Below are 42225 nucleotides of genomic sequence, written 5' to 3' on the forward strand. Positions count from 1 at the left end.
ACGGGCAGAATCAACCCTTCATTTTGACCGCAACCCTCGAAAACCCTCCGAGCCGGGGCAGAATCGCCATTTATCCCCTTCACCTGCTCGATTGAGATCACAATACACCTAAAAAAAAGCAGCATCCATACCAGATGCCGCTTTTCAATATTGCCACGGCCAGCCGCCGCAGGTAAACAGTGTTTTTATTTTCATAAAGTCGTACATAAGTTGGGCTTTTATCCCTTCATCCGTACGGGGATTACGTTTATGTTCCAAGCAGTTTATGAATTCAAAATCGCATTCACAGGGATTTCTGCCGCTGCTAAGACAGCGGTCATGTTTATAACAACATCCATCAACCTCATTAATGGGGGCTCCCGGCCCGCTGCAGCCCGGTCCTCACCAGCGATATCCAGGAAAGAGACAGTAGGAAAAAGGACTTCTTCGGCCATCATAATGCATTATTTTCACCGCCTAACCATTCCTTGCTATTTTTCAAAACCTTTCTACTATTAAAATATGAAAATAAAAAATTCACGCGATGGCAAAGTCCTATTCTTGTCCAAATTTTCAAAATAATTCTTGACAGATAGTTCAAAAGTTATATTCTAAATATAACTTAATTATTAAATATATAACTTTTGAGGAGTAGATCCCCTTGTCTTTTCTTCACCGCCTTAAATCTTTCGTTAAAAATCATATACTCATATACATACTAGTTACATTGCTCCCTGCTGCCAGCATAAGCTATGTAATTGCCCAGCATCAGGTGAAAGTGATGGGAGCTGAGGAAAAGAGCAAGGCACAGGAAATCGCCAATGATTATGCTATGAATATTGAAAATTTCCTTGGAGAAACGGTCGGCAGATTAGAAATGCTTGCGACTTCGATAAAAGTACAGGAAAACAATCTTAATGAATTGAAAGATATACTTATAGAAACAGCCGAGAAAGATTCGCGTTTTTCAGGCCTTTATTGGGCCAATACATATGGTGACTTACTTATTGGGACCAATCCTATAAATGACCCTGTCAATATAAGCAAACGTCCTTATTTTCAGCAAACCATAAAAACACAAAAGACGAGCTTTTCACAGCCGCATATCGGCAGTATTACGGGACGCTACATCATCTCAATCTCTACTCCGATTGTCGAAAACGGACAGGTGAAAGGAGTTCTGATTGCATCATTACGAATCGATGAAATGGAGAAAAAGATTAAAAACCTAATAAATAGTGAAACGGTTCTTGTTGTTGATAATATTGGACAAACACTTTTTAAAACCGGACCAATCCCGAAAACTAATACAGTATTTTCCAGAACAAGTGTAGCCCAGCTTCCTTGGACCATTTCTGCCTTTAAAACCTTTAATTATTCAGATGATTGCAGGAGGACCTTTTTAATATATCTCTTTATTTTACTAACAGTTTCCAATATATTGTATTTACTTTTTAAATATATTCTTTTAAGAAGAAATGTCAAAAAAGAGCAGGAACAAACGGAAATCCATAAACTTGAGTTAATTGGCAAGCTGGCCGCTAGTACTGCCCACGAAATTAGAAACCCCTTGACCGGAATCAAGGGGCTGGTGAAGTTACTAAGCGAGGAATACCGCGATGAAAAAGCACTGGCCTATTTTGATGTGATTCAGACGGAGATTGATCGGATTAACTCGATTGTTAGTGAATTATTATTTTTAGGAAAACCAACTGCCTATCATTCAAAAACAAACAATGCGAACGATATCGTGGCAGAAATTAAACCAATCATCCAGTCTGAAGCTAATTTTATGAACGTTGAATTAATGACCTATTATTCGCCAGAACCACTCTTCGTATCTTGTGTAAAAGATCAATTAAAGCAGGTTATTCTTAACTTGACAAAGAATTCCCTGCAGGCAATGCCACACGGTGGAAAGTTATGTATTTTTCTAGAAAGAAAGAATAATCAATGCATGATAAGAGTGAAGGATAATGGGGCGGGGATGACCAGCGAACAAATTGCTCAGGCATTTAACCCGTTTTTCACACTAAAAAAGGATGGTTCCGGTTTGGGATTAACCGTCTGTAAACGTATTATCGAAACGTATGGCGGAGAAATTTATCTGAAAAGTGTCCCGAACGAAGGAACAGAGGTAACCATAACCCTGCCATTGGCACTGGAAATGAACAGCCATTAAAGTATTATTCAAAAAAGGTGCCTGATGTCAGGCACCTTTTTGTATTTTGAATTAGGCTGCAGTTTGCTCGCCTTCCTCATTAAGCTTATGGCCTTCCCATTTGGAAATGACGATAGCTGCTAACGAGTTTCCGACAATATTGACGCATGTACGTGCCATGTCTAGGATACGGTCGATACCCGCGATGAAAGCCAGGCCTTCGACTGGAATACCTACGGTTCCCAATGTCGCAAGAAGAACGACAAATGATACTCCTGGTACTCCGGCAATCCCTTTTGAGGTAATCATCAGTACAAGAACTAAAGTAATTTGATGAGTAATACTCATATGAATACCGTACATTTGCGCAATGAATAATGCCGCAATTGCTTGATATAGGGTCGATCCGTCAAGGTTAAAGGAATAACCCGTTGGAATGACGAATGATGTAATGGCTTTCGGACAGCCGATCTTTTCCATTTTTTCCATAATCCTTGGGAGTACTGTTTCTGAGCTGGATGTTGAATATCCTAATAATAGTTCGTCCTTTAAATACTTTAAGAACTTAAAGATATTAACACCGACAATTTTGGCAGTAATACCAAGGACAACTAAAATAAAGAATGCCATCGCTCCGTAAACCACGATTACAAGTTTCCCCAGCGGAATAAGGGATGATAAACCGAACTTCGAAACAGTTACTCCAATTAAGGCAAATACACCAATCGGGGCAAGCTTCATTATTTGGTTAGTGACATAGAACATCGCATCAGCTGTTCCTCTAAAGAACTTTAAGAGTGGTTCACCTTTTTCCCCAATGGCAGCAATACCTAAACCAAACATAACAGAGAAGAAAATAATAGCAAGCATATCACCATTTGCTAAAGATTGAATGATATTTGTCGGGACGATATTTACGAATGTATCTACCATTGAATGGGTCTCTGTGGTTTTTGCTGTCTCAACATAGGTATTAATATCTGTTTTCGTTAATTGAGTTCGGTCTATACCAGACCCAGGATGGAAGACGTTCCCAAAAAACAAACCAACCACGATGGCAATAGTAGTAATTATTTCAAAGTATAGGAGTGTTTTCCCGCCTAGTTTCCCTAATGACTTCATGTCACCAACACCGGCAACCCCGACAATAATACTCGAAACTACGATTGGGACAACAATCATTTTAATCAACCGGATAAAAATGGTCCCAAACGGCTGTAGAAAATCGGCCACTTGCGTATTTCCATAAAAAATAGCACCGACAATAATCCCGAGAATAAGTCCAATAAAGATTTGCCACGCTAAACTAATTTTCATTTTTTTCATTTGCGCCTCTCCAATCTATGTTGTTCTTTAAGTAAACTGATTTAATTTTATTTTAAAATAATATTAAACCGCTTTCATCGCTATTCATTTTATTTACTCTTTTAATTTTATTTTCTTTTTCACATTAAATCAACAGTAAAATTTATCCCTTTTCAAATTATCTTTATTTTCCCCTTAATAAATCCTTTGATTTTACAATAATTTTGGTAAATACTTTATATAATTTCAATATAATATTACAGTGCTTTTTTAGTGTTTTTTTGGTATTTTTTCGGTACTATTTCTAGTGCAATTATCGGTGCCTGACACCATTCATGGACATATGTCCGCTTGGGGCGGACAGTTTGTAAATTTTTCACATGGTGCCTAAACACTATAAAAAACGCCAAAAAGCGGGAGAGGCACCTCTCCCGCTTTTTGGCGTTTTTTTAGTTGTCTTGTTCTTCTTTTAGAATTTTCCCGGTTACTGCGTCGATTTTAAGTTCAACTTCCCCAGTGTTTGTTTTGAGTTCCACTTCGAAGGCTGGTTGGCCGTCTTCATCATCGAATTCGATTTCCACGACTTTCCCGTTTATTTTATCTTCGGCAATTCTTTTTGCCTCTTGGGCTGTCAGTAGATTTTTATTCGGAGTTGATAGGTGTTCCTGATCCTCATGATTATCATCCAGGTCTTTAGACACTAAAACCTCTCCTGATTTTGCGTCGATTCTAATATCAAAATCCTGATCGTCTTTTTCAATTTCTACTTCATAATAAGCCTTCCCCGTACGGTCCTTTAATTCAATCTCTTCAACAATCCCATCGTGTTGTTTTAAAGCAATTGCTTTGGCTTCTTCAAGTGAGATCATTTCCTGCCCGCTTCCCGCTTTTTGAACCTTTTCCTCTGGCTGATTGTTTTTAGCAGCCCCTGCCGCCATAGCCCCGCCTAATAAAACTGTTGCTGCTATAGACCCAATAATAACTTTACGTTTCATCATAAACCATCTCCCTTTTTCTTTTCTACACCTTTACTTTAACCTGCAAAGATTAGAGGAAAAGGAAAGAAAGATTAGAATTCAATGAGAAACCATTATAACTTCAATTAATCATCCCAAGTAACAGACAAGACCTCACCGGTAATGGCGTGTATTTGAATGGTCGCTTCGCGATCATCTTGCGTATCTATATCAACAAGATAATAGGAAATACCCCCCGATTCCTCCAAATCAATATCATCGACTTTTCCTTTTACTTGGTCAAGAGCAATTCTGGATGCCTCGGCTTCAGAAACTTTCACGGTTGGCTTGTTAAATTCTATTGTTTTTCGAAAAACAATCTCGCCGGTAAGGGCGTCGACTTTAACAATTGACTTTTGTTCTTTGCTTTTTAATACTACGTCATATACTTCTCTATTTTTTTCCACATGTTTTTTAAAGGAAATGATTTCTCCTTTAAATTCAGTTAAAAGGAGTTTTTTAATCTCTGCTTCTGTTTTTACTTGCAGCTGATTCTGTTTTTCTTTACTGTCTATTTTTGAAAAGGACAAAACCTCGCCAGTTGACCGAAGCTTAATTTCATAACGGATATTATTTCGGGTCATCTCAACCGTATATTGTTCAGCTTCTTGATTAATTTTCGTGACTTTCCCTTTGTACCTTTGTTCAACAAGGTCGGTTGCTTTCTCTTTTGATAAAGCCTCTGCTTTTGAATTTACTCCATTCCATTGTAGAAACCCGATAAACAAAATGACAGGTGTAAAAATACTGATAAGGATCCAAATCCATCTTTTTTTTCTCATTTTTTATACCTCATTCCATTTCTTTGTCTCCATTATCACTAACAAAAATGAGAAAATGCTGAGAAAAAAGGAATTTTTCCATTTTCGGTTAAAGCGGAATAAAAAGGGAGGCTGTTGTACCAGTCCCTTCCTTGCTTTCTAAGGTTATTCTAATGTCAATGGCTTCCGCAATCTCCTTTGCAAGAGAAAGCCCCAGGCCAGTGCCGCCGCTTTTACGGCTTCTTGCTTGATCCACTCGATAAAAACGATCAAACACTTTAGGCAGTTCATCTTCAGAAATGCCTATCCCTTTGTCCATAATCCGAATACAAGCCTCTTCTCCATCGATTCCAAGTGAAACCATAATCATATCGTCACTATATTTCCTTGCATTATCCAAGAATATAAATAAAAGCTGCTTCAGCTTTTGTTCATCTGTTTTAACAGTAATAGTAGGTAAGAAATCCCCGTCTAAAATAATTTTTCGATGATAAGCACCTTGAAAGGCTTTTACCGTCTGCTCTACTAATTCAACCAAATTGAAGCGTGACGGCAAGATATCCCATCTCTCATGATGTTTGGCAAGCATTAACAGCTGCTCGGTCATGTCCTTCATCCTGACTGCCTCAGAATGTATGGCCTCAATCGATTCTTCAAAAAGCTTAGGGTCATTCGCTCCTCGTCTTTTTAATAAGCTGGCATAGCTTTCAATAATTGTCAACGGTGTTTTAAATTCATGCGAAGCATTGGATACAAATAGCTTTTGTTTTTCAAAATTGGCTTCCAATAAATCAATCATATGGTTGAAGGTTTCTCCCATCTGATACAGCTCGTCCTTTGATTCAGCTTTTAATGCAAGCCTTTTAAAATGGCCGCTTTCCTTGATTTCCCGCATTGTGTTAATCATCGTGGTTACTGGATTTGTAATGAAATTACTAAGCACACTGCTGGAAATAAAGGCAGGAATCAAGGCCAATATTGTCACCGATGTCAGAACAATACGTAATGTCTTGATAATCTCCATTGTAATATCGATATTTTTAAAAATTTGCAAATTAGCTACATTACCATCGTGCAAAATAATCGGCATAGAGTCAAAAATATAGCTTTGCTTCCCGATTTCAAGCTTTTTGATGATTTCTCCATTGTAATAAACTGCCTTTTGTTTACTTAAAATTTGTTCCGTCTGCGATGTAACTGTGATGGTGTTTTTTAAATCCGTACGCACAATCCGAATCATGCCGGTAACAGGTACATAAGCGCGCAATAAATCTCGGTCAGGAATCGTACCAAGCGATTCATTAAAGGCTTCTGACGTTTTAATAGCTTCACTTTTTGCAATATCAAGCTGAGAATTCAACATAAGTCCGCTAAATAAAAAATAAACGGATAGATTCATTAACAGCAGCAGGATTGTAAACAATACAGCGGTATATAAATTGATTTTTCTCTTTAGCTTCATCTTGATTCCTTTATGACATACCCTACACCGCGAACAGTGTGAATAAGTGATGGTTCATCAGATACATCAATTTTTTTCCTGAGATATCGAATATAGACATCAACAACATTGGTATCGCCTAAAAAGTCATAGCCCCAAACTGCTTCTAAAATCTGTTCGCGCTGCAGAACCTGGCGTTTATTTTTCAAAAGGAATGCAAGAAGGTCAAATTCTCTTGGGGTTAATTCAATTTGAGCACCGCCTCTTATGACCTCTCTTGTTTTTTCGTTTAGCTTTAAATCAGCAATCGCCAGCCAGTCAGCTTCCTCTTGCTGTTCTGCCGGTTTAAACCTGAGTGCGGACCGGATTCTTGCCAGAAGCTCTTCAATTTGAAACGGCTTCGTGATATAATCATTCGCCCCCAAATCAAGTCCTGAGACTTTGTCTTCTACTGAATCTTTCGCCGTTAATAACAGTACGGGGGTATGGCTGTCATTCGCCCGAATTCTTCTTAAAATTTCAATGCCGCTTAAACCGGGAAGCATGACATCTAATAAAATCAAATCCCAGTTTCTAGTGCGGTAGGCTTCAAGTGCTTGTATTCCGTCCAGAGCTTTTGTCACGGAATATCCTTCAAATTCTAGTTCAAGCTCCAAAAGCCGGGCAATTTTCTCTTCGTCTTCCACAACAAGTATTGATTCCTTCGTCATACAGACTCTCTCCTTGAATTTCCTTATATGATGCATTTTAAATGAATCAGAGGTAGAACGTGATATGTAATCGTACCTTAAAAAGCATGATCTTTTTCAAGCTTATCAAAACTATGACGAGCTGTTCAAATTTTTCCACCGTAGAAATTATAATGCTATAATGGAGAGAAAGTGTGTATTATCTAAAGGGGGGCGGCCGATATCGCAAAAATCATTAAAATAATATATATAATATGCGGCTTCATCGCTCTTGGCGCTGGTATTTTGGGGATCATTTTACCTTTAATCCCGACGACCCCTTTATTACTTTTGGCTTCGTTCTGTTTTGTTAAAGGATCGGAACGTTTTGAACGCTGGTTTAAAGGGACGAAACTATATAAGAAGCATTTAGAGTCTTTCGTCAGAGAACGGGCGATGACTTTAAGGCAGAAGCTCACCATCCTGCTTTTTGCCGATGCGATGATTGCGATTGCCTTTATCTTAGTAAATAGTTGGATAGCTAGGGTTGTACTGCTGCTGATTGTTGTGTATAAATATTATTATTTTATTTATAACATAAAAACAGTTCCCGGCGGATATTCGGGAACTAGCAAATATAATCATTAAAGGATATCTTAAAAAAACTTGGGCGGATATGTGAACCCAAGTTTTTTTATCGTATTAAAAAGGTTTTGTAATCATAAGTGCAATAATAATGAAGAAAATGACGTTTTCAATATGTTCATATAGAAAAAGTTCTTTTGCTAATCGCGTATACTCTTCAGGGATATCTTCACCTTTATGAGTTTCCAGTAGGGTTTTAATAGGTCTTGACCTCGGTGACAGGGCAAGCGGCCCAATCGCTAGTGCGGCTAAAAATAGGATAAGGCTGGTGATATACCACCCCATTTGGAACAGATATGTATTCAATATACCCATTAATAAGCCAGTAACAAGGAGCATGATCCCGCCAATCATAACGTATATATGAAGCCTATGCCTAATTGCATAAGAATGTCTCAACTCAGTCATCGTCTTACCCGATTTCACCACCGTCGTCAAAATAAACCCCGGCCCCATTCCCATAATAGCAGAAACAATATGTATAAAAACCAGAACTTGGTAGAAAGTCATCCAGCATGCCACCTTCCATTTCTACATCCTATTCTACCAAAAAAATTAGTGTCAGGCACCATGTGAAATTTTCACATGGTGCCTGACACTAAACTAATAAATCTATTTAATATGAAGGACCATATATTCTTCGTCATAGTAGGTGTTGTTGATTTTAAGGGCTTTTTCTTCGTATCCAAATGTTTGAAACCCTAGTTTGGTATAGAGTTTTTTTGCTTTTTCGTTGCTGGCGTTTACAGTTAAATTGATTTTCTCTATAGCTTCAATTGTTTTTGCTTTTTCGATGGCTGCGGTAAGCAATCCCGTTCCTGCCCCAAGACCTTGTTTTTCAGGTGTTACGTAAACGGCGAAAATGTTGGCTTTATGCTGTATTTTAACGGAACTTTCATGGAGTAACGTACCCATGCCAATTATTTTCTGGCCGTCAAAGGCACCGAATGTGTAGTTACCCGCTGTGGATAGATTTCTTGCCACCTGATCAATCGGGGTCTCTCTCTTTGCCGCTTCCTCATAACTGGTTAAAAATGCTTCCGGATTTTGTTTTAAGGCCTCAAGCCTTAATTCCCAATAGTCTTGTGCATCGGTCGGAGTTAATAGTCTAATTTCCAAAATTATTCCCCCTAGATTCCTAACTAAATAATTGAGTAACTTCTTTTTCTAATTCGTCTACTAGGTTGAAACTTCCTTTATATCTCAGACTTTCTATGATATTTGTGTAATACCATTTCTGCTGTTCTCTGCCGCGCTTAAACCTTATCCAAACTTCTTCTGCATAATATTCGTAATCATTAATAATTGAACGAATATTATCCAGCTTATCAGCACAGGCTACGACTCGGATATCAATGGAGGCAGTTTTCAGAAACTCAATCGAATGTTCCTTCCGCTCTTCCCACGACCTCGACTTATCCGGCTCCGAGCAACCAGCCACAATTCCAGCTATCTGATGGCCAAACTCCCGTTCAATATCCTCTAATGTGAGTTCAGTGTCCTCAACAGTATCATGCAGGATTCCCGCCGCAACCACTTGATCACTATACCTAGCCTTCAGTAAAATCATCCCAACCCCAACCGGATGAACGATATACGGAATATCCGTCCCTTTCCGATATTGCCGATCATGTGCTTTACCCGCAATCTGAATCGCTTTATCTATCACATCCATCATAAACCACCCTTCACTACATTTTACCTATTTTACCATTAATTTTAAAAAGGGTGTCAGGCACCATGTGAAAAATTCACATGGTGCCTAACACCCAAACTACAACTACCTAAGCCCTTTCGCTCTTTTTCAAAACAGCTTCTCCTTTGAATAATGGAACAAGGAAAAGGATGCCTATAATGAATAGGAGAGCGGTTGTTTCGTACATAGCCACTAGTGAAAATGTCTTTTTCAACCAGCCGCTCGCTGTCATCGTGATGACCATGGTTCCCATGAAGATTGGGTTTAAGATCCCATTAACACGGCCAATAAAAGCAGCGTCCGTGTTTTTCAAAATCATCGTATTGATTCCAATATGAATACACGGCATGAACAGTCCGCTAAAAAATTCCGCCGTCAAGGTCAGCCAGAACGTTTCAGATAATCCCATCACAAAAAATCCGATGGCACTCACCGTCATTCCTAATGCAAGCAGGATTTGCGGCGGTGTTTTTTTAGCAATTCCTACTGTCAAACCGCCCCCTAAAATCATCCCGGTTCCAAATGCCGCCATCAGCCATTGCAGCTGCTCCTTCGGCAGCCCAAGCTGTTCAGTCACAAGAAAAACAGCAAGCGGCTGCGTTAGGCCTAATGCCAATCCAGCAGCGGCAAAGCAGCCGCCTAGTAAGGTGAGCGCACGGCTGTTCCACACATACCTGAACCCAGCCTTCATTTCTTGGATAATCGTAGAATCCTCCGCTTTCTCCTCGAGCTCATAATCAGCTGGCAGTAAAAATAAAATCCCCGCCGAAAGCAAGAACGCAACACCCATAATGGCGATTGCCACATCAATACCGAAATGCTGGTACACAAAAGTTCCTAGAACTGGACCGAGAATCATAAACAGGGCAAATATCGTTTGATAAATTGACATCCCCATTTGAATTAACTCTTCCTTCACATGGAGCTTAAACAGTTTCATCCCCGAAGGCTGTGAAAACTGTGACAGAATCGAAGACACTAACGTGGCGAAAAAAATCACTTTCCAGCTTCCAAAAACAAGGGCCAAAAGTACCACAAAAATTGAAACGGCACTTAGAAAGTCACACCAGATCATCGTCCGTTTTGGCTTCCAGCGGTCGGCGAAAGTACCTCCGATAAAAGAAAATAGAAAAATTGGGGCAAACTCTGCGACTGAAATAAGTGATACTGCCACAGGGTCTTCATTTGTTTTTTCCACAACAAATAGCAAGATTGAGTAATTTCTTACCCATATACCAATTTGCAGGAAAAATGTCGAAAGCAGCAATGTTTGAATTACTTTATTCCTAAACAATGCTCCTATCGTTACATTTGAATTTACTTGTTCCATAAAAAAACCTCCATATCCACTAGATCTGGACAGGAGGTTTTGGCACAAAAAGACATAGTACATCACTGTGTGATGTACTTGTATATAAAAATGGCCGCACTAATCCTATCCAGAATAAATTTCGTTTGATCCGAATTGTTTCTAAATTAGGATTAGTTGTTCATCGGCCCTTTGGTCAGTCCTTTCAAAATTAACGTAATTATATATTACTGGATTTGTTTTTCACTTTCAAGGTTTTTTTTGTAATTTTGTGGAATTTAGGGATCAAAGGGCAAGGGTTGGGTCAAATGCTAAAAAAAGTAATATGATAATAATAAATAGTAGACAAGCAGGTGGTGAATGTTATGGAATCGAAATGGCTGGAATGGGCAAAACAGCTGCAGTCCATTGCGCAGGCAGGATTAACCTATTCTAAAGATGTTTATGACCTTGAGCGATTTGAATTAATCAGAGAAATTAGCATCGACATTGTATCACAGCATACCGATTTGAAAAAAAATGTTATCAAGGACTTGTTCGCCAATGAAACGGGCTATGCCACCCCAAAAGTAGATGTTCGGGCGATAGTTTTTAAAGATGGAAAGATTTTGATGGTTCAGGAGCGGGCGGAAGGTGATTGGTCACTGCCAGGAGGCTGGGCGGATATTGGCTTAACCCCAAGCGAAGTTGCTGTAAAAGAAGTAAAAGAAGAATCAGGCTATGATGTGCAACCAGTCAAACTGGTAGCTGTTACGGATAATAAATGTCACCCTCATCCTCCATCACTTTATCATGTTTATAAGCTGTTTATTCTCTGTGAGCTTATTGGCGGGCAGCCGGCGGAAAGCGTGGAAACTAGTGCTGTGAAGTTTTTTGCCGAAAATGACCTCCCTCCGCTATCTGCAGCAAGGAATACGAAATCGCAAATTGAGATGGCCTTTCAATTTTTAAAAAATCCTGAGCAACCAATTTATTTGGATTAAAAACACACCGTTCAAGTTAATCTGGACGGTGTGTTTTCTAGTCTGAAGATTCTTCTTTTTGCCGTTCTGATAAGACATCTTGAATAATTTCCATATGAAATGCAGCCCAGGCCTTTTCACTAAAGTGGAGAATCACGCTTATGATTAGAACTAGCAGGTAGACAAAACCAAAAATCACCCAAAGCAAACTGCCTAATATGTCAGTGATTTGCTTTGAGAACATGAGCAGCAGCCACGGAAAAGAAGTGACAAAAATCAGAACAAAACCTGACCCATTCTTTTCTTTTACCATTCGATAATAGATTAGTCTGAGTGCACTGCTTTCCAACGAATGATAAAAGCGGATGATCTCTTCTATTTCTTTAAGCTCCTTTAATTGGCTGACCGCTGCTTTTTTATGTACTGTTTTTTGCAGTTTCAGATAGACCCTGTGGGCATCCCCTCGGAATGAATACATAGTACAAGGGCTCCTTTTGAAAAGATTGCCTATAATACCAACGATATTAGAATGCATCCGTTTACCATTCAATATACAAAGAAAGAGCTTGGATTAAACTAAGCCCTAACCTCATTTGACAGTACTTGCTCTCTGAATCGATTTTCATCCTAGAGGGCTGTAAACGCAACTCAATGCTTTTCTCTTCAGATTCATTTTTCCAACTCTTCGGCCGCGTAGTCACCTTCTACTCTACCCTCGGGTTCTCTTTTCGGCCTCTCCGGTCGCGTAGAAGCCTCGCTCGCTTCACATAACCATCACACTCTCTCATCCCTCTCCAAATACTCCTTCAAATCATCGCGCACGCTGTCTTCCGCCATCGCAACACCACTGCGGTAAGCAGCACGGTTTAGCAGATGGGCGACAACAGGCGAGGTCAGAAACACAAAGAAGATCCCAAGAAGCAGTCGAATGCTGAAATAGCCATCTTCTATTAAAAAATATAGAAACGTTCCCAATAAAATACATAGGACACCTAAATTGGCGCTTTTTGAAACTGCATGGGCGCGGGTATATACATCAGGGAAGCGAATTAACCCAACCGCACTTAAAAAACTAAACACCACACCGATCAAAACAAGACCGCCGACAATCCACTCAATGTATCCGATTCCGTTCAATAACCACACCCCTTTCCAAAAACCTAGCAAATGCAATTGTCCCGACAAACGAAAGAATCCCGATTAAGAGAATAATATCGAAAAAAGCATATGTTCTAAGAAATATTGATAAAATGGCAATTCCCGCCAACAAATTGACACCGATATTATCGAGCGCCATCACCCGGTCAGGCATTGAGGGTCCCTTCACCACCCTATATAGTGCCGCTAGGATCGATAATAATAGAAAAAATAAACAGCCAGATAAAAAGATTTGAAACATTATCGGGTCACCTTCCTAATCGCATGCTCGAATTTATTTTTCGAACTAATTACGGCTATCACCGAATCCGGCAGATTTAAGGCATGGACATAAAACGCCTTTTTATCAGGAGTCACTTTCATGACCACTGATCCCGGGGTAAGTGTAATTAACAAAGCCAAAAGCGTTACTTCAAGGTCGGATTCAAGCTCCGTTTCAAGCCTGAAAATACCAGGTGTGATCTTAAGTCTCGGCCGGATAACATGACCAATCACATAAATACTTGAGACTATGGACTCCCGAAAAAACACCCAAAACAAATAAACCGCGGCAAAGCACTTTTTCAAATAAAAGGATGACGGGAAAAAGCGACGTAAGACAAAAACGATCAGAATCCCGACCAAATAGCCGCTGAAAAAGGACAACATACTCCACTCATCTTGGAGGAACATCCATAAAAAAGCGACTAACAAATTAATCAAAACCTGAAGCGCCATTCATCATTCCCCCAATCCTAAGACCGCTTTAATATACTGCGAAGGAACCAACAAGGTTTCAGCTGCAATCCTTACGTACGGCAGGATAACTTCAGCACCAAGCCCAAGCATAACTGACAAAGCTGTTAAACCGGAAATCGGCAGGACCAGTCCCTTTGTTGTGCCTTTTTCCTTCTCCTTGCTCAAGGTCGTTTCACCCCAAAAGACATTCATGAATACTTTCATTAGCGAATACAAAACCATTAAGCTCGTTAGTAACCCGACAGCCCCGAGCCAGAAATATTCCGCCTGAAAGGTTCCTTTTGTGATGAAAATTTTCCCTACAAACCCGCTCAACGGCGGGATTCCAGCCAGTGAAAGGGCACTGATAAAGAACATCCAGCCTAAATAAGGGTGATAACGAATTAACCCGCTGACCTCATTCAAATTACTAGTACCTGTTAACCGAATAATTGCTCCGCCTATAAGGAAAATCAGCCCCTTGACGAGTATGTCGTGAAGAAGATAGAACACCGAACCCATGACCCCATCAGCAGTAAATGCGGCTAACCCGGCGATCACAAACCCCGCCCCGACAATCACATTATAGGTAAGAATTTTTTTAATATCAGAAAAAGCAACTGCTCCGAACGCGCCCAAAACCATCGTCGCTGCCCCAAGCACGCCAATGAACTGGTGAGTAATTTGCGGTTCATGGTAAAAAATCAATGTAAACATGCGAAAAATCGTATAAAGCCCAACCTTCGTCAGCAGTGCTGCAAATATTGCAGCAATCGCTGTCGGCGGTGCACTGTACGACTCTGGCAGCCAAAAGAACAAGAACAGCGCTGATTTAATACTAAAGACAAGTAAAAATAAAAGCGCCACCGTTGTCATCAAACCTTCTTGGCCAACCTTGGCAACCACAACGGAAAGATGAGCGAAATTCAACGTCCCAGTTAAAGCATACAAATAGGCCACTGCGACCAAAAACAAGGATGAAGAAACGACATTTACCAAAATATATTTCAACGATTCCCGCAGCTGCCGCCCGGTCCCTCCGAGTGATATCAACACATAGGACGAAATCAGCATCACTTCAAAGCATACAAATAAATGAAATAAATCTCCCGTCAAAAACGACCCGTTCACCCCAGCGATTAAGAACAAAAACAACGGATAGAAATAATGCTCCTCCCTTTCGCGGCCAATCGACCGAAAGCTATAAAGCAAACAGAATAACGCAACTATACTTGCGCTTAATAGCAGGAGTGCTGCAAACATATCTGCCACAAAGCTGATGCCATACGGAGCAGGCCATCCTCCAGCTTGCAAAACTTGAATACCTACAGTTTCAATTTGTAAAATTAAAAAGATCGAAACTAATAAAAGTGCAAATAATGCCAGAACACTGAGCAAACGGTGAAGGCGGATTTTTTTTCGAAACAACACCATCATTAATCCTGCAATGACAGGAATAATAACTGGCAGAATTACTACATTATTCATCGGCGGTCCCCCGCATTTCCTCAATATCCACTGTCCCTAATGTTTTATAAGCACGATAGCTTAACACGAGAAACAAGGCGGTAACGGCGAAGTTAATAACGATTGACGTTAAAATCAGCGCCTGCGGCAGGGAATCCGTGAAGGCCGCGAAGCTTTCACCAAGAAGCGGCGGTCCCCCGTTTTTCAAGCCGCCCATCGTTAAAATCAGCAGGTGGACGCCATGAGTAATAATTGAAGTGCCCAATATAATCCGCATTAAATTTTTCGATAAAATTAAATACGTTCCAATCGTAAAAAACAAACCTACGAGCAGTGACATGAGTATTTCCATCATGATTCATCCTCACTTATCGTTAGAATAATCGTCATCGCTGTCCCAACAACAGCCAGGGCAACCCCTAAATCGAAAATCAGGGCGGTTGCCAGTTCAGTGTCCCCGAATACAGGCAGCTCGACATGACCAAAAGTCTGACTCAAAAACGGCGCTTGAAACAAGAAGGAACCCGCTCCCGTCATAACGGCAATCAGCACCCCTGCCGCCGCTAATTTTTTAAAGTCTACTTGAATATTTTCGCGGATCGTTTCGCTGTCAAAAGTAAGATAAAGCAAAATCAATCCTGCAGCACTGCTTAAACCGCCAACAAATCCACCGCCCGGGTTGTGATGCCCCCCGAAAAAGAGATAGATGGCAAAGGTGAAAATAATGATGCTTGCGGCCTTTGTTACCGTTCGTAAAATCACATCATTGGATTTGATTTTTTCTAGTAGATTGCTTTTAACCGCCTGACCGCTATCACCTAAATGGATTAAAGTAAATACTCCAAGCCCAGCAATGGCTAGCACGAGGATTTCGAGCATCGTATCTAAGCCGCGGAAATCAACGAGGATGGCATTGACCATATTTTTTGCCCCGGCAAGAGTATAAGAATCTTCGAAAAAGCTTGAGATCGTTTCCGAAAAACGGTGATTGTTTGCCGATAAAGCAAGTACAGTAAAAACTGCACCGACACCAAGTGAAATAAGCAGATTGGTTAACTTAAAGCGGAGCTTACTCTTCTCCCTGCGTAATTCCGGCAAATGATAAAAACATAGTAAAAACAAGACGGTTGTAACAGTCTCTACTACTAACTGTGTCAAAGCTAGATCGGGCGCCCTAAAGACGACAAACAATAGTGAAACGAGCAGCCCAAGAGCGCCAAGAGCGATAATCGCCGTCAGCCTTGATTTCGCCAACAGAACGGTCAGTGCGGCGACGATCATACCAACAACAATCCCCATTTCATACGCATTCACCGGAGCATTATTTGAAAAATAGAAACTGATTCCGTCCAGCAGCCACAATGCTCCACCTATAACCAGTATGATTGTAAAGAAAATGTATACTAGATAATCCCGAACTATCCCCGTCATATAACGCTTTGTGACCTTAAAAGATAGTCCTTCCATTCCCTCAAGCGTCAGCTGATATAAATGATTGAATGTTAATCCTTTTGGATATCGCTGATACACCGGCAACCATTTTTTCAAACCTCGATATAAGAGGATGCCGCAGCCAATTACCCCAAGTGTCATGATTACTTCTGCATTCCAGCCATGCCACGGGCTAATATGAATATCAAGGCCTGCCTGCCCTGGGACAACCGCCGCTAAAGCGGGTTTGAGGAAATAATCGGCGATAACATTCGGAAAAAAGAAAATCATCACGACAAGGGAGGCCAATACCATCGGCGACACCAGCATACCAAGCGGTGCTTCGTGAACCTGTTTATCCAATTTTTCCGGATGATGTTTACCAGTAAAAGTTTTAAACACTAGAATCATGCAGTAAATAAAGGTAAATACGCTGGCTGTCCAGGCAACAATGGCAAACAGCATAGCAAGTGCCCTGATGCCAAATACCGGCTGCTCAATAAGGGTTAGAATGCTTGTAAAAAACATCTCTTTACTTAAGAAGCCGTTAAATGGCGGAAGCCCAGCCATCGAAAAACTGCCAATGACAGCTAAAGTAAACGACACCGGCATCAGAGCCGCCAGCCCTCCTAAACGGCGGAGGTCCCGCGTCCCCGCTTCATGGTCAATAATCCCTACCACCATGAATAGACTGCCTTTGAAAGTTGAATGGTTAATTAAGTGAAAAAGGGCAGCAGCTACAGCAAATGCATAGACTGACGATTCGTTTCCTGTTTTTAAATAAAGCGCAGCTGAGCCGATGCCCAACAGGCTCATGATTAAACCTAGCTGGCTGACGGTTGAATACGCGAGCAGCGCTTTTAAATCCTTTTGCTGGACTGCATTGATAGAACCATAAAGAAGCGTGATAATACCCGCCCCGGAAACCAGCCAAAACCATTCAGCACTGCCGCCAAACACCGGAGTGAACCTGGCAACAAGGTAAATCCCAGCTTTGACCATCGTCGCTGAATGCAGGTAGGCACTAATCGGTGTCGGTGCTTCCATTGCATCGGGCAGCCAGATACTGAAGGGAAACTGTGCAGATTTAGTAAAGGCTCCTAGCAGTAAAAAAATCATGGCCGGAAGGAACAATTTGTGTTTTTCTGATTCTCCAACCATGCTCACCATTTCACGAATACTGTTAGTTTCCGTTATTATGCTAAGCAAAATCAGGCCTGCGAGCATAGCAAGTCCGCCGGCAATGGTAATCAGCATCGCCTTTTGGGCGCCATAGCGAGAATGTTTCCGCTGATACCAGTAAGCAATTAATAGGAATGAAGAGATGCTAGTCAGTTCCCAAAATACGTATAAAACGAAAATGTTATCGGAGAATATGAGTCCAAGCATCGCTCCCATGAACAGGAGCAGATACACATAGAAGTTGTTTAATGCTTCTTTTTCCTTGGATAAATAATATATGGAATATAAAATGACAAGCGCACCAATTCCGCTTATCAGCAGGGCAAAGATCAGTGCCAAACCGTCTAAATAGGCGGTGAAATTAATCCCTAATGAAGGCATCCATTGCAGCTCCAGCTGAATGGTTTTCCCTATTGAAACAGCTCGGATATACGGTATTAAATAAAGAAGAATGGAAAGCGGGACAGCGAGCACGAACCAGCCTGTATGGACGCGCTGTATGCACTGTCTATGGATAAACGGGACAATAATAGCAAAGATAAACGGGATGAATATCATAAGATGGAGTGAGGACATTTAAATGCCTCCTTTCTTTGACTATATTTATTTTTTATTTGCGGGTTTGACTTGGATATCTGCAAGTTGGGACATTTTATCTGCGAGTTTCACAAGAATATCTGCGACTTTAAAAATCAACTGCTTAGTCCAGCTGAAAATTCACACATTATGGTTGACGCTTCCATCCGCTTCGGCTATAGTCATGGATAACGGAAGCTTAAAACCATTGTTAAGCAAATAAGCTTTGAGGTGAATACATTGAAAAAAGTGAAGGGACGTATGGATGAAAGCATCCTCGTCTGTGTTTATTATGGACCAAATGGTGAACGGCTGATTCAGCGCGGCTGTAAGCTTTCCCATATGCTGGACTGTCCGCTTTACATTTTGACCATTGATCCAGCCCCTTTTGATGAACTCGATGCTGAAAAATCGGATTATATTACGAGATGGAAACAATTAGCCGAACAGCACAGTGCTGAGGCATATATATTAAAAGATAATGAAAAGCGGCCTGTTGCTGAAGTAATTGCTGAAGTAGCCCGTGAAAAGCATATTACACAAATCATTCTCGGCCAAACAGCCCAAAGCCGCTGGGAGCAAATGACAAAAGGGTCGATTATTAATGCTTTATTACGCGAAATCCCATTCGTGGATTTGCATATAATTTCGGTTTCTCGTTCTTTAAGAGACCAGGAGGGACATTTTGAAAAAGGCGTCCGCGCTTACCTTTTAAAGGAAGGGAACCATTATCGGCTGAGCTTCGACCATAACCAAAATGTTATGTACGAAGGCATTTTTTTTAAGGAACAAGGGACAGACTTTAATAATGGTGTTTTCAAGTTTATGAAGGATAAAGAAACGCTCCAGGTACCTGTTGTTGAAGACGTAGTGAAAGAGCTCGTTCACGTAAGAATGACGGAACCTTTGGATACAGATTGATTGATCATCCCCCTCTATCGCTTGCGTTAGAGGGGTTTTTTCGTATTAAAGATTTACATCCACCTTAATGTAAGGTTCTTCATCCTTGTCGATTCCGATATACCTTAATGTTTCAGCATGTGTGTGGTGGTTGTAAATATCCATTAGAATCGAAATCGCAATCCCTTTCTGGTAAGCATGGTAACCAAAGGTTTTCCGAAGCGTGTGCATGCCGATTTTCTCCGTAATTCCTACCTCTTTCGCGACCCCATTAATGATCCGATAGGCCTGCTGGCGAGTGATTGGCAGGTTATTTTTTTTTGATTTAAAAAGAAAATCACCGTCTTCCAATGTGCCGCTTGCTAAATAACTTTCTAAAGCGGTTTTTACTTGGTGATTCAAATAATGCACTTTTGGCGCTTCATTATTTGTATCTAAAATAGTTAGAAATTCCTTTATGTCTTGCCCATCGTAAACATCCGACACTTTTAGGGAAAGTAAATCGTACACCCTGATTCCCGTGTTTATGCCAAAAACAAACAATAAATAATCCCTTAGTGATTGCTTTTGTAATTTTTCCTTGATGGCATTAATCTGGCTGATTTCCTTGATGGGACTGACACATTCCACTATTATTCCTCCTGTTATGTTACTTAATATAAACTTAACAAAAGTTTTGTAACATTACAAACATAAAATACTGATTTTTTTAAAAAGGGGCATATTTTTTGAAAAACATCACAGGCTAAGGATGGCTGCTTTGATATGGCAGCCTTTTGGGGCAATTTATTACATAATAAAGTAGGTGAAACCATGACTAATCGGAATGACAACCGCAACCAGCCTCATACTGGTGGAAACAAGGCCGATACGGAATTTGGTTCAGAGTCAACTTTAAGTAAGAAAGCCCGGAAGAAAGCGGCTAGAGAACAAAACAAGAATCAATAATGGTAATGGACAACACTTCTTTGGGGTGTTGTCCTTACTTTTTAGGGCTGTGGTATTTTTGGAAGGTCCAACTCAATTTGGACCTTTAATGTACAGCTGATTGAAGATTTTTCTGGATTTCGTGTTCATTGATTCTCTCCATGTGCACTTCTTTCCGGTTTTTGTCTGGATTCGTGTTCATTGAACCCTTCCATGTGCACTTCTTCCAATATTTGTCTGGATTTCAGGTTCATTGATTCTCTCCATGTGCACTTCTTTCCGGCTTTTGTCTGGATTCGTGTTCATTGAACCCCTCCATGTGCACTTCTTCCGGTTTTTGTCTGGATTTCGTGTTCATTGATTCTCTCCATGTGCACTTCTTTCCGGTTTTTGTCTGGATTCGTGTTCATTGAACCCCTCTATGTGCACTTCTTCCGGTATTTGTCTGGATTTCGTGTTCATTGATTCTCTCCATGTGCACTTCTTTCCGGTTTTTGTCTGGATTCGTGTTCATTGGATCTCCTCCACGTGCACTTCTTCCGGTATTTGTCTGGATTTCGTGTTCAATGTGCCGTTCTATGTTCACTTTTCACACAATTTCTTCGGGCGTAATGTTCATTGTCCCTTGCCCCATGTTCACCCCAAAAAACTATTCCTACCTTCAATCGCCTCATTCAAATTAGCGCCCGTGCTGATAAAGAAGCACAATAGAAAATATTGCAGATTGCTGTTTTCACATTATGCGGCTTATTCCCTAGAGGCTTTTAGTGGACGTATCTCCTCTATCTATCTATTATTGAAAGTATCATCTAAACGGTTAATACATTTATTAGAGATATAAATTTAGGGGGAGAACCAATTTGTTTGCAGCCATACTTCATGGTTTTGTATTAGCCTTCGGGTTAATTTTGCCTCTCGGGGCTCAAAATGTCTTTGTTTTTAATCAGGGAGCCTCGCAGCCTAAATTCACTAAAGCCATTCCAGTGATCCTGACGGCTTCGCTTTGTGATACTTTGCTCATTTTATCCGCGGTATTGGGCGTCTCGGTCATTGTCTTAACGGTTCCGTTTTTGCAGATAGTGATTTTTTCAATTGGAATACTATTCCTTCTTTATATGGGCTGGGCGATTTGGATAAGTGAACCCGCCAATTTAAGCCAAAAGGAAGCGGCGATGTCGACGAAAAAACAGATTTTGTTTGCCATGTCCGTATCACTGCTAAATCCCCATGCCATTCTTGATACCATTGGGGTAATCGGAACAAGTTCGCTTAATTACCATGGTGCTGAAAAAGCTGCCTTTGCTGCAGTCTGTATCATCGTTTCCTGGCTCTGGTTTTTCGGTTTGGCCATAGCTGGAAAAATCGTTGGCAACTTCGATTCAGAAGGAAAGTTGCTGAAAGTCCTCAATAAACTATCAGCCTTTATTATCTGGGGTGTCGCCGTTTACCTCGTCATTCAGCTTGCCCAATCATTTTAAAAAGTCATGAATGGACGAGATAGGTTTAGCAAATGCTACAACTGAATCTTGAGGCTGGAGGAATACATAATGGCAGAGTTTTTAGATCCGATTGAGTATGAAACTGGTACCGCCATCCGAACCTTTAATATTATTAATACCAGTGTAAATGAAGAAGGATATGAGGTACTGCTGGACATTGATTTGGACAGCGGCTATGACTTGGAAAATGTAAAAATGAAAATTAGCTTTGAGGATTTAGAAGCGTATGAAACAAAGGATGTTCATGAAGCAGTAAAATATGCGCTGGGGTTCTTTGAATAGAAAAGGGAGGCTGCTTAACGGCAGCTTCCCTTTTTAAGTTCCCCCTTCCTAACTCTTAGACGATGCACCCGCTTAGGAGGTTTTATTTTAATTTGAATTGTTGCTATTTGGTGCCTGACACCAAGAAATCTGTTTCCAATGGAAGCTATTGCCGACAGTTCTTTTTGAAAAAGTAACAAATGTGTTTCCAAATGACCCTATTGCCGACAGTTCTCTTTGTAAAATCTACTAATGTGTTTCCAATCCCGCTTATTGGCGACATTTCCCTTAACTAAAACTACTAATGTGTTTCCAATAAAAAAGATTAACAAAAAAATAGCAGTAAAGTCTTAACCTTACTGCCATTTTACGGAATTATTCAAATAAAGGCAGCTTCACGATTACCGTAGTACTGCTGCCTTCTTCCGATTCAATATTTAATTCGCCGTTATGTTTTTTTATAATCTGAAAAACGATCGCCAGGCCAAGCCCGGTTCCGCCTTCTTTTCGTGAACGGGCCCGGTCGACACGATAGAAGCGTTCCACGACTTTTGGCAGGTCTTTTTTTGAGATGCCCGGTCCTGAATCTTGAATCATCAACACGGCGAAGGTCCCTTCTTTCGTTAAAGTAATCCTGATTGGTTTCCCCTCAGGCGTATAGCGAATCGCATTATCCAGCAGATTGCTGACTACCTGCTCAAGCCGGTCGGAGTCCCCGTTGACAATAATCTCATCATCCAGATTCTGCACCAATTGAATCTCTTTTTGACGAGCAGACAATTCAAAGCGCTCGGCCACCTCCGAAATCAGCTGGGCAAACGGCAGCGGCTCATCCTTCATCGGGTACGAATCATCCTCCAACTGCGCCAGGTCCAGCAAATCATGGACGAGCCGCTGCATCCTTTCCGTTTCGTTATGAATAATCGAAACATATCTTCGAGCAGCTTCCCGGTCCCCGGCCACACCGTCGAGAATGGCCTCCGTGTATCCTTTCATGTAGCTAAGCGGTGTCCGTAATTCATGGGAAACATTTTGCAAAAACTCCCTCCGCTTCTGATCAACCTCTTCCAAGGACGAGGCAAGAGTGTTAAAGGAGGCAGCGAGGTTTCCGACTTCATCGGTTTGAAGGACTTCAATTCTTTTTGAAAAATCACCCTGGGACATTTTTCGCGAAATGGTTTCCATCTCTTTTAATGGTTTAATCAGACGGTTTGTCATTTTAAGCCCCGCCCAGACTACTAGCGAAAGGAGCAAAACTAAGCTCACCGCGAGCACGTTTCGAATCGACTTAAATGGTTCGTTAATATCGGCGAGCGGCATATAAAGAAACAGCGCCCCCACTAATTGCTTTTTTTCCAAAAGCGGAATCGTAACCGCCAAGATATCTTGGTGAAATCGTGGATGCTCCCGGATGAAGATAACCTTTTTTCCCGCCAGAAGCCGCTGCCTCTCGTCAAACGTAATTAAGTTGTTTTCGGCCAATTCATTATAAGGAATCCCAGCGCTTAACAGCATTGGGTCTTCGGTAAAAATCACCTTGGCATCGGAGCTGTCATCTGTCCATTGCACCCGTTTCTTAAACTCCGTTTTGTTCGCCGCTTTATCATAAAATTTCTGAAGCTCTTCCCCTTGCAGAATTAAGATTTCTTTTTGTTTTTCGACATAAAATTTTTCATATAAATAGTAGGTTAATCCCGTTCCAAACAAAATTGCTATCACCGCAACGATGGTAATGGTCGTCCAAATTTTCTGCTTTAACCCAAGGTTTAATCTTCGAATTTGTACCCCACTCCCCACACCGTTTTAATCAATTGTCCTGCTGACCCGAGCTTAATTCTTAGCGTCTTAACATGGGTATCGACGGTTCGTAATGTTCCGGTGCTCTCTAGTCCCCATACATGGTCCAGCAGCTGCTCCCTTGAGAATACTTGTCCTCTATGATTGAATAAGAACTCCAGCAGACTAAATTCTTTCCGCGTTAAGTTTAGTCTCTTTCCTTGGACCTCAGCAGTATATCCTTCCAAGTCAATGGCCAGATCCCCTAATTCTAGTACGTTCTGCCTTGGTTTAAAATCATTAGACCTCCGCAGCAATGCTTCAACGCGTGCCACTAATTCTTTAGGGCTAAACGGCTTCACAATGTAATCATCAGCACCGATTTTTAAACCATGAATCCGGTCCAGCTCCTCGCTCTTTGCCGTCAGCATGATAATCGGGACTTTTGAGACCTCGCGAATTTTTTGACACACAGTAAAACCGTCCATTTTCGGCATCATGATATCCAAAATCACCAAATCAAACGATTCCTGTTCCCACCGTGCCAATACTTCTTCCCCATCTATAGCGGCAACGGTTTGGTATCCTTCTTTTTCCAAATAGGACCTAACCAGCATCAGCATCTGCTCTTCATCATCAGCTATCAAAACTTTATATCTACTCATTTTCTTCACCTAAAATCATCATATGCGGTCCGTTTTTGAGCCAGATTTGCATACTTTTAGTAAAAGCTAAAAGCCGTGCGGTCAATAATGGCAAGCGAGCCGCTTCCCAGGCTTGTGACATAAATCCTGTACTTGTCACCGGTAATGTCATACGGATTGGCACCGACCTTCAGCTGCTTACTGACGGACCTGTTCTTTATATTTATTTTATATATGCTGCTGGAGTTACAGCAAATTGTATACACAGTTAATTAACACAGACTTTTACATTAACCATTGAACTTGAAAATCGAAACAAGAAAGTAAACCAGTTTGCAACAGGGGGAATAATAGTTTGTGAAAACATTCACGAACTTGCCAGAGTTTTAGCTGCTGTCTTATCCATTCCATACTATAATAAAAACATCCAGCATACAAACTTACAATGGAAAGATTGTTTTCATATCTTCGGATTTTGAACGTATAGATTGTTATAAAACAAGTGAAATATTAGGGAAAAAAGTATGGGATGTTTACAAACTCGGTAAACATAATAGTGTGCACATCTAATCTTAAAAAAGAGAATCTAAAATACTTTCAGTTTGAAGTATATTAGATTCTCTTTTATTATTATTCAGCAAGCCGGGCCATTTGCTGCTCTCGATCCTGCTTTAAGATTTTACCAGAAGCACACTCATATTCGGCTAAAGCTTCCATGATAGACACAATACAATTATCTCTTAGCTTTTCTAATTCTCGTAAATTATGTCCCTGAGCCTGTTCATTTGTACCTTCTACCATTTTCTCAATCAATTCTTCTGTAAGTTCGGGTGCTTCAAGTTTGGTCCAAGGTAATTTTAAAGCAGGCCCAAATTGGCTCATAAAATGCCGCATGCCTCTTTTACCGCCAGCCAGCCAATAGGTTAAATTCGTTCCCATAAAGGCCCATCTTAAACCTGCGCCATAGATGATAGCCTGATCTAATTCATCCGTTGTTGCCACATTGTCATTAACCATATGGAGATTTTCCCGCCAAAGAGCTTCCAGTAATCGATCAGCTATGAATCCCTCGATTTCCACTCTTACCTTTAAAGGCTTCATCCCCATCATTTTGAAAAATTCTATTGCTGTTTCAATCGCTTCAGCAGAAGTTTTTTCTCCCCCAACAACTTCAACTAATGGCAATAAGTAAACTGGATTAAACGGATGAGCCACTAAAAAGCGTTCCGGATTGACCATTTCTGACTGAAGCCTTGTCGGCAATAATCCAGATGTACTGGAGCCAATGATGGCATTAGGCTTCGCATATGAGGATATTTCTTTCAGCAGAATAATTTTTTTCGACTCTACCTCCGGCGTATTCTCCTGAATATAATCAGCACATTCAACTGCTTCCTTTAAATCAGTTGTAAATGTCAACTTGCCCTTTTTCTCAACTGGAACGGCAATTACCCTTTGCAGAGCCTCCTCTGCGTTGGCAATAACCTCTCTTAAATCATCCTCAGCCGTTTTTCTTGGATTGACAGCAATTACATTCATACCTCGATGAAGCAAGCGTGCAGCCCAGCCAGCGCCAATCACTCCTGTTCCGACAATCGCAACTGTTTTGATTTCATTCCCTTTAATAAACATACTGTCCCTCCGTGACACGTTTTGGTTAATATAGAATGCTCCTATAGTTTAAAATCCACAGAGCTTGATTGAGCTAACGTTAACTTTTGTCTCCGGTGCCATCGCGATCGACACAACCAGTCCAAGAACCGTAATAGCTGTACCAACCATGTTTGGAAAAATCCACAAAACCGCTAAGGAAATACTCATAATGGCAAAACTACCAATCAGCAGAGACCGGCGTCCGATTGAATTCAGCCAAAACATAGCAGGGATACAGCCGATTAAGAAAAACATACTAATGACGACATCCCCTAAAATTGCCTTCTTTCCTGCATCCAAACCGAATGCACCCAAAATCTGTGGACCAAATGTATATAAACCAAACATAGGAACAACCTGACAGGCCCATATCGTACCAACAAACATCATTCTCTTAAAATAGCCTTTTTTAAAGATTTTGCTATAACGTGTCTTTTTTATTTCTTCTCGTTCTAATTCTACTTCACTGCCAAATAATTTTTGCATAATTTCTAATGCTTCGTCAATACGTCCTTTGCTTACCAGCCAAATAGCTGAGAGGTTTACTCTCCCAGCCATTAATTCGACACATTTCTATTATTACATGTGAATGTTGGATCGAGAACGTTTCTATCTTAGTTATGATTGGTAAAATGAAAGTTGGAAATGGAGGTTCAGACTTGAGCCCTTCTCAGCTATCAAAACATTATATCTACTCATTTTCTTCACCTAAAATCATCATATGTGGTCCGTTTTTGAGCCGGATTTGCTTACTTTTAGTAAAAGCCGTGCGGTCAATAATGGCAAGCGAGTCGCCATCCAGGCTTGTGACATAAATCCTGTACTTGTCGCCGGTAATGTCATACGGATTGGCGCCGACCTTCAGCTGCTTGCTGACGGACCTGTTCTTATTATCTATTTTATATACGCTGCTGGAGCCGTGGCAAATCGCATATACATATCGACTTGAGACGTCTCCATAAAAATCGACCGGCATTACCCCAACCTTTACCCGGTCCACCTCTTTTCCCGTTTTCGGATCATACACATAAATATATTCGTTCAGCGACCCATATGGCCCGTGGCCGCCAACCCACACATATTTGCCGTCAAAAAAAATCCCCTTCGGCCGCTCTATGATAGGAAAATGAGTAAGTTCTTTCTTGGTGCTTATATCGATGACAGAGAGCGACGCCCCTTTTACATTTACCACATATAATAAGTTCTTCTTATCATTAAGTGCCATCGAGACCGGAAATTTACCTATTTTTACTTCAGCTATGACTTTTTCCTTTTTTACATCATAGAACCCAACCGTATTTTTCAACCCATTTGTAAATAAGAGCAGGTGATCTTTTGTGAGGTATACCATCTCGTTAACCCCTTTACCGGTCTGCACTGATTTTGTCAGCGTCCCCTCTTTTAATTGCAGCCGATAAAGCGAATCTTCGTTTTCCCCCGCTAAAATAATCGTATTAGGCTTAATTTTTTCCATGGAAGTTATACGAAAATTTAAGGCGCTTGCGGTTAATTTGCCTGTTTGTAAATCAACAAAGGTAATTTCCTGCTTTTTTAAATTAGAAACGATGAGGGTGTCCTTCATTGATGGTGGGACTGAAATTTCCTTTGTTTGACAGCCTGATAAAAGAAATAAAATAAGCAAAATTGGTCCTAGCTTTTTCATCGGATCCCTCTCAGTATCTTTTCATTAATGGAAAATACGCCTGATGTTTGAGATCAGGCGTAAACATTTAGTGAACAGTTATCGTATTTTCCTCGTGTGTATGAATTTCGCCCTTTTCTACATGAACTTGGACAGTGTATTCCCCAGTGGCTGGAAAAGTAGTATCTGCTGTATATTCTCCAGACTTCATTTCCTTCGTTTCGATAAATGCATGTTTTTCCTCGTTGCCCTTCCATACTTCAAATCTTACTTTGGCTCCATCGAAGGCAGAATTATCTTTTTGCAGATGTACTGTTAAGTTTGTCTTTTCATTCACTTTTATATCTTTGGCTGCCATGAAATGCATGGATACGCCTGCTGCATCATGATGATCGTGGTGATCCGAATCATGGCCTTCTTCATGATGTTCAGCGTTCTCGGCATTGGCAGTACTTGCATCACCCACGGTAAATTCCTTCTGCGGCATATTGTGCATATCCCGTGCAGTTACGTGCGAAATGACAGTGTATTTGCCTGCTTCTGGAAAGCCTTTTGTAATGGAGTAGACGCCATCACCTTTGTGCTTCCCTTGAATTTTTTCATGTTTTTCCTGTCCGTCCTTCCAAATTTCAAAGGTCATTTCATCGGCATCATCAACCTTTTCATTACCTTGGGTCACCGTTGCACTAAAAGTTACCTCTTGGTTAGGCTGTGGATTTTCCGGATTAATCTTTAAAGCTACGTCAATCATTGCCGGCACTTCTTGATTCTGACTACTTGTGTCTTTTTCTTTACTGGTTCCGCACCCCGCGGCAATGATCATGATAGATACTACAAATAGCATCAGTAAAGATTTATGTTTCATCTTTTCCACCCTTATCTATTTTGATATTCACTCCTCTGTGGAGCACTCTCGATTATGAATTGAGTATAAAACACAAATGTGAAATCCTTGTGAAAAAAGATTGTCTTTTATTTTACCTTTTTACATGGTGTTTTCCAAATTTTTGATTGGACATGGAGAGTGTTTTTTTGCGTTAACGTGCTAGAGAATTTATTGACAGTTTGGGCATGCTGATGAGTTCTACGTTACCCAAAACATCATTTTTTTGACTGTTCGGGCACAAAGACACCCTCTACGTTACCCAACTTATCATTTTTTTGACCGTTCGGGCACGTAGACTCCTTCTACGTTACCTACCTCATCAAATTTCAAGCAGTTCAGGCACGTAGACAACGGATGCTAACCATTTTTTACAAAATCCCCCAAAATCGTATTGACTCCATGTTATAACTGTTATACTATAAATATAACAGCTAACACAAAGGAGGGCGGTTCATGTGTTCCTTACACTTGACCTCGAATCCGAGGAGCCGATTTATACACAATTAAAACATCAAATTATCGCAGGGATTGCTAAAAAAGAATTTAGTCCGGGGGAAGCACTTCCATCAGTACGCTCGCTTGCTTCTGATCTCGGAATTAACCTCCATACTGTCAATAAAGCCTACCAGCAGTTAAAGCAAGAGGGATTTATTCTCATCCATCGCCAAAAGGGGGTTGTGATTAATCCGGACGGGGTTGCAAAAGCGGATGACATTTACTGGACGGATTTAACAGCTAAACTTCGGCCATTGATTGCGGAGGCAGTTTGCCGCGATGTGTCTGATGAAGATTTTCAAAAACTATGCAGTCAAATTTATACGGAATTTCAACCAAAGGAGTGAATTCAAAGATGTTACTATTTTTAATTATTTTGATGATCCCAATGTATATCCCCCTTATATTTATCCCATATTGGACGAGGAAAACGGAAAGCTTTGGGGTTTCCATTCCTGAAGAAGCCTATCAGCGCCCTGATCTTAAAAACATGCGTAAAACATATGCCTTGATTACCGGTGTGCTGGCGATAATCATTACTGCCATACTAGCGCTTTCTGTCGGAGGACGGGACGATGACTTTATCGCAATCTTGTATTCTATCTTAATTGCTATCTACGTTATTGGCAGTTTCATTGTGTATCTTATTTTTCACAAGCAAATGAAGGACTTAAAAAAACAATACCCTGAGTGGACGAAAAAGCCGCAGGTCATCACGGTTAATACACAGTTCCGCAGTAAAAAACTAACTTACTCCAATTATTGGTTTGTAATTCCATTTTTAATTTCGATTGCAACGATTGCCTTTACTCTTGTAAACTATCAACAAATTCCTGATCGGTTTCCGATGCAATATAATTTCAGCGGGGAAGTGACCAATTGGGCAGCTAAATCTTACCGGTCAGTTCTGCTGATGCCGATTATGCAAATCTATCTGACACTTCTGTTTCTTTTTATCAATATCATCATTTCAAAAGCCAAACAGCAGGTGTCTGCGGCTAATCCGGAAGAGTCATTGAGACAAAATATAATTTTTAGAAGAAGATGGTCGCTTTTCACAATTTTAATGGGCACTGGCTTAATTGCCGTGTTTGTAGTACCTCAGCTCTCAATGATTTATCCAATTAACCATCAGCTGCAGCTATATATTCCACTTGTTTATGTGGTTGCAGTTTGTGCAGGATCAATTATATTATCGATCACGACCGGCCAAGGCGGCAGCCGCGTATCTCGAAAGGTCGCCGGTGAAAACGGTAAGGTTATTGACCGTGATGACGACCACTACTGGAAGCTGGGAATGTTCTATTTCAATCCGAAAGACCCGGCAATCTTTTTGGAAAAACGCTTTGGGATCGGCTGGACCAATAACTGGGCCCATCCCCTATCATGGGTATTCATTATCGTCGTACTTCTCCTAGCATTCGGGCTTCCAATGCTGCTGGGATAAGATAACTAAATAATATAAATGATTGGCTTTCAATCAAGGAGGAAAATTCAATGGCTGTTGAAAAAATTGTGATCGGCGACGAAACAAAGTTTCCACTAAACGGAATATTGACCATCCCTAATGAAAGGAATGGTTTGGTTCCTGCGGTTGTATTGGTCCACGGCTCCGGCCCAAGTGATATGGATGAAAAAATCGGAGATAATCGCCCTTTTAAAGACATTGCGGATGGTTTAGCGGGAAAAGGGATTGCCGCGCTGCGTTATGATAAGCGAACATTCATATACGGTAAAGAAATGAAAAACGATACGGGATTATCAGTTAAAGAGGAAACGATCGAGGATGCTATCCTTGCTGCTGACTTCTTACGCCAGGATTCTCGTATTGATTCAAACAAAATCTTTATTATTGGTCATAGTATGGGGGGAATGTTAGCTCCTCGTATTGACGCAGAGGGTGGAAAGTTTGCCGGGATCATTATTATGGCAGGTTCTCCGCGTAAATTAGAAGAAATCATGATGAGTCAGAACGACGAAGTACTAAACTCATTGAATAAATTTTTGCAATTGATTGCCAGGAAACAAATAGCCTCCCTTTCATCCAAGTTTGACAACATCTATAACTTAAGTGATGAGGAAGCAAAATCAACTAAGGTGTTGGGGAAGAGCGTCAGAGCGTACTACTTGAAAGAAATGGGCGAACACCCAGCAGCTGATTATCTACAAGAATTGGAAAAACCAGTTTTCATTATCCAAGGTGAGAAAGACTTCCAATCATCAATCGAAAAAGACTTTGAAGGGTACAAAAAGTTATTAGAGAATAAGCCGAATGTTACATTTAAACTTTATCCAAACTTGAACCATTTGTTTATGCCTTCTGTTTATGGGGAAATCCTAAAAGCGAAAAAAGAATATAAGGTTCCTCAGCATGTGGATCAACAAGTTATTGATGACATTGCTGAATGGATTTTATCGGTTTAGAAAGTTAGAGAGCCCGCGACAAACGGGCTTTCTTTTTTTCGCTTCAAATTATTAAGACTGGCTCAGAGCTTTCAACAATTTTTACCAGCTCCAGCAAATCACGGATTTCATAAGTTGGATTAACGCCATTTGTGTTTTCCTTCTGATGTGGATTGAACCAGCATGTATCGATTCCGACATTCACACCGCCTTGGATATCTGAAGTAAGAGAGTCCCCTACCATTAGCACCTTGTCTTTGTTAGAAATCCCCAGCTTTGAAAAAGCGTACTCGAAAATACCCTTTTCTGGCTTTTGGATACCAGCCTCTTCTGAAACAATAATCTGCTCAAAGGCTTGAGCAAGAGGCGATCCTGCAATTCTAGCTTTCTGTACATCTCCAAAACCATTTGTAATCACGGCCAGTTGATAGTCTTCAAGGCTGCTGATCAATTCAACCGCTCCCGGGATAAGATAGGTTCCTTGACCTAGGTATTCTAAGAACACACGAGAAAACTCAGAAGCATCAATGTCAAGCCCTTCGTGAAAAAAGAGACGTCTAAATCGTTCAACTTTTAATTCTTCCAATGTAATAAATCCCTGCTCCAGTTCTCTCCATAATGGTTTATTACATTTTTCATAGCTTTCCCGATACAGCTTCGCCCCAGAAGGTATGCCGAACTCTTGAAAGACCTTACGCAGTGCATTTTCTTCCGCCTTGCCAAAATCAAACAATGTTTCATCAATATCAAATATAATCGTTTCGTATTTCATCGTTGTCCCCTCTGTTCCTTACTAACTTTATTACTTTGAACCTATTTTAACATTTTTTATCTTTTTAAGTTAATTGTAGATTTTGGCTGAAGTTATTGCGATAAAATTCATCGCTGGATAAATTCCTGAATTTTCAAATTTCCTTCCTTTATAGCATCTATTGTGGCAGTGATATCGCCTTTTATCTCTAAACTATGGTCGGCATTCGGGATTACCACTATAGTAACAAGCTGGTTTTGTTTTAACTTGTCTACCCGGTCCTCAATATAGTGCGGGTCTTTATCACCAATCACTACTAGGGATGGCAGGTCCGAATTCAATATTGCCTGAAACACATTGTCATCTTTTAAAAGCGGTGTTAACCAAATCCCGGACGAAGTATTTTCCAAGTTTCTGTGTTTCCATTCTTTAGCCGCCGGAATTGATCCAAGTGACTTGCTTAGCAGAAAACACTTCTCATATTCGTTTTCCTTTAAAACCTCACGGACAGCTGTCGTCACATCTTCATACATCCACTGGTCTTGTTCGGGTCCTGAAAGCTTTTTGAAAAATTCATTTTGACTATATTGATAGTTAATATGAAGAATATCGAGCCTATTATTAACACAGACGTTGGTTGAGTAATGAAAAAGTGGACGCTGAGTTGTGTAACCCAGCCCCGGCAGCATAATGCAAATGCTATTGTTCGGCTGCTCCCCGCAAATCCATGTATAGGGAATCGTGGAGTATTCATTTCTTTCTATTTGACCATTTATAAATTGAACCATTTTCTTCACCCCTTTGGTTGATTGCTGGGATAAACGGACTATTGGGGGCTGTGGTAATCCCAGCTAAAACGCTCGCACTATCCTGACCTAGACTGTTGTCCACATATTGAAAAACTTGTTTTACGGCATCCTCTATGGAAAGCCATAGCAATCTATATAAAGATGCTTCGAATTTTCATACTGCCGCCCGCCGCATTCCATACCCCCATCGATTACCATCAAAATCCGATAATGCCCCGTTCTTAATTCCCGAATCCCAGAGGAATTGCACGGCACCCTATGAACCCTCTATAGTGCGCGTTTGACGTGTTTTCCCTTGAGTTCCCGCTCTATAAACCTTCTATAGTGCGCGTTTGGCGTGTTAAACCCTCTATAGTGCGCAAATCAGAAATTGCTCCTGAGTTCGCGCACTATGGACCTTTTAAAAGGACCGTCAATTCCCCTTAAACAATTTCCTAAACACCCCATAGCCCTCTTCTTCCAACTTTTCCTTAGGCACGAACCGAAGGGCAGCCGAATTGATACAGTAGCGGGCGCGGTCGGGGCCAGGACCGTCATCGAATACATGCCCAAGATGGGAATCGGAGGTTTTTGCCCGCACCTCAATTCGCCGCAGACCATGTGAGGCATCAAATTTTTCCTCAAGCTCAATCCGCCTGAGCGGTTTTGTAAAACTTGGCCAGCCGCAGCCTGCATCGTATTTATCCGTCGAGCTAAATAGCGGCTCTCCGGAAATAATGTCCACGTAGATTCCTTCTTCGTTATGATCACAGTACTCATTTTCGAATGGCGGTTCGGTGGCATTGTTCCTTGTTACTTCATATTGCAACGGGGTTAATACCTGACGCAGTTCTTCGTCAGTTTTTCTTTTTTTCCAATTTTCACGGATGAATTTTGCCCTGCCGGATGCTTCAAAATAGTGATTATAGTGGAAAGGAATTTTTTTATAATAATGCTGATGCTTTTCCTCCGCCGGGTAAAAAGTAGCCACCGGGAGGATTTCCGTTACAATCGGGTTTTCAAAGCGGCCGCTCCCAGCTAGTTCCGCCTTTGAAGCCTCCGCCAGAACCCTTTGTCTCTCATTATGATAAAAAATTGCCGTCCGATACGAGGAGCCGCGGTCGCTAAATTGGCCGCCCGCATCGGTTGGGTCGATTTGCTGCCAAAACATCTGCAGCAATTTTTCATAAGGGAAAATCGCTGGGTCAAATTTGATCTGGACTGCCTCATAGTGCCCAGTTGTATTGGAGCAAACCTCCTCATAAGTCGGAGCCACAGTGTGACCGCCTGTGTAGCCTGAAATGATTTCAACAATCCCTGGCTGTTCATCAAACGGGGATACCATACACCAAAAACATCCCCCGGCAAACGTTGCCTGTTCAAACGATTGGGACATTTCCCTCAACTCCTTCAAGTTCCTTTGCTACATAATAACAAATAAAGGCGCACTTTTAAAAAGCCGCCTTAATTCTTAATTAGAGTTTCATAATTTTATTCGGATTCAAAAGATTTTCTGGATCGAGCGCCAGTTTAATCTTTTCCATCACTTGGAGCGCTTTACCGTGTTCTTTCTCTTGATATTTCTGTTTCCCAACACCGACACCGTGCTCGCCTGTGCATGTACCACCGCGCTCAAGCGCATATAAGACAATCGATTCATTGAATTCATCCGCTTTTGAAATTTCCTCTAAATTGTTCATATCAATCATTAATATTGTATGAAAATTCCCATCGCCAACATGCCCGACAATTCCTCCTGTCAGACCATGCTTATTAAGTTCCTTCCTCGCATGTTCAATCGCCCCGGCTAACTCAGAAATTGGCAGACATACATCGGTGATCATCATTTTTTTACCCGGATAGCCGTGAATATAGGCATAAGCTAAATTATGGCGCGCTTCCCATAACCGATTAAGCGCGGCCTGATCCGTTTCAAACACAATACCTTCACATTGGCAATCTGCCACAATTTCCTTCATAAATTCAACATCTTGCTTAAGGCCAGCTTCATTTCCATGAAATTCTAAGAATAACGTCGGCTTCTCCTGATAATCTGTATCGCTGAACAAATTGACCTGTTTCATCGACGATTCGTCTACAAGCTCCACCCTGGCAATCGGAATCCCCGCAGATAAAATGCCAACTACCGCCGAAACGGCATCATGAACTGTTGGAAAAGACGCTCTGGCAGCCAGTATATACTCGGGAATGCCATAAACACGTAATGTTAGTTCAGTAAAGCAGCCTAGCGTACCTTCAGAACCTACAAAAAGACCGTTTAAATGAAGGCCTGAGGATGATTTTGCTGCCATATTACCCGTATGTATCACCGTTCCATCTGCTAGCACAACCTCTAAATCCCGAACTTGATCACGCATTACACCGTATTTGACAGAAGTGGTACCGCTGGCATTAGTTGCCGCCATGCCGCCTAAGGTAGCATCTGCCCCAGGATCAACAGAAAAAAACAATCCATATCTTTTTAATTCCTTATTTAACTGTGTCCGAGTAACTCCCGGCTGAACCCTCACAAGAAAATCATGCTCGCGAATCTCTAACACTTTATTCATTAAAGAAAAATCAATCGTAATGCCTTTGTTATATGGAATAACATGACCTTCCAAGCTTGTTCCCCTTCCAAAGGGAATAACCGGCACCTTGAATTGACTCGCTAACTTCATGATTTTGGATACTTCTTCAGTCGTCTTCGGAAACACAACAATATCCGGCAAGCTTGGAGTATGATAGGATTCATCTCTGCTGTGCTGTTCTAATATGGTTTGGTTAACCGATACTTGATCCTGAGGGAGGATTCTTTTGAGAGTGGTAAGCAATTCTTCTGTTGTTGTCATGATACTTTCACCTGCTTCTTTTTTATTTACTAAACTATCTTACTATTTAGAGATTTATCAAATATTATAACTCAAAACGATCAACATATTGTTTAGCTTCCAATAAGGAAAGACCTGTTCTTTCTCTCACTCTTTTAACAGCTTTAATTTTTTTGCCTTCTAGTAAGAGCTGTCTTACCTCATCACGAAGCAGTGAATCGTCAAACTCGTTCTGATTTTTTTCCAGCGTTATTGTTTTGCTCCCTATTAATTGCTGCTCTATTCTATTCAGTTTGTTTAAGATCAAAACTCCAAAGAAAACTATTAATATAGTATTAAAAAGATACCCCATGTCTATTTTCCTTTCTTTTTACTTTTTTCTATACCCTCTGAATCAGCTTCGCCATATAATACTCATCGACAAACTCACCATTAATCAATAAGGAATGCTGCTTTCTCCCCTCTATCTTAAAGCCCATTTTTTCATACAGCGCTATACCGGCTCCATTTCCGGTAACCACTGTCAGCTCCAAACGATGAATGTTATTTACAAGCGCCCACTCTTCAAGTTGTTGAAACAGCTTCGTCCCAGTCCCACGCCCTCTGAAATCTTTTAAAATACCAATCACTAGATAGGCAGAATGAGCAGTTCTTTTTGCCATGCCGCCAATCGCAAACATGTAGCCTACCAGTCGGTGATCTTTTTCAGCAACAAAAATGGTAGAGTTATTACTTTTTTGAAACGATGCGATCCTTTGTACTTGCTGTTCTATAGTCAATTGTCTTTCACTGGGCTCCATCAGCATATATTCGGATTCTTTTTCTACCTGGAGAATTAGATTTACCAGATTTTCTGCATCTGAAACATTAATTTCTCTAATAATCATGCCATATTACTCCTTTGTTGGAAATATTAGCGAATCTGAATAGGTTGTCGGTGAATAATTCATTTTATAGGAGAATTTAAGATAATTATCAGCGATTTTACCCTTCATATCGGCGAATTGAAAAACCCCTAAATCTTTCGGAGTAAACCGCGTTCTCTTTTCAATCAATCTTCCTCAAAATACAGCCGGCCCAAATACACGTTTCCGAATATCCGCTCCCCCTCCATTTTCAATCCGTGTTTCCAGAGTGGCCCGTAATTTTAGCGCGAGCAGTTTGCATGAAGCTAGTTCCTTCATCAACTCTAGATTCAGATTTTTCGCATGGATGATTTCATTACACTTTTGAATCGTCCATTGTGGATACGGCCGTTCGAGTAAGGAAAATGTCTGACCTTCTTCAACGGATCCTTCCTGCAGCACACGATAATACCAGCCGGTTCTGCCCGTATTTTGCAGCTGCAATGCTAATGTTTTCTCCCTGAAACGGCGAGCCGGTTTCCAGCATGGCTGCCGCGGCTGCGATACTTGCACAACAGCTTCACCGATTTGAAAGGTATCGCCGATTGATATCTCGTCCTCCATCACATGCTCCATCACAAAATTCTCGCCCATCCCGCCGGCAGCGATATCACTCAGACCCAGCTCTTTTTTCCAATATGTATAATTCTCAACAGAGTACGCAAACACGGCTTTTTCCGGCCCGCCATGATGCTCGGTATCTGCCTGACCATCACCAGTCAAACCAGTTTTGCCGACCCAAACAGGTCCAAAAACCGGCTCTTTAAAAATCGCACTAGTCCATTCTCGGTCCATTAAATGTGGCGCATCTTTGTCGCCAACCGTTTTTGGCAGACCAGCGAAAACTTGTTTCAGTAAAATATTCATTTCATATCTCCTCTGTTTTTCCCCTTTTACAAATATTATCAATCCTTTGAAACCTTACTGCAACCGATTCGTATAAAAAAATTACTGGGGGATCATTTATGAAGACAAAAAAGAAACGAGTCCATAAAGATTACTTTATCTTGGATGTCATTGAATTATGTCTTGAATTGATTGGACCAATAGTAAGATACTCCGTTCGTGCTGTTACAAAAATCTTTGATTAATTTATCAAACCAATCAACCGGCACTAGAACGCATTGGAGAACTCATTAATCGTAAAAAGTAAAACACATGGGAATTCATTTACGAGTTCCCATGTGTTTTATTGAAGCTGTTCGTTTCTTTCAGGATTTACAGATGCCTTTAGCTTGAAATTTTGAGAGGAATGGGGAGTGGGTCAGGGGGCGTGAGCGTGCCCCCTAATGAAAACATCAACCAATCTGCTGTTCCATATCTTTAAGGATATGTTCCAGTGATACAACAACGCCCTTTTCATCCTTATAACAAATATGTTTAGGCTGAAAATGGACCGGCGAATCCAATCCGGCTGCCGCTGCTATTCGAAATAGACCTTGTCTAAGGGTAACAAGATAATTGACAACACGGTATTTCTTCTCATCAATCACAAGCGCCTTCTGCAGGTCGGGGTCTGTTGTGGCAACACCGACTGGGCAAGCATTGGAATGACACTTTAATGTTTGGATACAACCAACAGTAATCATAAATCCGCGGGCAACATTGACTAAATCAGCTCCCATCGCCAAAGCAATCGCAATCCGGTCAGGAGTAAACAGCTTACCCGATGCAATAATTTTCACCCGATCACGTACACCGTATTTTTTCAGCGTTAGATCTAAAATTGGCAGAGCCGATTTAATTGGGAGACCGACACTATCAATTAACTCTTGATAGGATGCGCCTGTTCCTCCTTCACCGCCATCAACGGTGATAAAATCCGGGCCTTTACCTGATTCCTTCATATATTTAGCTAGTTCTTCTGCACTATCGGGGCTGCCGATGACAATCTTCATGCCAACCGGCTTGCCGGTATGTTCCCTAATTTTTTCAATAAAATTGCACATGGAAGTAACATCGTCAAGTTGTTTAAAACGATTGGGACTGTCTACAGATTTATAGGGCTCCACTTTTCGGATGGCGGCAATTTCGGGGTTAACCTTTTCCGCATCAATATGGCCTCCGCGTGTTTTTGCACCTTGCGCTAGTTTTAGTTCGAATGCCTTTACTTGTGGAATCTCGCTTTTTCGCTTCAATTCATCCCAATCCACACCGCCATCTTTATCACGAATGCCGAATAACCCTGGACCAATCTGCATAATGATGTCCACGCCACCCTCCAAATGATACGGAGACAAGCCGCCTTCACCAGTATTCATCCACGTTCCCTTTGACATGGCCAGTCCTTTGGATAACGCAGTAATGGCGTTCTTCCCCAATGCCCCATAACTCATTGCTGACATACCGATTAAACTTTTGACAACGAAAGGGTATTTCGTTGTCGGACCGATCACCACTGCGTCATCATCATGCAGCAAGTTGGCAAGCGCATTGTCATCCTCCCACTTTTCCTTTCGATCTGTAAACAGCGGGTCTTTAAGTAAAATATATTTTTTTGTATTCACCATTGTTTCCTGATCCATTTTGATTTCTTCGTTTAGTTTTGGAAACATATCATTTCGAACAAAAAAGCCCTCTTCCTCAAAATCACGCCTGGAACCGAATCCGACTACGTCACGTTTATATTTAGCACTTTTTACGATATGCTCATAGTCGTCTCTTGAAAAAGGCTTTCCTTCCGTATCGCTATTAAACCAATATTGCCGCATTTCCGGACCTATTTTTTCGAAAAAATAGCGAATCCGCCCCAATGCGGGATAATTCCGTAAAATCGAATGTTTCTTTTGCTGTCGATCAAATATTAATAAGTAAATAATAAATAACACTAATACCAACAGTAGACATGCGATAAAAACAAATTCAATCGTGACTAAAATATCTGCAATTTTCATTACCTATATCTCCTATCAAGGTCTAGATTTGATATGGCTTAAGTTTTGCAAATCTTGGGATATTTATACAGGTAATGACGCAGAAAATAAAATAACGCTTGGACCCATGGTGATCCAAGCGTTTCTATTGTAATATTAGTCTAAAAAACAACTATGCCTGTTCATTTCTTTCTATTTTACGCTGCTGCTCTGCAATAATTTCGTCGTCCTCCGCATTGTCTCTAACGACCTTTTGTGTCAGGATTGACCCTACAATAATTAACAGCATAACAGCGATATAATAACCCTTCTCATTTAATTCCAATTCGGCGTTATATAAGCCAATCGCAAATAATAAGACCCCTGCAAACAGTGTAAAATACGATAAAAAGGTAAATGCCATAGTGTTTCTTCTTTTGTGTTTAGGATACATATGTACTCCCCCCCTGTTTTTTCTAATTCTTATTATATGAAGAAATAGGGGGATAAGTAAACAATTTACAATTTAGATTTTTTACTAATTAAAAAGATCAAGCATTGCTTCTAGTCTTAGCAAAATTAGTTAAGCCTTTCCCGCGCCAATACGCGACTCCCATAGCGGTTAACAGTAAAAGACCGGTCACGGCAAATACACTTTGAACCGGAAATATCCCGCCAATAAAACCGCCAAGGATTGGACCAATCATTCCGCCTATTTGGTTGGCGGTTTGGTTTAACCCAAATGCCCTGCCTCGGAAATCTTCAGCTGTTGATTTTACCACTAAACCATTCAAGGCTGGAAAGACCGCACAGAAAAACACACCATATACAAAGCGGATAATGGAAAATCCGATAATTTCACTAAATAAGATTTGCGCCAATGTCCCCAGTCCGCCGCCGAGCAAACCGATGACAAGCACCCGCTGAAATCCTACTTTATCGGCCCACTTCCCCCAAACAGGGGCAAATAATGCACTAGCAATTCCAGGTAGTGAGAAAACAACTCCGGCTAATAACGAAGCATTTTCAGCTGAACCACCCAATTTCACAATATAAAGCGGCAGAACCGGCTCAATAGTCATGATGGATCCAGCTGTAACAACAGTTAATAGAAGAACCAGCATCAACTGACGATTTGCCCATGCCTCTTTTATATCATTTTTCACTGAGCCGCGTTTTTTACTTGGAGTAAAGTTCTCTTCAGTTACCCAAAGAATGACGAGGATAGTGGAAATCAAGACAATGATTCCTGCGCTCCCAAACGCCCAGCGGTTGCCAACCAAATGGGCAATCCCGCCGCCAAGGAGCGGTCCGGCAATACCTCCTGAAGCGGATGCGGTAGAAATCATCGACAAAGCATATCCCACACGCTGGCTTGGCGTATTTGTCCCGATTAACGCAATCGCTCCTGGTATGAAGCCTGTTAAAAGACCTTGAGAAATTCGAAGTGCCAATAACTGATAAGGATTGGTGACAAAGGCAGTCAGAGTATAAATGATCGTAAGGCAGATACCTGCGCGGATAATCATCGGTTTTCGTCCATATTTATCGGCTACACTGCCCCAAAATGGCGAAGCAACGGCGCCTGCAAAAAAGGCCGCACTGAATAACAGTCCAGACCACATTTCCACATTATCGGTAACACCTATTTGCGGTAAAAAAATCGGTAAAAATGGGATAACCATCGAAAAGCTGGCTGAAGTGAAAAAGACTCCTATCCATAAAACCCATAAATTACGCTTCCACCCCTGCATACTAATCGCTCTCCCACATTAGTAAATTTCCCCCTAACTTTACCACAGTTTTAAAAAAAATAAACCTTTAGTGACTCGAAATATCGGGTTAATTAGGGTTTTATCGTAAATACTCAGGATGTTTTTGTTCAGAGTGCTGAATTTCAGTAAATATATTGTTCTGATTTTCTTCAGAAGAATGTTTCAGATGATGCTGCCCTTGAGGAAATTAAAGGTTAAATTATTTAAATTGGAAACGACGAAACACTCCTTCATTGACCGTAGAAGAGATTTTTTCCCCTTTTCGGGCAATGGAGCCCCTTCCCATTGACCGGAGAACGGATTTTTTCTCCTTTTCGGGCAATGGAACCTCTTCCCATTGACCGATGAACAGATTTTTTTTCCTTTTCGGGCAATGGAACCCCTTCCCATTGACCGTAGAACGGATTTTGGGTCCTTTTCGGTCAATGGAACCTCTTCCCATTGACCGTAGAACGGATTTTTCCTCCTTTTCGGGCAATGGAACCCCTTCCCATTGACCGCTGAATAGATTTTTCTCCTTTTTGGGCAATGGAACCTCTTCCCATTGACCAGAGAACGGATTTTTTCCCCTTTTCGGGCAATGGAACACCTTCCCATTGACCGTAGAACAGATTTCTTCTCTTTTTTGGGCAATGGAACACCTTTACATTGACCGGAGAACGGATTTTTTATCTTTTTTGGGCAATGGAACCTCTTCCCATTGACCGCTGAATGGATTTTTCCCTTTTTTGGTCAATGGAATCCCTTCCCATTGACCGCTGAA

47 protein-coding genes are annotated in these 42225 nt (G+C 41.0%); 11 read left to right on the forward strand and 36 right to left on the reverse strand.

Features of this window, described 5'->3' with window-relative positions; genetic code table 11:
• Positions 1 to 263: 263 nt before the first annotated feature.
• A complete protein-coding gene (locus IE222_RS26850) occupies positions 264 to 437 on the reverse strand; it encodes a hypothetical protein (RefSeq protein ID WP_308435616.1) in 174 nt (57 codons plus the stop codon).
• A gap of 203 nt (positions 438 to 640) precedes the next feature.
• On the opposite strand from IE222_RS26850, the gene IE222_RS21590 reads away from it, so the two are divergent.
• The gene (locus IE222_RS21590) at positions 641 to 2161 is read left to right on the forward strand and encodes an ATP-binding protein (protein ID WP_191276449.1); all 1521 of its coding nucleotides are present in this window, start codon (positions 641 to 643) and stop codon (positions 2159 to 2161) included.
• A 51-nt stretch (positions 2162 to 2212) separates the two neighbouring features.
• Here IE222_RS21590 and IE222_RS21595 read toward each other — a convergent pair whose 3' ends face one another.
• From IE222_RS21595 to IE222_RS21615, 5 genes are all read right to left on the reverse strand, one after another.
• A complete protein-coding gene (locus tag IE222_RS21595; protein WP_275671489.1) occupies positions 2213 to 3457 on the reverse strand; it encodes a cation:dicarboxylate symporter family transporter in 1245 nt (414 codons plus the stop codon).
• 437 nt (positions 3458 to 3894) lie between these two features.
• Positions 3895 to 4443 carry a PepSY domain-containing protein gene (locus IE222_RS21600; protein ID WP_223282843.1) on the reverse strand — a complete coding sequence of 183 codons (549 nt, stop codon included), beginning with the start codon at positions 4441 to 4443 and terminating at the stop codon, positions 3895 to 3897.
• Positions 4444 to 4547: 104 nt separating this feature from the next.
• On the reverse strand, positions 4548 to 5243 hold the full coding sequence (locus IE222_RS26515) for a PepSY domain-containing protein (protein WP_223282844.1): 696 nt from the start codon (positions 5241 to 5243) through the stop codon (positions 4548 to 4550).
• 88 nt (positions 5244 to 5331) lie between these two features.
• Positions 5332 to 6684 (reverse strand): sensor histidine kinase, encoded by a 1353-nt coding sequence (locus tag IE222_RS21610; RefSeq protein ID WP_191276452.1) that lies wholly within the window; start codon positions 6682 to 6684, stop codon positions 5332 to 5334.
• The gene (locus tag IE222_RS21615; protein WP_191276453.1) at positions 6681 to 7373 is read right to left on the reverse strand and encodes a response regulator transcription factor; all 693 of its coding nucleotides are present in this window, start codon (positions 7371 to 7373) and stop codon (positions 6681 to 6683) included. Before IE222_RS21615 ends, IE222_RS21610 begins: the two co-directional genes overlap by 4 nt.
• Positions 7374 to 7601: 228 nt before the next feature.
• On the opposite strand from IE222_RS21615, the gene IE222_RS21620 reads away from it, so the two are divergent.
• On the forward strand, positions 7602 to 7979 hold the full coding sequence (locus IE222_RS21620; protein WP_275671490.1) for a YbaN family protein: 378 nt from the start codon (positions 7602 to 7604) through the stop codon (positions 7977 to 7979).
• A 54-nt stretch (positions 7980 to 8033) separates the two neighbouring features.
• Here IE222_RS21620 and IE222_RS21625 read toward each other — a convergent pair whose 3' ends face one another.
• The 4 genes from IE222_RS21625 to IE222_RS21640 form a co-directional block, all read right to left on the reverse strand.
• The gene (locus IE222_RS21625) at positions 8034 to 8486 is read right to left on the reverse strand and encodes a DUF2269 family protein (RefSeq protein WP_191276454.1); all 453 of its coding nucleotides are present in this window, start codon (positions 8484 to 8486) and stop codon (positions 8034 to 8036) included.
• A 102-nt stretch (positions 8487 to 8588) separates the two neighbouring features.
• Positions 8589 to 9095, reverse strand: coding sequence for a GNAT family N-acetyltransferase (locus IE222_RS21630; protein ID WP_191276455.1), 507 nt, complete (start codon positions 9093 to 9095; stop codon positions 8589 to 8591).
• A 19-nt stretch (positions 9096 to 9114) separates the two neighbouring features.
• Positions 9115 to 9654 (reverse strand): HD domain-containing protein, encoded by a 540-nt coding sequence (locus IE222_RS21635; RefSeq protein ID WP_308435617.1) that lies wholly within the window; start codon positions 9652 to 9654, stop codon positions 9115 to 9117.
• 106 nt (positions 9655 to 9760) lie between these two features.
• Positions 9761 to 11002 (reverse strand): MFS transporter, encoded by a 1242-nt coding sequence (locus tag IE222_RS21640; protein WP_191276457.1) that lies wholly within the window; start codon positions 11000 to 11002, stop codon positions 9761 to 9763.
• A 344-nt stretch (positions 11003 to 11346) separates the two neighbouring features.
• Between IE222_RS21640 and IE222_RS21645 the strand changes: the two genes are divergently transcribed.
• A complete protein-coding gene (locus IE222_RS21645; RefSeq protein WP_191276458.1) occupies positions 11347 to 11964 on the forward strand; it encodes an NUDIX hydrolase in 618 nt (205 codons plus the stop codon).
• 37 nt (positions 11965 to 12001) lie between these two features.
• Here IE222_RS21645 and IE222_RS21650 read toward each other — a convergent pair whose 3' ends face one another.
• From IE222_RS21650 to IE222_RS21680, 7 genes are all read right to left on the reverse strand, one after another.
• A complete protein-coding gene (locus IE222_RS21650) occupies positions 12002 to 12421 on the reverse strand; it encodes a hypothetical protein (protein WP_191276459.1) in 420 nt (139 codons plus the stop codon).
• A 296-nt stretch (positions 12422 to 12717) separates the two neighbouring features.
• Positions 12718 to 13080 (reverse strand): monovalent cation/H(+) antiporter subunit G, encoded by a 363-nt coding sequence (gene mnhG, locus IE222_RS21655; protein ID WP_191276460.1) that lies wholly within the window; start codon positions 13078 to 13080, stop codon positions 12718 to 12720.
• Positions 13058 to 13342, reverse strand: coding sequence for a Na(+)/H(+) antiporter subunit F1 (locus IE222_RS21660; RefSeq protein WP_191276461.1), 285 nt, complete (start codon positions 13340 to 13342; stop codon positions 13058 to 13060). Before IE222_RS21660 ends, mnhG begins: the two co-directional genes overlap by 23 nt.
• A complete protein-coding gene (locus IE222_RS21665) occupies positions 13342 to 13818 on the reverse strand; it encodes a Na+/H+ antiporter subunit E (protein ID WP_191276462.1) in 477 nt (158 codons plus the stop codon). The genes IE222_RS21660 and IE222_RS21665 overlap by 1 nt, the downstream gene beginning before the upstream one ends.
• Positions 13819 to 13821: 3 nt before the next feature.
• On the reverse strand, positions 13822 to 15306 hold the full coding sequence (locus IE222_RS21670; RefSeq protein WP_191276463.1) for a Na+/H+ antiporter subunit D: 1485 nt from the start codon (positions 15304 to 15306) through the stop codon (positions 13822 to 13824).
• Positions 15299 to 15637, reverse strand: a complete 339-nt coding sequence (locus IE222_RS21675) for a Na(+)/H(+) antiporter subunit C (RefSeq protein ID WP_191276464.1) — start codon at positions 15635 to 15637, stop codon at positions 15299 to 15301. The genes IE222_RS21670 and IE222_RS21675 overlap by 8 nt, the downstream gene beginning before the upstream one ends.
• Positions 15637 to 18474, reverse strand: coding sequence for a Na+/H+ antiporter subunit A (locus tag IE222_RS21680; RefSeq protein ID WP_191276465.1), 2838 nt, complete (start codon positions 18472 to 18474; stop codon positions 15637 to 15639). Before IE222_RS21680 ends, IE222_RS21675 begins: the two co-directional genes overlap by 1 nt.
• Positions 18475 to 18714: 240 nt before the next feature.
• On the opposite strand from IE222_RS21680, the gene IE222_RS21685 reads away from it, so the two are divergent.
• The gene (locus IE222_RS21685) at positions 18715 to 19395 is read left to right on the forward strand and encodes a universal stress protein (protein WP_223282845.1); all 681 of its coding nucleotides are present in this window, start codon (positions 18715 to 18717) and stop codon (positions 19393 to 19395) included.
• A 45-nt stretch (positions 19396 to 19440) separates the two neighbouring features.
• Here IE222_RS21685 and IE222_RS21690 read toward each other — a convergent pair whose 3' ends face one another.
• Positions 19441 to 20004: a tyrosine-type recombinase/integrase gene (locus tag IE222_RS21690; protein WP_191276466.1), complete on the reverse strand. Its 564-nt coding sequence runs from the start codon at positions 20002 to 20004 to the stop codon at positions 19441 to 19443.
• 135 nt (positions 20005 to 20139) lie between these two features.
• Between IE222_RS21690 and IE222_RS21695 the strand changes: the two genes are divergently transcribed.
• The 3 genes from IE222_RS21695 (at position 20140) to IE222_RS21705 (ending at position 22082) form a co-directional block, all read left to right on the forward strand.
• Positions 20140 to 20322: a hypothetical protein gene (locus IE222_RS21695; RefSeq protein WP_191276467.1), complete on the forward strand. Its 183-nt coding sequence runs from the start codon at positions 20140 to 20142 to the stop codon at positions 20320 to 20322.
• A gap of 839 nt (positions 20323 to 21161) precedes the next feature.
• The gene (locus tag IE222_RS21700) at positions 21162 to 21779 is read left to right on the forward strand and encodes a LysE/ArgO family amino acid transporter (RefSeq protein WP_191276468.1); all 618 of its coding nucleotides are present in this window, start codon (positions 21162 to 21164) and stop codon (positions 21777 to 21779) included.
• A gap of 69 nt (positions 21780 to 21848) precedes the next feature.
• On the forward strand, positions 21849 to 22082 hold the full coding sequence (locus IE222_RS21705) for a hypothetical protein (RefSeq protein ID WP_191276469.1): 234 nt from the start codon (positions 21849 to 21851) through the stop codon (positions 22080 to 22082).
• Between the two features lie 354 nt (positions 22083 to 22436).
• Here the strand turns inward: IE222_RS21705 and IE222_RS21710 are convergent, their stop codons facing one another.
• The 7 genes from IE222_RS21710 to IE222_RS21735 all read right to left on the reverse strand — a co-directional run bounded on the left by IE222_RS21710 (position 22437) and on the right by IE222_RS21735 (position 28641).
• The gene (locus IE222_RS21710; RefSeq protein WP_191276470.1) at positions 22437 to 23858 is read right to left on the reverse strand and encodes a sensor histidine kinase; all 1422 of its coding nucleotides are present in this window, start codon (positions 23856 to 23858) and stop codon (positions 22437 to 22439) included.
• On the reverse strand, positions 23828 to 24502 hold the full coding sequence (locus tag IE222_RS21715; protein WP_191276471.1) for a response regulator transcription factor: 675 nt from the start codon (positions 24500 to 24502) through the stop codon (positions 23828 to 23830). Before IE222_RS21715 ends, IE222_RS21710 begins: the two co-directional genes overlap by 31 nt.
• Positions 24495 to 24653, reverse strand: coding sequence for a hypothetical protein (locus tag IE222_RS26520; protein ID WP_223282846.1), 159 nt, complete (start codon positions 24651 to 24653; stop codon positions 24495 to 24497). The genes IE222_RS21715 and IE222_RS26520 overlap by 8 nt, the downstream gene beginning before the upstream one ends.
• 458 nt (positions 24654 to 25111) lie before the next feature.
• Positions 25112 to 26131 (reverse strand): L-carnitine dehydrogenase, encoded by a 1020-nt coding sequence (locus IE222_RS21720; RefSeq protein WP_275671487.1) that lies wholly within the window; start codon positions 26129 to 26131, stop codon positions 25112 to 25114.
• 30 nt (positions 26132 to 26161) lie between these two features.
• Positions 26162 to 26692, reverse strand: coding sequence for an MFS transporter (locus IE222_RS21725; protein WP_223282847.1), 531 nt, complete (start codon positions 26690 to 26692; stop codon positions 26162 to 26164).
• 133 nt (positions 26693 to 26825) lie between these two features.
• Positions 26826 to 27797, reverse strand: a complete 972-nt coding sequence (locus IE222_RS21730; protein WP_191276473.1) for a YncE family protein — start codon at positions 27795 to 27797, stop codon at positions 26826 to 26828.
• 67 nt (positions 27798 to 27864) lie between these two features.
• Entirely contained in the window at positions 27865 to 28641 is a 777-nt protein-coding gene (locus IE222_RS21735; protein WP_191276474.1) for a FixH family protein, read from the reverse strand.
• A gap of 476 nt (positions 28642 to 29117) precedes the next feature.
• Here IE222_RS21735 and IE222_RS21740 point away from each other — a divergent pair, with 476 nt between their 5' ends.
• From IE222_RS21740 to IE222_RS21750, 3 genes are read left to right on the forward strand one after another with little or no spacing between them, the layout of a single operon-like run.
• A complete protein-coding gene (locus IE222_RS21740) occupies positions 29118 to 29504 on the forward strand; it encodes a GntR family transcriptional regulator (protein ID WP_191276475.1) in 387 nt (128 codons plus the stop codon).
• An 8-nt stretch (positions 29505 to 29512) separates the two neighbouring features.
• Positions 29513 to 30604: a DUF1648 domain-containing protein gene (locus tag IE222_RS21745; RefSeq protein WP_191276476.1), complete on the forward strand. Its 1092-nt coding sequence runs from the start codon at positions 29513 to 29515 to the stop codon at positions 30602 to 30604.
• Positions 30605 to 30654: 50 nt separating this feature from the next.
• Positions 30655 to 31581 carry an alpha/beta hydrolase family protein gene (locus IE222_RS21750; protein ID WP_191276477.1) on the forward strand — a complete coding sequence of 309 codons (927 nt, stop codon included), beginning with the start codon at positions 30655 to 30657 and terminating at the stop codon, positions 31579 to 31581.
• A gap of 43 nt (positions 31582 to 31624) precedes the next feature.
• Here IE222_RS21750 and IE222_RS21755 read toward each other — a convergent pair whose 3' ends face one another.
• The 7 genes from IE222_RS21755 to IE222_RS21790 form a co-directional block, all read right to left on the reverse strand.
• Positions 31625 to 32332: a YjjG family noncanonical pyrimidine nucleotidase gene (locus IE222_RS21755; RefSeq protein ID WP_191276478.1), complete on the reverse strand. Its 708-nt coding sequence runs from the start codon at positions 32330 to 32332 to the stop codon at positions 31625 to 31627.
• A 107-nt stretch (positions 32333 to 32439) separates the two neighbouring features.
• Positions 32440 to 33099 carry an alpha/beta family hydrolase gene (locus IE222_RS21760; protein ID WP_191276479.1) on the reverse strand — a complete coding sequence of 220 codons (660 nt, stop codon included), beginning with the start codon at positions 33097 to 33099 and terminating at the stop codon, positions 32440 to 32442.
• Between the two features lie 433 nt (positions 33100 to 33532).
• Positions 33533 to 34495: a peptide-methionine (S)-S-oxide reductase MsrA gene (gene msrA / locus IE222_RS21765; RefSeq protein ID WP_191276480.1), complete on the reverse strand. Its 963-nt coding sequence runs from the start codon at positions 34493 to 34495 to the stop codon at positions 33533 to 33535.
• Positions 34496 to 34574: 79 nt separating this feature from the next.
• Entirely contained in the window at positions 34575 to 35951 is a 1377-nt protein-coding gene (locus tag IE222_RS21770; protein WP_370465076.1) for an FAD-binding oxidoreductase, read from the reverse strand.
• A gap of 64 nt (positions 35952 to 36015) precedes the next feature.
• Positions 36016 to 36282 (reverse strand): ribosomal protein L7/L12, encoded by a 267-nt coding sequence (locus IE222_RS21775; RefSeq protein WP_191276481.1) that lies wholly within the window; start codon positions 36280 to 36282, stop codon positions 36016 to 36018.
• A gap of 28 nt (positions 36283 to 36310) precedes the next feature.
• Complete coding sequence (locus IE222_RS21780; protein ID WP_191276482.1) at positions 36311 to 36817, reverse strand: GNAT family N-acetyltransferase; 507 nt, start codon at positions 36815 to 36817, stop codon at positions 36311 to 36313.
• A 174-nt stretch (positions 36818 to 36991) separates the two neighbouring features.
• The gene (locus IE222_RS21790) at positions 36992 to 37702 is read right to left on the reverse strand and encodes an MOSC domain-containing protein (RefSeq protein ID WP_191276484.1); all 711 of its coding nucleotides are present in this window, start codon (positions 37700 to 37702) and stop codon (positions 36992 to 36994) included.
• Positions 37703 to 37800: 98 nt separating this feature from the next.
• On the opposite strand from IE222_RS21790, the gene IE222_RS26755 reads away from it, so the two are divergent.
• Positions 37801 to 37926, forward strand: a complete 126-nt coding sequence (locus IE222_RS26755) for a hypothetical protein (protein ID WP_275671488.1) — start codon at positions 37801 to 37803, stop codon at positions 37924 to 37926.
• Between the two features lie 207 nt (positions 37927 to 38133).
• Here IE222_RS26755 and IE222_RS21795 read toward each other — a convergent pair whose 3' ends face one another.
• The 4 genes from IE222_RS21795 to IE222_RS21810 form a co-directional block, all read right to left on the reverse strand.
• Positions 38134 to 39729, reverse strand: a complete 1596-nt coding sequence (locus IE222_RS21795; RefSeq protein WP_191276485.1) for an FMN-binding glutamate synthase family protein — start codon at positions 39727 to 39729, stop codon at positions 38134 to 38136.
• Between the two features lie 151 nt (positions 39730 to 39880).
• A complete protein-coding gene (locus IE222_RS21800; protein WP_191276486.1) occupies positions 39881 to 40141 on the reverse strand; it encodes a YiaA/YiaB family inner membrane protein in 261 nt (86 codons plus the stop codon).
• A gap of 97 nt (positions 40142 to 40238) precedes the next feature.
• Positions 40239 to 41441: an MFS transporter gene (locus IE222_RS21805; RefSeq protein WP_191276487.1), complete on the reverse strand. Its 1203-nt coding sequence runs from the start codon at positions 41439 to 41441 to the stop codon at positions 40239 to 40241.
• Between the two features lie 220 nt (positions 41442 to 41661).
• Positions 41662 to 41991, reverse strand: coding sequence for a hypothetical protein (locus IE222_RS21810; RefSeq protein WP_191276488.1), 330 nt, complete (start codon positions 41989 to 41991; stop codon positions 41662 to 41664).
• Between the last annotated feature and the right edge of the window lie 234 nt (positions 41992 to 42225).

The organism is Neobacillus kokaensis, assembly GCF_014656545.1.
GTDB classification, from domain to species: Bacteria; Bacillota; Bacilli; order Bacillales; family Cytobacillaceae; genus Neobacillus; species Neobacillus kokaensis.

Excerpts from the sequence above, each read along its gene's own strand:
- IE222_RS26850 (WP_308435616.1), bottom strand. The coding sequence starts at position 437 with ATGATGGCCGAAGAAGTCCTTTTTCCTACTGTCTCTTTCCTGGATATC.
- IE222_RS21595 (WP_275671489.1), bottom strand. The coding sequence starts at position 3,457 with ATGAAAATTAGTTTAGCGTGGCAAATCTTTATTGGACTTATTCTCGGG.
- IE222_RS21600 (WP_223282843.1), bottom strand. The coding sequence starts at position 4,443 with ATGATGAAACGTAAAGTTATTATTGGGTCTATAGCAGCAACAGTTTTA.
- IE222_RS26515 (WP_223282844.1), bottom strand. The coding sequence starts at position 5,243 with ATGAGAAAAAAAAGATGGATTTGGATCCTTATCAGTATTTTTACACCT.
- IE222_RS21610 (WP_191276452.1), bottom strand. The coding sequence starts at position 6,684 with ATGAAGCTAAAGAGAAAAATCAATTTATATACCGCTGTATTGTTTACA.
- IE222_RS21615 (WP_191276453.1), bottom strand. The coding sequence starts at position 7,373 with ATGACGAAGGAATCAATACTTGTTGTGGAAGACGAAGAGAAAATTGCC.
- IE222_RS21625 (WP_191276454.1), bottom strand. The coding sequence starts at position 8,486 with ATGACTTTCTACCAAGTTCTGGTTTTTATACATATTGTTTCTGCTATT.
- IE222_RS21635 (WP_308435617.1), bottom strand. The coding sequence starts at position 9,654 with ATGATGGATGTGATAGATAAAGCGATTCAGATTGCGGGTAAAGCACAT.
- IE222_RS21640 (WP_191276457.1), bottom strand. The coding sequence starts at position 11,002 with ATGGAACAAGTAAATTCAAATGTAACGATAGGAGCATTGTTTAGGAAT.
- IE222_RS21645 (WP_191276458.1), top strand. The coding sequence starts at position 11,347 with ATGGAATCGAAATGGCTGGAATGGGCAAAACAGCTGCAGTCCATTGCG.
- IE222_RS21650 (WP_191276459.1), bottom strand. The coding sequence starts at position 12,421 with ATGTATTCATTCCGAGGGGATGCCCACAGGGTCTATCTGAAACTGCAA.
- IE222_RS21660 (WP_191276461.1), bottom strand. The coding sequence starts at position 13,342 with ATGTTTCAAATCTTTTTATCTGGCTGTTTATTTTTTCTATTATTATCG.
- IE222_RS21665 (WP_191276462.1), bottom strand. The coding sequence starts at position 13,818 with ATGGCGCTTCAGGTTTTGATTAATTTGTTAGTCGCTTTTTTATGGATG.
- IE222_RS21670 (WP_191276463.1), bottom strand. The coding sequence starts at position 15,306 with ATGAATAATGTAGTAATTCTGCCAGTTATTATTCCTGTCATTGCAGGA.
- IE222_RS21675 (WP_191276464.1), bottom strand. The coding sequence starts at position 15,637 with ATGGAAATACTCATGTCACTGCTCGTAGGTTTGTTTTTTACGATTGGA.
- IE222_RS21680 (WP_191276465.1), bottom strand. The coding sequence starts at position 18,474 with ATGTCCTCACTCCATCTTATGATATTCATCCCGTTTATCTTTGCTATT.
- IE222_RS21695 (WP_191276467.1), top strand. The coding sequence starts at position 20,140 with ATGGCAGCCTTTTGGGGCAATTTATTACATAATAAAGTAGGTGAAACC.
- IE222_RS21705 (WP_191276469.1), top strand. The coding sequence starts at position 21,849 with ATGGCAGAGTTTTTAGATCCGATTGAGTATGAAACTGGTACCGCCATC.
- IE222_RS21715 (WP_191276471.1), bottom strand. The coding sequence starts at position 24,502 with ATGAGTAGATATAAAGTTTTGATAGCTGATGATGAAGAGCAGATGCTG.
- IE222_RS26520 (WP_223282846.1), bottom strand. The coding sequence starts at position 24,653 with ATGACATTACCGGTGACAAGTACAGGATTTATGTCACAAGCCTGGGAA.
- IE222_RS21725 (WP_223282847.1), bottom strand. The coding sequence starts at position 26,692 with ATGGCTGGGAGAGTAAACCTCTCAGCTATTTGGCTGGTAAGCAAAGGA.
- IE222_RS21730 (WP_191276473.1), bottom strand. The coding sequence starts at position 27,797 with ATGAAAAAGCTAGGACCAATTTTGCTTATTTTATTTCTTTTATCAGGC.
- IE222_RS21735 (WP_191276474.1), bottom strand. The coding sequence starts at position 28,641 with ATGAAACATAAATCTTTACTGATGCTATTTGTAGTATCTATCATGATC.
- IE222_RS21745 (WP_191276476.1), top strand. The coding sequence starts at position 29,513 with ATGTTACTATTTTTAATTATTTTGATGATCCCAATGTATATCCCCCTT.
- IE222_RS21750 (WP_191276477.1), top strand. The coding sequence starts at position 30,655 with ATGGCTGTTGAAAAAATTGTGATCGGCGACGAAACAAAGTTTCCACTA.
- IE222_RS21755 (WP_191276478.1), bottom strand. The coding sequence starts at position 32,332 with ATGAAATACGAAACGATTATATTTGATATTGATGAAACATTGTTTGAT.
- IE222_RS21760 (WP_191276479.1), bottom strand. The coding sequence starts at position 33,099 with ATGGTTCAATTTATAAATGGTCAAATAGAAAGAAATGAATACTCCACG.
- msrA (WP_191276480.1), bottom strand. The coding sequence starts at position 34,495 with ATGTCCCAATCGTTTGAACAGGCAACGTTTGCCGGGGGATGTTTTTGG.
- IE222_RS21770 (WP_370465076.1), bottom strand. The coding sequence starts at position 35,951 with ATGACAACAACAGAAGAATTGCTTACCACTCTCAAAAGAATCCTCCCT.
- IE222_RS21775 (WP_191276481.1), bottom strand. The coding sequence starts at position 36,282 with ATGGGGTATCTTTTTAATACTATATTAATAGTTTTCTTTGGAGTTTTG.
- IE222_RS21780 (WP_191276482.1), bottom strand. The coding sequence starts at position 36,817 with ATGATTATTAGAGAAATTAATGTTTCAGATGCAGAAAATCTGGTAAAT.
- IE222_RS21790 (WP_191276484.1), bottom strand. The coding sequence starts at position 37,702 with ATGAATATTTTACTGAAACAAGTTTTCGCTGGTCTGCCAAAAACGGTT.
- IE222_RS26755 (WP_275671488.1), top strand. The coding sequence starts at position 37,801 with ATGAAGACAAAAAAGAAACGAGTCCATAAAGATTACTTTATCTTGGAT.
- IE222_RS21795 (WP_191276485.1), bottom strand. The coding sequence starts at position 39,729 with ATGAAAATTGCAGATATTTTAGTCACGATTGAATTTGTTTTTATCGCA.
- IE222_RS21800 (WP_191276486.1), bottom strand. The coding sequence starts at position 40,141 with ATGTATCCTAAACACAAAAGAAGAAACACTATGGCATTTACCTTTTTA.
- IE222_RS21805 (WP_191276487.1), bottom strand. The coding sequence starts at position 41,441 with ATGCAGGGGTGGAAGCGTAATTTATGGGTTTTATGGATAGGAGTCTTT.